Annotated in this window: 59 protein-coding genes, 1 pseudogene and 1 riboswitch (2 of these 61 cut by a window edge); of the genes and pseudogenes, 42 read left to right on the top strand and 18 right to left on the bottom strand. The window is 52.7% G+C overall.

Annotated elements, in window-relative coordinates:
• The 11 genes from ACFOUO_RS05875 to ACFOUO_RS05825 form a co-directional block, all read left to right on the top strand.
• Positions 1-993 carry the 3' portion of a sodium:solute symporter family protein gene (locus ACFOUO_RS05875; RefSeq protein ID WP_380703108.1) on the top strand. It extends 483 nt beyond the left edge of the window, so 993 of the gene's 1476 nt are visible here — the last part of the coding sequence; its start codon lies beyond the left edge, outside the window; the stop codon is at positions 991-993.
• Positions 994-1365: 372 nt separating this feature from the next.
• Positions 1366-2289, top strand: a complete 924-nt coding sequence (gene qoxA, locus ACFOUO_RS05870) for a cytochrome aa3 quinol oxidase subunit II (protein WP_380703106.1) — start codon at positions 1366-1368, stop codon at positions 2287-2289.
• A gap of 20 nt (positions 2290-2309) precedes the next feature.
• Positions 2310-4274, top strand: coding sequence for a cytochrome aa3 quinol oxidase subunit I (qoxB, locus tag ACFOUO_RS05865; RefSeq protein ID WP_380703104.1), 1965 nt, complete (start codon positions 2310-2312; stop codon positions 4272-4274).
• A 2-nt stretch (positions 4275-4276) separates the two neighbouring features.
• Positions 4277-4891 carry a cytochrome aa3 quinol oxidase subunit III gene (gene qoxC / locus ACFOUO_RS05860; protein WP_380703102.1) on the top strand — a complete coding sequence of 205 codons (615 nt, stop codon included), beginning with the start codon at positions 4277-4279 and terminating at the stop codon, positions 4889-4891.
• A gap of 1 nt (position 4892) precedes the next feature.
• Positions 4893-5189: a cytochrome aa3 quinol oxidase subunit IV gene (gene qoxD, locus ACFOUO_RS05855; protein ID WP_380703100.1), complete on the top strand. Its 297-nt coding sequence runs from the start codon at positions 4893-4895 to the stop codon at positions 5187-5189.
• A gap of 340 nt (positions 5190-5529) precedes the next feature.
• Positions 5530-5943, top strand: a complete 414-nt coding sequence (locus ACFOUO_RS05850; protein WP_380703098.1) for a hypothetical protein — start codon at positions 5530-5532, stop codon at positions 5941-5943.
• A 66-nt stretch (positions 5944-6009) separates the two neighbouring features.
• A complete protein-coding gene (locus tag ACFOUO_RS05845) occupies positions 6010-7002 on the top strand; it encodes an acrylyl-CoA reductase family protein (RefSeq protein ID WP_380703096.1) in 993 nt (330 codons plus the stop codon).
• Between the two features lie 41 nt (positions 7003-7043).
• Positions 7044-7247 carry a hypothetical protein gene (locus tag ACFOUO_RS05840; protein WP_380703094.1) on the top strand — a complete coding sequence of 68 codons (204 nt, stop codon included), beginning with the start codon at positions 7044-7046 and terminating at the stop codon, positions 7245-7247.
• 138 nt (positions 7248-7385) lie between these two features.
• A complete protein-coding gene (locus ACFOUO_RS05835; RefSeq protein ID WP_380703092.1) occupies positions 7386-8177 on the top strand; it encodes an FxLYD domain-containing protein in 792 nt (263 codons plus the stop codon).
• Positions 8178-8333 (top strand): hypothetical protein, encoded by a 156-nt coding sequence (locus ACFOUO_RS05830; protein WP_380703090.1) that lies wholly within the window; start codon positions 8178-8180, stop codon positions 8331-8333.
• 76 nt (positions 8334-8409) lie between these two features.
• The gene (locus ACFOUO_RS05825; RefSeq protein ID WP_380703088.1) at positions 8410-9306 is read left to right on the top strand and encodes a TIGR01777 family oxidoreductase; all 897 of its coding nucleotides are present in this window, start codon (positions 8410-8412) and stop codon (positions 9304-9306) included.
• Between the two features lie 223 nt (positions 9307-9529).
• Here ACFOUO_RS05825 and rraA read toward each other — a convergent pair whose 3' ends face one another.
• Positions 9530-10009: a ribonuclease E activity regulator RraA gene (rraA, locus tag ACFOUO_RS05820; protein ID WP_380703086.1), complete on the bottom strand. Its 480-nt coding sequence runs from the start codon at positions 10007-10009 to the stop codon at positions 9530-9532.
• 179 nt (positions 10010-10188) lie between these two features.
• On the opposite strand from rraA, the gene ACFOUO_RS05815 reads away from it, so the two are divergent.
• The gene (locus ACFOUO_RS05815; protein WP_380703084.1) at positions 10189-10752 is read left to right on the top strand and encodes a DUF420 domain-containing protein; all 564 of its coding nucleotides are present in this window, start codon (positions 10189-10191) and stop codon (positions 10750-10752) included.
• A 192-nt stretch (positions 10753-10944) separates the two neighbouring features.
• Positions 10945-11550, top strand: coding sequence for a class I SAM-dependent methyltransferase (locus ACFOUO_RS05810; RefSeq protein WP_380703082.1), 606 nt, complete (start codon positions 10945-10947; stop codon positions 11548-11550).
• 144 nt (positions 11551-11694) lie between these two features.
• Here ACFOUO_RS05810 and ACFOUO_RS05805 read toward each other — a convergent pair whose 3' ends face one another.
• The gene (locus tag ACFOUO_RS05805; protein WP_380703079.1) at positions 11695-11847 is read right to left on the bottom strand and encodes a hypothetical protein; all 153 of its coding nucleotides are present in this window, start codon (positions 11845-11847) and stop codon (positions 11695-11697) included.
• A gap of 255 nt (positions 11848-12102) precedes the next feature.
• Between ACFOUO_RS05805 and ACFOUO_RS05800 the strand changes: the two genes are divergently transcribed.
• Entirely contained in the window at positions 12103-12975 is an 873-nt protein-coding gene (locus ACFOUO_RS05800; RefSeq protein WP_380703077.1) for a gamma-glutamylcyclotransferase, read from the top strand.
• A gap of 298 nt (positions 12976-13273) precedes the next feature.
• Here ACFOUO_RS05800 and ACFOUO_RS05795 read toward each other — a convergent pair whose 3' ends face one another.
• A complete protein-coding gene (locus ACFOUO_RS05795) occupies positions 13274-13990 on the bottom strand; it encodes a hypothetical protein (protein WP_380703075.1) in 717 nt (238 codons plus the stop codon).
• A gap of 289 nt (positions 13991-14279) precedes the next feature.
• Here ACFOUO_RS05795 and ACFOUO_RS05790 point away from each other — a divergent pair, with 289 nt between their 5' ends.
• On the top strand, positions 14280-14879 hold the full coding sequence (locus ACFOUO_RS05790) for a cysteine hydrolase family protein (RefSeq protein ID WP_380703073.1): 600 nt from the start codon (positions 14280-14282) through the stop codon (positions 14877-14879).
• A gap of 78 nt (positions 14880-14957) precedes the next feature.
• On the opposite strand, the gene manA is transcribed toward ACFOUO_RS05790, so the two are convergent.
• Positions 14958-15905 carry a mannose-6-phosphate isomerase, class I gene (gene manA, locus ACFOUO_RS05785; protein ID WP_380703071.1) on the bottom strand — a complete coding sequence of 316 codons (948 nt, stop codon included), beginning with the start codon at positions 15903-15905 and terminating at the stop codon, positions 14958-14960.
• A 234-nt stretch (positions 15906-16139) separates the two neighbouring features.
• On the opposite strand from manA, the gene tpx reads away from it, so the two are divergent.
• From tpx to queC, 5 genes are all read left to right on the top strand, one after another.
• Positions 16140-16658 carry a thiol peroxidase gene (gene tpx, locus ACFOUO_RS05780; protein WP_380703069.1) on the top strand — a complete coding sequence of 173 codons (519 nt, stop codon included), beginning with the start codon at positions 16140-16142 and terminating at the stop codon, positions 16656-16658.
• 151 nt (positions 16659-16809) lie between these two features.
• Complete coding sequence (thpR, locus tag ACFOUO_RS05775) at positions 16810-17382, top strand: RNA 2',3'-cyclic phosphodiesterase (protein ID WP_380703067.1); 573 nt, start codon at positions 16810-16812, stop codon at positions 17380-17382.
• 270 nt (positions 17383-17652) lie between these two features.
• Positions 17653-18129, top strand: a complete 477-nt coding sequence (gene queD, locus ACFOUO_RS05770; RefSeq protein ID WP_380703065.1) for a 6-carboxytetrahydropterin synthase QueD — start codon at positions 17653-17655, stop codon at positions 18127-18129.
• Positions 18122-18850, top strand: coding sequence for a 7-carboxy-7-deazaguanine synthase QueE (locus ACFOUO_RS05765; RefSeq protein WP_380703063.1), 729 nt, complete (start codon positions 18122-18124; stop codon positions 18848-18850). The genes queD and ACFOUO_RS05765 overlap by 8 nt, the downstream gene beginning before the upstream one ends.
• Positions 18851-18853: 3 nt before the next feature.
• On the top strand, positions 18854-19525 hold the full coding sequence (gene queC / locus ACFOUO_RS05760) for a 7-cyano-7-deazaguanine synthase QueC (RefSeq protein ID WP_380703061.1): 672 nt from the start codon (positions 18854-18856) through the stop codon (positions 19523-19525).
• Here queC and ACFOUO_RS05755 read toward each other — a convergent pair.
• On the bottom strand, positions 19522-20136 hold the full coding sequence (locus ACFOUO_RS05755) for a DUF2238 domain-containing protein (protein WP_380703059.1): 615 nt from the start codon (positions 20134-20136) through the stop codon (positions 19522-19524). The two genes, queC and ACFOUO_RS05755, sit on opposite strands and share 4 nt — an antisense overlap.
• Before the next feature lie 13 nt (positions 20137-20149).
• On the bottom strand, positions 20150-21007 hold the full coding sequence (locus tag ACFOUO_RS05750) for an alpha/beta hydrolase (protein WP_380703057.1): 858 nt from the start codon (positions 21005-21007) through the stop codon (positions 20150-20152).
• Positions 21008-21396: 389 nt separating this feature from the next.
• On the opposite strand from ACFOUO_RS05750, the gene pabB reads away from it, so the two are divergent.
• From pabB to ACFOUO_RS05725, 5 genes are all read left to right on the top strand, one after another.
• Positions 21397-22776, top strand: a complete 1380-nt coding sequence (gene pabB, locus ACFOUO_RS05745; RefSeq protein WP_380703055.1) for an aminodeoxychorismate synthase component I — start codon at positions 21397-21399, stop codon at positions 22774-22776.
• 48 nt (positions 22777-22824) lie between these two features.
• Complete coding sequence (locus tag ACFOUO_RS05740) at positions 22825-23658, top strand: aminotransferase class IV (protein ID WP_380703053.1); 834 nt, start codon at positions 22825-22827, stop codon at positions 23656-23658.
• 184 nt (positions 23659-23842) lie between these two features.
• Positions 23843-25171, top strand: a complete 1329-nt coding sequence (locus ACFOUO_RS05735; protein ID WP_380703051.1) for a tetratricopeptide repeat protein — start codon at positions 23843-23845, stop codon at positions 25169-25171.
• A 254-nt stretch (positions 25172-25425) separates the two neighbouring features.
• Positions 25426-25890, top strand: a complete 465-nt coding sequence (locus ACFOUO_RS05730; RefSeq protein ID WP_380703049.1) for a hypothetical protein — start codon at positions 25426-25428, stop codon at positions 25888-25890.
• 21 nt (positions 25891-25911) lie between these two features.
• Positions 25912-26049 (top strand): hypothetical protein, encoded by a 138-nt coding sequence (locus tag ACFOUO_RS05725; RefSeq protein ID WP_380703047.1) that lies wholly within the window; start codon positions 25912-25914, stop codon positions 26047-26049.
• Between the two features lie 199 nt (positions 26050-26248).
• Here the strand turns inward: ACFOUO_RS05725 and ACFOUO_RS05720 are convergent, their stop codons facing one another.
• The 3 genes from ACFOUO_RS05720 to ACFOUO_RS05710 form a co-directional block, all read right to left on the bottom strand.
• The gene (locus tag ACFOUO_RS05720; protein ID WP_380703045.1) at positions 26249-26812 is read right to left on the bottom strand and encodes a class I SAM-dependent methyltransferase; all 564 of its coding nucleotides are present in this window, start codon (positions 26810-26812) and stop codon (positions 26249-26251) included.
• Positions 26813-27094: 282 nt separating this feature from the next.
• The gene (locus ACFOUO_RS05715) at positions 27095-28450 is read right to left on the bottom strand and encodes a PepSY-associated TM helix domain-containing protein (protein WP_380703283.1); all 1356 of its coding nucleotides are present in this window, start codon (positions 28448-28450) and stop codon (positions 27095-27097) included.
• A gap of 392 nt (positions 28451-28842) precedes the next feature.
• Entirely contained in the window at positions 28843-29457 is a 615-nt protein-coding gene (locus ACFOUO_RS05710; RefSeq protein WP_380703043.1) for a hypothetical protein, read from the bottom strand.
• A 220-nt stretch (positions 29458-29677) separates the two neighbouring features.
• Here ACFOUO_RS05710 and ACFOUO_RS05705 point away from each other — a divergent pair, with 220 nt between their 5' ends.
• The 6 genes from ACFOUO_RS05705 (at position 29678) to ACFOUO_RS05680 (ending at position 34489) form a co-directional block, all read left to right on the top strand.
• Positions 29678-31231 carry a copper resistance CopC/CopD family protein gene (locus ACFOUO_RS05705; protein ID WP_380703281.1) on the top strand — a complete coding sequence of 518 codons (1554 nt, stop codon included), beginning with the start codon at positions 29678-29680 and terminating at the stop codon, positions 31229-31231.
• The gene (locus ACFOUO_RS05700) at positions 31232-31867 is read left to right on the top strand and encodes a YcnI family copper-binding membrane protein (RefSeq protein ID WP_380703041.1); all 636 of its coding nucleotides are present in this window, start codon (positions 31232-31234) and stop codon (positions 31865-31867) included.
• Between the two features lie 125 nt (positions 31868-31992).
• Positions 31993-32586 carry a DeoR family transcriptional regulator gene (locus tag ACFOUO_RS05695; protein ID WP_380703039.1) on the top strand — a complete coding sequence of 198 codons (594 nt, stop codon included), beginning with the start codon at positions 31993-31995 and terminating at the stop codon, positions 32584-32586.
• A 48-nt stretch (positions 32587-32634) separates the two neighbouring features.
• Positions 32635-33102 (top strand): FixH family protein, encoded by a 468-nt coding sequence (locus ACFOUO_RS05690; RefSeq protein ID WP_380703037.1) that lies wholly within the window; start codon positions 32635-32637, stop codon positions 33100-33102.
• 35 nt (positions 33103-33137) lie between these two features.
• On the top strand, positions 33138-33770 hold the full coding sequence (locus tag ACFOUO_RS05685; protein WP_380703035.1) for an SCO family protein: 633 nt from the start codon (positions 33138-33140) through the stop codon (positions 33768-33770).
• A gap of 122 nt (positions 33771-33892) precedes the next feature.
• Positions 33893-34489, top strand: a complete 597-nt coding sequence (locus ACFOUO_RS05680; RefSeq protein ID WP_380703033.1) for a DedA family protein — start codon at positions 33893-33895, stop codon at positions 34487-34489.
• 36 nt (positions 34490-34525) lie between these two features.
• Here the strand turns inward: ACFOUO_RS05680 and ACFOUO_RS05675 are convergent, their stop codons facing one another.
• On the bottom strand, positions 34526-35389 hold the full coding sequence (locus tag ACFOUO_RS05675) for a TIGR03943 family putative permease subunit (RefSeq protein WP_380703031.1): 864 nt from the start codon (positions 35387-35389) through the stop codon (positions 34526-34528).
• A 39-nt stretch (positions 35390-35428) separates the two neighbouring features.
• The gene (locus tag ACFOUO_RS05670) at positions 35429-36514 is read right to left on the bottom strand and encodes a permease (protein WP_380703029.1); all 1086 of its coding nucleotides are present in this window, start codon (positions 36512-36514) and stop codon (positions 35429-35431) included.
• A 206-nt stretch (positions 36515-36720) separates the two neighbouring features.
• On the opposite strand from ACFOUO_RS05670, the gene ACFOUO_RS05665 reads away from it, so the two are divergent.
• The gene (locus ACFOUO_RS05665) at positions 36721-37674 is read left to right on the top strand and encodes a metal ABC transporter substrate-binding protein (protein ID WP_380703026.1); all 954 of its coding nucleotides are present in this window, start codon (positions 36721-36723) and stop codon (positions 37672-37674) included.
• Positions 37675-37717: 43 nt separating this feature from the next.
• Here ACFOUO_RS05665 and ACFOUO_RS05660 read toward each other — a convergent pair whose 3' ends face one another.
• A complete protein-coding gene (locus tag ACFOUO_RS05660; RefSeq protein WP_380703024.1) occupies positions 37718-39004 on the bottom strand; it encodes an NCS2 family permease in 1287 nt (428 codons plus the stop codon).
• A 217-nt stretch (positions 39005-39221) separates the two neighbouring features.
• On the opposite strand from ACFOUO_RS05660, the gene ACFOUO_RS05655 reads away from it, so the two are divergent.
• Together ACFOUO_RS05655 and ACFOUO_RS05650 are read left to right on the top strand one after the other, a co-directional pair.
• Positions 39222-39446: a hypothetical protein gene (locus ACFOUO_RS05655; protein WP_380703022.1), complete on the top strand. Its 225-nt coding sequence runs from the start codon at positions 39222-39224 to the stop codon at positions 39444-39446.
• 563 nt (positions 39447-40009) lie between these two features.
• The gene (locus ACFOUO_RS05650; protein WP_380703020.1) at positions 40010-40882 is read left to right on the top strand and encodes a lipoate--protein ligase family protein; all 873 of its coding nucleotides are present in this window, start codon (positions 40010-40012) and stop codon (positions 40880-40882) included.
• Positions 40883-40963: 81 nt separating this feature from the next.
• Here ACFOUO_RS05650 and ACFOUO_RS05645 read toward each other — a convergent pair whose 3' ends face one another.
• Complete coding sequence (locus ACFOUO_RS05645) at positions 40964-41602, bottom strand: SDR family oxidoreductase (protein WP_380703018.1); 639 nt, start codon at positions 41600-41602, stop codon at positions 40964-40966.
• Between the two features lie 233 nt (positions 41603-41835).
• On the opposite strand from ACFOUO_RS05645, the gene ACFOUO_RS05640 reads away from it, so the two are divergent.
• Complete coding sequence (locus ACFOUO_RS05640) at positions 41836-42249, top strand: ferritin family protein (RefSeq protein WP_380703279.1); 414 nt, start codon at positions 41836-41838, stop codon at positions 42247-42249.
• A gap of 167 nt (positions 42250-42416) precedes the next feature.
• Here ACFOUO_RS05640 and ACFOUO_RS05635 read toward each other — a convergent pair whose 3' ends face one another.
• Entirely contained in the window at positions 42417-42821 is a 405-nt protein-coding gene (locus ACFOUO_RS05635; RefSeq protein ID WP_380703016.1) for an acyl-CoA thioesterase, read from the bottom strand.
• A gap of 331 nt (positions 42822-43152) precedes the next feature.
• On the bottom strand, positions 43153-44901 hold the full coding sequence (gene thiC, locus ACFOUO_RS05630; protein ID WP_380703014.1) for a phosphomethylpyrimidine synthase ThiC: 1749 nt from the start codon (positions 44899-44901) through the stop codon (positions 43153-43155).
• A 130-nt stretch (positions 44902-45031) separates the two neighbouring features.
• Positions 45032-45141, bottom strand: a riboswitch (TPP riboswitch).
• A gap of 269 nt (positions 45142-45410) precedes the next feature.
• Between thiC and ACFOUO_RS05625 the strand changes: the two genes are divergently transcribed.
• Both ACFOUO_RS05625 and ACFOUO_RS05620 read left to right on the top strand, forming a co-directional pair.
• Complete coding sequence (locus ACFOUO_RS05625; protein WP_380703012.1) at positions 45411-46223, top strand: ATP-binding cassette domain-containing protein; 813 nt, start codon at positions 45411-45413, stop codon at positions 46221-46223.
• A 281-nt stretch (positions 46224-46504) separates the two neighbouring features.
• On the top strand, positions 46505-46945 hold the full coding sequence (locus ACFOUO_RS05620) for an RrF2 family transcriptional regulator (protein ID WP_380703010.1): 441 nt from the start codon (positions 46505-46507) through the stop codon (positions 46943-46945).
• Between the two features lie 165 nt (positions 46946-47110).
• On the opposite strand, the gene acnA is transcribed toward ACFOUO_RS05620, so the two are convergent.
• A complete protein-coding gene (gene acnA / locus ACFOUO_RS05615; RefSeq protein ID WP_380703008.1) occupies positions 47111-49828 on the bottom strand; it encodes an aconitate hydratase AcnA in 2718 nt (905 codons plus the stop codon).
• Positions 49829-50044: 216 nt separating this feature from the next.
• On the opposite strand from acnA, the gene ACFOUO_RS05610 reads away from it, so the two are divergent.
• The 5 genes and pseudogenes from ACFOUO_RS05610 (at position 50045) to ACFOUO_RS05590 (ending at position 55696) form a co-directional block, all read left to right on the top strand.
• On the top strand, positions 50045-50788 hold the full coding sequence (locus ACFOUO_RS05610) for an IclR family transcriptional regulator (protein ID WP_380703006.1): 744 nt from the start codon (positions 50045-50047) through the stop codon (positions 50786-50788).
• 45 nt (positions 50789-50833) lie between these two features.
• Positions 50834-51292: pseudogene (gene msrB, locus ACFOUO_RS05605) on the top strand (peptide-methionine (R)-S-oxide reductase MsrB); the annotation flags it as partial.
• A gap of 192 nt (positions 51293-51484) precedes the next feature.
• Positions 51485-52846, top strand: a complete 1362-nt coding sequence (locus ACFOUO_RS05600) for an FAD-binding oxidoreductase (RefSeq protein WP_380703004.1) — start codon at positions 51485-51487, stop codon at positions 52844-52846.
• 1 nt (position 52847) lies between these two features.
• Positions 52848-54221 carry a (Fe-S)-binding protein gene (locus ACFOUO_RS05595; RefSeq protein ID WP_380703002.1) on the top strand — a complete coding sequence of 458 codons (1374 nt, stop codon included), beginning with the start codon at positions 52848-52850 and terminating at the stop codon, positions 54219-54221.
• 2 nt (positions 54222-54223) lie between these two features.
• Positions 54224-55696 carry an FAD-binding oxidoreductase gene (locus ACFOUO_RS05590; RefSeq protein WP_380703000.1) on the top strand — a complete coding sequence of 491 codons (1473 nt, stop codon included), beginning with the start codon at positions 54224-54226 and terminating at the stop codon, positions 55694-55696.
• A 62-nt stretch (positions 55697-55758) separates the two neighbouring features.
• On the opposite strand, the gene ACFOUO_RS05585 is transcribed toward ACFOUO_RS05590, so the two are convergent.
• Together ACFOUO_RS05585 and ptsG are read right to left on the bottom strand one after the other, a co-directional pair.
• Positions 55759-56160 (bottom strand): hypothetical protein, encoded by a 402-nt coding sequence (locus ACFOUO_RS05585; protein WP_380702998.1) that lies wholly within the window; start codon positions 56158-56160, stop codon positions 55759-55761.
• 184 nt (positions 56161-56344) lie between these two features.
• Positions 56345-56696 carry the final stretch of a glucose-specific PTS transporter subunit IIBC gene (gene ptsG, locus ACFOUO_RS05580; RefSeq protein ID WP_380702996.1) on the bottom strand. It continues 1580 nt past the right edge of the window, so the window shows 352 of its 1932 coding nt (coding positions 1581-1932); its start codon lies off the right edge, out of view; it ends in the stop codon at positions 56345-56347.

Genomic DNA, 56696 nt, shown 5'->3' with positions numbered 1-56696 from the left:
GCGGTGATCGCTACGCTTACAGCAGTTCTCCTCGCCTGGATCGCCGGGATGCGTTCGGTTGCCTGGACAGATGCCTTTCAATCGCTGGTGATGATCCTGACTGCAACTTTGGTAGTACTGATCGTCATTCAGGGGCTGGGGGGCTTTGGTGCGTTCTTTTCATCTCTGGAGCGAAAACAGCCGGATCTTTTATCTGTACCGGGAAATGGTTTTTTCACTTTTCCTGTCTTCCTAGGACTCACCTTACCTTGGTTCTTTTTCAGCATATCCAATCCCCAAGTGAGCCAACGGCTGTTTATGCTGAAAAATCTTAGGGAATTGCGGCGGATGTTGCTGATCTTCCTTGGGTTTGGGTTTATTTATACCCTGGTGTCGGTGTTATGGGGCTTTTCTGCTCGTTTGCATTTTCCCGATCTAGCGTCAGCGGATTTGGCGACCCCCTCTCTCCTCGCCTCCTCCCTCGTGCCTCCTTTTCTAGGCGTAGTGGTGATGGTGGGCATCATGGCGGCTGCTGTCTCCACTGTGGATTCTATCCTTCTCACCCTTTCTTCCTTGGTGGCCAGGGATCTCTATGGTTCACTAGCGAAGCAGAAAAAGTCGGCTCGGGAGCTATGGGCCGGTAAGCTGGTGATCCCCGTCATCGCCCTATTGGCCTATCTCTTCGCCTCTCTGAAACTCAACTTGATCGCAATACTGGCCGTATCCTCCTCCGCCGGTTTGTTGGTGATGATCCCGGCCATTTTTGGGGCGTTCTTTTGGAAAGGGGGGACTGCCTCGGGTGTCTTGAGCAGTGTGATCGGAGGCGGAGGTTTGGTGATCCTGCTGGAGTGGTCGGCTTGGAAACCGTTAGGACAGGCTTCTGGGGTGTGGGGGCTCCTCACCTCCTTGCTATTGTTTATCGGAGTGAGCCAGTTCACCTCCCCGCCCAAACGGGAAGCGGATCGGTTTCTGGATTATCTCAGGGACGCCCTAAAGGAACGAAAGGTTTGGTGATCGTATAGTTAAAATTTCATGGAATTTTGATTTTATGTAGCCCGCGAGGGCTTTTTTTGCTGGGGGTCGATTTCATTTTTCCAGTGAAAAAGCTTCGTTACCAAAGCATTCCTCAGTTGTGACCGAAGCGTGGACAATTCCTGACAGAACGGTTACTGTCCGGTGAAATTTTTTTCAATTTCTCTCCCTAGGGGGGGTTGAGCTTCTTCACATCTGCTACGATAAAGTGGATGGGAAACGAGCGTCCAATGACGGGGAATCCCGTGATATAGGATCCGGCGTCGTCCGAGGCAGAGGCCGCGGACGACGTTCTTGTTTGGCGGGTGGAGCCGTTCTGCCTGAACCATGGAAAAAGGAAGGAGACTGGAGATATTGCCAAACCGTAAAGGGTTCTGGAAATGGCTGACGACCGCTGGTATGATGGTACTTCTGCTTTCGGGCTGCGGTCAGATCAAAAGCGGGGTTTTAAATCCTCAGGGCCCCGTCGCCCAGAAACAGTACGATCTCATTTTGTGGTCCTCGATCCTGATGTTGATCATTTTGGTCGTCGTCTTTGCACTTTTTGTCCTCATCCTTATCAAGTATCGGGCACGGCCGGAAAACGAGGGTTACGAGCCTCCGGATGAAGAAGGGAACACGTTCCTCGAGATTGTCTGGACCGTCATCCCGGTTATCATCGTGATCGCCCTGGCGATTCCGACGGTCACCACCACCTTCGACCTGGAGAAATCGCCCAGTCCCGATAAGAAGCCGATGACCATCGAAGTTACTTCAGCTCAATGGAAATGGATTTTCAAATATCCTGAACAGGGGATCGAAACCGTCAATTACGTGAAAATCCCTGAAAACGTGCCGATTCGCTTCCGACTGACCTCTAACGACGCAATGAACTCTTTCTGGGTGCCCGAACTGGGCGGCCAGAAGTACACCATGGCCGACATGCCGATGTATCTGTGGCTGGAGGCGGATAAACCCGGTGAATACCTGGGCCGGGGAGCCAATTTCACCGGCCGTGAATTCGCCAAGATGGAGTTTGAAGTAGAGGCCGAGAAACAGGCGGATTTCGATAACTGGGTGAAGCAGGTGAAAGCGACAGCACCTGCACAGACCGAGAAGGCGTATCAAAAACTTCTTAAACCCGGCACGGTGGATCGTCAAACATTTTCTTCCTACCCGAAATCAGCAGAAACGGGTGACGAATCCCATTCCCATGGTAGCCACAAAGGTTCGGATGACATGGAACACATCGGGGATCAACGGGAAGAGTCCTCCGATGGAGATCACCACCATCATTGACGGAAAAGGAGGTTGGAATTATGGATCTTTTTGAGTTGAAGATACCGGATCATTTTATTGTCTGGGGAAACCCCTTGATCATTGGGGCCTGGATCTCGATTATCCTCACTTCTTTGGGTATTTTCTTTGTACTTACCAAATACAAAAAATGGCGTTGGCTGTGGGAGGAGTGGCTGACTACCGTCGACCACAAAAAAATCGGGATCATGTATGTTCTCGCGGCTCTCCTGATGTTGTTCCGGGGGGGATTTGACGCGATTCTGATGCGGACCCAGCTGGCGCTGCCAAACCTGGAGTTTCTGGACGCCCAGCACTATAACGAAATTTTTACCACCCACGGAACGGTTATGATTATTTTTATGGCGATGCCCTTTATCATCGGTTTGATGAACATCGCCGTACCGCTGCAGATCGGGGCGCGGGACGTGGCCTACCCCGTCCTGAATGCTGTTAGCTTCTGGCTCTTCTTCGCCGGAGCGATGCTGTTCAACATCTCTTTCGTCGTGGGGGGCTCTCCGGATGCAGGCTGGACCAACTATGTGCCCCTCGCAGGCTCGGAGTTGACGCCGGGGGTTGGGATCAACTATTACTTGTGGGGGTTGCAGATCTCCGGGATCGGTACCCTAGCAACGGGGATCAACTTTCTGGTAACGATCCTGAAGATGCGCGGCCCAGGAATGACCCTGATGCGGATGCCGATGTTCACATGGTCCACCCTGATCACATCGATCATTATTATCTTTGCTTTCCCAGTGCTGACGATCGCCCTGGCTCTTTTGACCTTCGACCGTCTTTTCGGCGCCCATTTCTTTACGATTGACGGCGGCGGGATGCCGATGATGTGGGCGAACCTTTTCTGGATCTGGGGACACCCTGAAGTCTACATTGTTATCTTGCCCGCATTTGGAATCTTTTCCGAGGTCATTAGCACGTTCTCCCGCAAGCGGCTGTTTGGCTACAATGCCATGGTCCTCTCGATGGTAGCCATTTCAGCGCTCAGTTTCATCGTGTGGGTTCATCACTTCTTTACGATGGGTAGCGGCCCCTGGATCAACTCCATTTTCTCCATCACAACGATGGCCATCGCCATCCCCACCGGGGTGAAGGTGTTTAACTGGTTATTCACCATGTATCGTGGCCGGATCGAATTTACGGCTCCGATGCTGTGGTCCCTCGCCTTTATTCCCAACTTTGTTATCGGCGGGGTGACGGGGGTCATGTTAGCTTCCGCTGCGGCAGACTATCAATATCACAATAGCTATTTCCTGGTCAGTCACTTCCACTATGTGCTGATCGGCGGTACGGTCTTCGGCTGTCTGGCAGGCTTGTACTACTGGTGGCCCAAGGTATTTAATTTCAAGATTAACGAGCGGCTTTCCAAGTGGGCTTTTTGGATCTTCGTATTCGGGTTTAACTTGTGCTTTATCCCGATGTACCTCGTCGGCCTGAAGGGAATGCCACGCCGGATTTATACCTACCGGGAGGGCCTCGGCTGGACCGGTTGGAACTTGGTCGAGACGGTAGGAGCTTACCTGATGGGGATTGGTTTCGCCATCCTCGTATGGGCGATTATCTACAGTATTCGCCATGAAAAGCGAGAGACCACCGGCGATCCCTGGGATGGCCGTACTCTGGAGTGGGCAATTCCTTCGCCGCCCCCTCACTATAACTTTGCTCGCCTTCCCCGTGTAGCCGGCAAAGATGCCTTTTGGCGGGCTAAGAAGAAGGAGGAGAAGCTCTTTGATGATGAGTCTCCCCTGAAACCGATCCACATGCCAAACAACTCAGGGATGCCGGTTATCATGGCCGGATGGATGTTTGTCGCCGGTTTTGGCCTCGTCTTCGAATGGCTTCTGGTGGGTATCATCGGAATTCTCGGCGTGCTTTTGTGTATGGTCTGGCGTTCTTTCCACGATTATGAAGCCGACCATTATGTCCAAGTAGACGAAATCAAACGCGCTGAAGCCGCGGCAAGGAGGTCGTAACGATGGCAACCACTACCGCAAAAACGGATCATCCTCCGTTTCCCGAGTACCAAACCGAAGAAGGCCGTTTGAAGATTCTCGGCTTTTGGGTATTTCTGGCGGCGGAAGTCGTCCTTTTCGCCACCCTCTTTGCCACCTACCTGGTGCTTCAGGGCCGGACGGCTGGAGGCCCCACAGCCAAAGAACTCTTTGAGGTCAAGGAGTTTATGATCGAGACCTTTCTTCTGTTAACGTCCAGCTTTACATGCGGCCTGGCCACGTTGGAGATGCGCCGCAACCGGGTGAAAGGGGTCTTCATCTGGATGGGGATTACCTTGGTTCTCGGCCTCGGGTTTCTCGGCATGGAGATCCACGAGTTTGTGAAGTACGTCGAGGCAGGAGCGACAATCAGCACGAGTGCGTTCTTGTCCGCGTTCTTCGTTTTGGTGGGCACCCACGGCGCCCACGTTAGTCTGGGTATTGTCTGGATCCTTCTGATTCTGATCCAGACAGCCCAACGCGGGTTGACTCCGGTGACTTGTCGCAAGTTGTTCATCGGCGGACTCTACTGGCACTTCCTTGACGTGATCTGGATCTTTATTTTCACGGCAGTCTATCTAACAGGGTTGGTGATATAAGATGAGCCAACATCAAGCAACGGTTAAACATCATATTGTCGGGTTCATCCTATCTCTTCTCCTTACTTTTGCGGCTCTCTTCGTCGTGTTAAAAGCCCCTTTGGCTGTCTCGATCAAACTGACGGTCATCGTGGTGCTGGCTATATTGCAAATGGCTGTGCAGCTGGTTTATTTCATGCATGTAACAGAAGGTAGCAAGCTTTATCAGGTCATTTCACTCGGTTATGGGATTTTCGTCGCTGTTTGTGTAGTGGCGGGTTCGATTTGGATCATGTTGTACAATACCATGCATTTGTAACTGGATGAACAAAAGAACCGGCGGATTCCCAGAAATCCGTTGGTTCTTCATTGTTTGTGACCAAAACGGTAAAAATTTTTGTGTTATAATAACAAAAGGCCCTTTGAAAGGAAGAAGACGGCAATTTTTCAAGGCCACCCATCAGGAATTCGGCTACCCGGTATGGAATCAGCCTAAAAGGAAAGAGGAAACAACATAATTTTTACCTGAATAATGGGATAGGGAGAATATTCGTTTAACGTATTTCTAGTTGACATTGGATGAATACGGAAATTATAATCGCAAACGTGTGGATGAAAATTGTTTCGGTATGATGAATTTTTTGTCAGGGGGCGCAGCTTTGAGGAAAGGAACGTTCACCGCCGTGTTCAGTGGAAAAAAGCATTTGGCAGAGGATCGATGCATTCCGGTGGAGCCTGATTTTTGCGAGAATCGGGGTTTACGCTGGAAAGGGGGCGGGGGTTGTTTTAAAACACGCCCTGTCGACTTGAAGAGAGGCTGGTATACCATCACGTGGTCTCTCTCCCAGGAATCTGCTGACGGTGGAAAAAGCCCCTCTTTCCAGGCTGAATTGCTCGATCCTGACGGACGGACCATCACTGCGATGCCCTTAGATGAAGAGAGTGAAATCATCGGTTATCATACGATAACAGTCAATCTGCCGGAGGACCAATCGTACTGTGTGGTGATCCAGGCCGAACATGTCTTTTGGGATCTGATTATCCTTCAGATCCCGATGGGGAAGCGTCCTTGAACCTGAAGATTGCTTCGAGGAACTCGTTTTCGGGGGAGTTTTTATGGACAGGGAGGGAGAGCAGTGGTGAATCGTTTCCGTGCCTTGATGGTGGATAAGTTCAACCATTCTTTTTCTATGGAAGTGAGAGAACTAGGATGGAATGACTTGCCGAAAGGGGATGTTACCCTGCGTGTCGCCTGGTCCGGTGTCAACTACAAGGACGGGTTAGCCGGCATCCCGGAAGGCAGAGTCGTGGAGTCCTATCCGATGGTGCCGGGGATCGATCTTGCCGGGACAGTGGTCCATTCCGTCGATTCTCGCTTCAAGGAAGGGGACGAAGTGATTGTCGCAAGTGCCGAATTGGGTGTTTCCCATTTCGGGGGCTTTAGCGAGATGGCCCGGGTATCTGGAGACTGGCTGATTCCTCTGCCGACTGGACTTACCCTGCGAGAAGCGATGATTCTCGGGACAGCCGGTTTTACCGCCGCCATGTCGGTGCAGCGGATGGAGGAAAACGGCGTTGCTCCAGGGAACGGGCCTGTTATCGTTACCGGTGCTACGGGAGGCGTTGGAAGTACGGCTGTCGCTATGTTGGCCCAGCTGGGGTATAAGGTGGTAGCATCAACCGGCAAGTCTACTGAACACGACTACCTGCGACGGCTGGGGGCGGAGGAAATCCTGGACAGGGAAGCACTCGCTGTCCGAGACGACCGACCGCTGAAAAAAGCCCGTTGGGCAGGGGCGGTAGACCCGGTCGGGGGTGAAACGCTATCGTATCTTCTCAGCACGACCCGTCAGGGAGGCTCGATTGCCGTCAGCGGACTGACGGGAGGGTCAACATTTGCGACGAGTGTGTTCCCCTTCATTCTAAGAGGCATCAATCTCTTGGGTATTGATTCGGCTCACATCACCAATGCTTACCGCAGACGGGTGTGGGCAAGGCTGGCGGGTGACCTAAAGCCGGAAGCGCTGTTGAAGGTGATTGGCAGCACCGAAATCACCCTAGAGGATTTACCGGATGCGCTGTCCACGATCCGGAAGGGCGGCGTCCGTGGACGTACCCTAGTTCGGCTGTAAGCGGGAAGTCGATTCTCCCTGGTAAGCAAGGAGTGAGAATCATGGAAGCATGGTTTATTGTCCTCGGGGGACTGGTGTTGCTGTTCGTGGTTGCGACCGTGGGTTTCCGGATCACGGAGCCGTTGATTCGTTATCTTTTTCGGGAAATTCCTTCTTTCATTGACCGAAAGCCATCTCGGTTTGAAACGGAACGGAATTCGGAATGGAAACAGTGGGAGCGGGTCAAACGGTACAGGGATGAGTAAAGCTCCGGCCTCCGCCGATACCGGAGTTTTACCCATCCTTGCTCTGTGACGAAGGGAAGGGTAAGATTAAGGCTGTGTTTTCGACTGGAACGACTTGAAAGAGAGATATATTTTCCGAGGGACAAGGAGGAGAAGCGTATGACTGGATATCGTTTGAAAGCCAGCGCGGGCCTGGGTCTGCTCGCGGGGATTTTTCTGTTGGCTGGATGTCAGGCATCGGAGGAACACTCGGCATCCAAAGGAGAGTCTTCTTCAAAAAAGGGTACGTCTCACATCGAGTCAAAAAGTGTGGCTGAAGGGGAGAAAAAGGATCTGAAGGTGACGGCTGACCAGGAGACCGGTCGTGCCTGGAAGGATAAAGCCGGCCATGTGAAAGTTCACGGGGCAGCTCGGATTAAGAATACGGGTTCAAAGCCGGTGGAATTGGATACCGTTCAACTCAATTTTCTTGACAAGAACGAGAAAGTATTGGGAACGAAAGAAGTGCTGGCTGTTGTTCCTAAAATCCTAAAGCCTGGTGAAGTTGCTTATGTGGGGAAAACGATCTCCCTGAAAGAAAAACGGGATCCGAAGGTCTTCGACCGGGTGACCATTAGCACGGATTACAATCCAGCCTTGAAGCCGCCAGTCACCCTGAAAACGGACAAACTGTCGGGTGAGAAGTCCAAGGACACAGTACGTGTCACGGGTACCATCCACAACGAGACGGGTGAAAAGGTGAAGGACATCTTTGTCACCGCAGCTCTCCGTGATGGGAAAGGCAACCTCGTGGCTGTTGTAAATGAGTACCTCGATATGGGGATCAAAGCGGGGAAAAGCACCGGATTCGAAGTCGAAGACTCCTCACTCCCCAAGGAACTGACCAAAAAAGTCGATGAAAAACAAGTGAAAGCCCAAGCGTATCCTCTTTTTATAGGGGAGGAAAAATAAATGAAGAACCGGACGGGGGCTCCCGTCCGGTTTTTATATATCCCCTACACCAAGCGAGGAACCGTGACCGCCTCCCTGATGCTCCACTCTCCCTTCGGGAGAGATCTATCTCCGGTTTATATTTATCTAGCATTACGGGTAAATAGGGATATATGACACCGTTATCTCCCTTTTTGATTGTGTTTCTAAGGACTCAGGGAAAGTTAAGGCTATCCACACAGGAGGTTAACGGATGCGAATCATAGTTACAGGCGCCCATGGTTTGGTCGGTACCGAGGTTGTCAGGGACTTACGGATAGCGGGTCATGAGGTTATCCCGCTGGTACGTAGACGAGAGTGGGAGGGGATTTTTTGGGACCCAAGTAAGGGAGAAATCGATGGAAAGAAACTGGAAGGGACGGACGCCGTTCTTCATTTTGCTGGAGAAAATATCAGTTCAGGCCGTTGGACAGTAAAACAGAAAGAGCGAATCTTGCAGAGCCGAGTCAAAGGGACGACGCTTCTGGCTGAGACATTGGCTGATTTGCAAAAACCGCCATCTGTCCTGCTTTCTGCGTCAGCGGTCGGTTTTTACGGAAGCTGCCTACAAGGAGAAACCGTAGACGAAGATTCTCCCCTAGGGGAGGGATTTCTCGCTAGGGTCACCGAGGCCTGGGAACACTCGACGAAAGCGGCAGAAGTGGCTGGAATCCGGGTTGTTCACATGCGGTTTGGAATGATATTAAGTCAAAAAGGTGGCGCTTTAGCCAAAATGCTTCCGATTTTTCGCCTAGGGATCGGTGGAAAACTAGGCGATGGCAAGCAGTCCATGAGCTGGATTTCATTAAGTGAAGTCCCGTGTGTTATCCGTTTTCTGTTAGAGCACGAGGAACTACATGGACCCGTCAATGTGACCGCTCCCCAGTCGGTAAGTAATGTAGTGTTTACCCGTACCTTGGGTAGTGTTCTCCATCGCCCTACGCTATTTCCTGTTCCCCGTTTACTCGTTAAAGCAGTTTTCGGTGAGATGGGAGAGGAGCTTCTCCTCAGCGGGTGTCGCGTCTTGCCGCAAAAATTAACTATGGCAGGGTACTCCTTTGCTTATCCTTCTCTCAATGAAGCGCTCATAGAAGCCTTACAAAGGAGATAAATGGCAGGTGTATTAAAGGTGGTCAAAAGTATATGCGAGCGGATCGAGGAGAGAAACGCCCCCGGCTAAAGGTTAAAGGTTAACGGGCCTCTTGCGCTTTAACGGGGGCATATACTTGTCTCCAAGGCGGCCTAAGCAGCGCCGGGTTCATCGACCGTCGGGTTGCCCTAGCGAACATCAAACGGGGGATGACACGATCAACTTTGGCAAGGCCTTTTCTTCATTACTTTAGCTGGAGCTCCCCCTTAGCAACCACGATCCCGTCTTCATCCACGTAAGCCCAATGCCCCGGTGTCCAAGTGACCCCGGCGAAGGTGACGGACACATTGCGTTGTCCGGTCCCTTCCTTTTTGCTCTTTTTCGGCATCGGAGCGAGAGCGAGGACACCGATGTCCATTCGGGCTATTTCCGGCGTATCCCGGATACACCCGTAGACGATGATTCCCGCCAGCTTCCGTTTGACGGCGATGCCCGCCAGGCGATCCCCCAACAATGCGCAGGCCTTCGAGCCGCCTCCGTCCACCACCAGGACGCTTCCCTCCGGGATGGTTTCCAATGCTTCTATTACGCGTACGTTATCCTCCCGGACCATCACAGTGGCAATCGGTCCGAAAAAACGCGATCTGCCGCCAAAAGAGGTAAAGATCGGCTCTGCGATTTGCAACTCTTTCGAATACTCGTCACATAGATCTGTCGTTCTCATGAAGTTCCTCCCCTTGTGGATTTGATGTAATGGTATCGGATGGATGAAGAAAGGGCAAGAGAGGAGAGGGAATTTCCGGCTTGTCTTGCCACTGGATTGTGACAGTCCCGGGTTTGGACAGGCCCCTGTGAGTGATATACTGGGTCTATACTCATATATCTCAAGGCGGGTGAATACGCGTGGCCGATCTCAACAACTCATCCGAGAACCCCTACGGCCCTCCCAAGGACCGGAATTACACACCTTGGGTGGTGGGGCTGTCCATCGCGATCAATGCGATTGTGGCGGTGCTTTTCTTCATGCCGAAAGTGGAGGGCCTCGACCATCTGGATCTGACCTTCCTGCCGATGATGAACGCCATCTTTAACAGTTTTACCACCGTGTTTCTGTTGGCGGCTCTCTACTTTATCCTGAAGAAGAACGTGACCATGCACAAACGGTTTATCTATGCGGCCTTTTCTTCGACGGGATTGTTCCTGATCACCTATCTCACGTACCATGCCTTGGCGCCCAGTACACACTACGGCGGGGAAGGCCTCCTGAAAGCCATTTACTACTTTATTCTGATCACCCATATCGTGCTGGCAGCGGTGATTGTTCCCCTGGCCCTGGTCACGTTTTTCCGGGGGATTAACATGAGGGTGGAGAAACATCGGAAAATCGCCCGCTGGACAATGCCTCTCTGGCTATATGTTAGCATCACTGGTGTGGTCGTTTATTTGATGATTTCCCCTTATTATTGAGTAAGTCCGGCCAAAGGCCGGTTTTTTTGTGGAAAAGGGAGAAACTCCCGGCGTGTCGAAAAAGATAGGGATCGCGAAAACGGAAGACGAATCAGCTTTTCATCTCGGTCACATGGGGGAAAGGATTTAGGTATCGCCGGACGCGACTGTATGCTAGAGAGTTAACGGCACTTTTAAAGAGGAGGGATTGTGATGTATCAGGAGAGAGACTGGGATGAAGTTTACATGACTGGGGACTTCCGCAACCGTTGGGATTACGCCTACCCCTCATCTGAGTTGGTCACCTTTGTCGCAGCTGGAAATCTGTCCAGCGGGGCGGCGGTGTTGGATGTGGGATGCGGTGCTGGACGGGAGGCGGTCTTCCTAGCAGGACAAGGATTCCGTGTTATCGGGGTGGATTTGAGTGATGAAGCCCTCCATATCGCCCGTCAGCGAGCGGAAGAAGCAGGGGTGAATGTGGATTGGCGGCAGGGGAACGTCCTGGAACTGCCGGTGGCGGATGCATCCGTTGATTTCGTCAATGATCGGGGTTGTTTTCATCTGATTCCGGAAGAGGAACGAGGGCGTTATGCCACCGAGTTGGCACGAGTGCTGAAGCCCGGCGGTCATGTGTTGCTTAGAGGATGTCGGGAACAACCGGAAGATAAGACATTCGTGCTTGTCACACCAGAAGCTGTTGACCGTTATTTTGGTGAGATTTTTGATCGTGGTCCCGTTGTACCGATCCAGTTGATTAGCGACGCTTTAGGTGAAGGGCTGGATGCCAATCTGGTCGTGCTTCGCAAGAAACCGCTGTAACGGCTTGGCTCCCGTAGGAGGTTCGCTTGAAAGATGGAGTCAGAGGAAACCGGCGGGGATCCGCCCGGTTTCCTCTTTTGTTTGCGGTTCTCCATTTCTGCAAAAAGAAAAGACCGCCGATACGGTGGCGGCTTCTCCCGGTTCTCACTGACCCTGGTCCTCTACGGTTTCCGGCTGGGCAGGTTTTTTCCATAAACGGCTGATGGTTTTTTCGATGAAAATGGCACCGAGAATGGAGAGTAACAAACCCAAGCCGATAAATAACCCGATAATCATCTGCGGTTGCCATTCCTGCATATTCATGGACCCTCTTTCGTTTGTGCTGTCATTATCATACTTATATAACTGAAGCCATTTCCATCCTCTAAAATTTCCAAATGGATGGAAATCGACGATTGCCCATGTGAAAAAGCCGAAATGAACCGATCCATATCCATGGAAGAGAGGTGAAGATCTCCTCCCATTCGTGGTGGTCAACCCCCGTATTTGCGGGCGGGGGCAGCTCGATGGACTCGGGCGGTTTGAGTCATTCTCATGAAAGGGGAAGAAGCCTTGGGTACAAAAAGAAAGTTATTGTTCGTCTATGGTTCCCTGCGTCGCGGTGAAATGTATGAACATTACCTGAATGAGGCAGAGCCTGTCGCCATGCAAGCCTGGACTTCGGGTATGCTCTTTGATACGGGCGAGGGGTATCCAGCGATGTCCCTTCTCGGTTCTGGACGGGTTTACGGAGAAGTGTATAGGATAACCGAGAAAGAACTGGCTGCCATCGATCAGCTAGAGGATTTCCAACCTGGGGGACACGGCAACCTTTATGAGCGGGTCCGACTCCCCATCGAAACCGACCAGGCTTCCCTAGAAGCCTTGGCCTATATATTCCCCCAACCGAGAACGCAGGAGATGCCGGTAGTAGAGATGGGAGATTGGAAATCTCGTCGTCTTACCAAGGAAGAGGAATTTCTTTATTTTGCATACGGTTCCTGTATGGATGATGAACGGTTCCGGCTTCAGGGAGTGGCCGGTTTCTTTCGCGACATGGTCGGTTGTGGAGTGCTAAAGGGATATGCGATGTGCTACACGCTCCCTTATGCTGACGGCGGCAGGGCGGATATTGTGGAGCATTACGGCAGCACCGTGGAAGGCAAGGTCTACCGTATCGGCAAGGAAGGGTTGGAATACCTTCTTTGGCGGGAGGGTGTACATCGGGGTGTTTACCGTCCTGCCTGGGTCACCCTCCAACTTGGTGGGAAGCTGGTTTCAAATGTCCTCACTTTTACCGTCATGGATAAGAAGCAAGAGACTGCGCCCCCGGACCACTACGCCCGGGAGATTCTGCGCGGAGGCAAAGGCATCGTTAGCGATCGTTATTACCAACAGCTGCAACGTGACCTGAAGGAGAAGTTTGGAATGGACGTAAAAGGATAGAACGGGACATCTGTCCCTCTGTTTTAATATTGGAAAAGTGATCAGTGATCGGGGCTTTTCAGGCGCTTTTGTTTTTGAGGGGGCTCCACTCTTTACGCATGACCTTCTCCACTTGGATCAACCGCATCTCCTGGACCGTTTTCATTAATTCCGCTAACCGCTTCTTTCGACTCATAGTCGAGACCCTCCTTTGTTTATCTATCTGTCTGTAATCATTGGATACCCCGTTTGAGCAGATGTCGAAACATTGAAATACCTATCCGGAAATAACAAACACCCGCATATCGTGTGCGGGTGTTCAACGTTGGAAGAGCTGTTCTAAAAATGCTCGTTCTGCGGGCGTCCAGCCCCGCTCTTCTAGAATGTGAATGGCATTCGTCGATAAAGGTGCATTGACAGTAAAGGGAATTCCCCGTGCTGTCGCTAATCGGTCCACCCGTTTTAGGTCGGTGGCACTCATGCCCCCTGCTTTCCAGATTTCAAGGCTGGAGCCGTCTTTAAAGTGGAGAAGGTAGGTGCCGGAGAAGAGTTCGTCATCCGTTCCGACGGAGTGGCCGACGGAGATGTTCGTCACATCGTCCCAGGTGTGCGTGGTTTCCCGACCGATATTCCAGAAAGGAGATTGTACAATTTTGTCTGGTCCGATCAAGAGGTAGGAATCGAGGACCATCAACAAGAGCGGGATCGCGACCAGAATTGGGATTGTATAACGTTTTACTGTTTTTTGGATGTTACGGATGCCATAGCGCAACACTTGAATATAGAAGAGAATAAGGGAGAGAAGCAAAAGCAGGGAAACGGTGCTGGCGGCTTTATCCGTATAAGAATGGAAATAGAGAGCTCCTTTGTCCTCGAACAGCCATCTTTGCAACATGTATAACCCCTGGATGGCGAGAGTGAGAGGCAGGATCAGAATAATCAGGTTGAGGAGCGCCGAACCACCGCCGCGCAGGATGTTTTGGAGGATGCGGGCTCCTTTCCAGGGCATACGGGGAGTCTCTTGAAAGGCAGCCATGGTTCTTACTCTCCTTTACAAAAAAGCTGAAACCATTTCTAAATAAATCATACTGAAGTCCTAGACGAAAAGCTATTACAGAGGCATTACAAAAAGGGGACTTTTTTCGTTCTTCGTGGTCCGAATAAAAAAGGTAAGAAGAGTACCGGTTTTTATTTCGGGGAAAACGAAAGAAAGAAGGAAGACTTGGCCTATGTACTGTACCGGCAGCGCCGGGTACATTAGCGGTATAGATCATCCATTCTAAACGGCGATAAAAGTGGTAGCTCTGAAAGGAGAGGGAATGAGGATGGAAACTTCTCCGGCTAAAAATAAAGACCTGCACGGGTCGGCACCGGATACCTCCCATACTGCCCTGATTTTGATTGATGTGATCAACCAGATGAAGTTTAAGGGAGGGAAGGCCCTTCTTTCCCATGCCCTCCCTATGGCCGATCGGATTCATCAGCTTAAGAAGAGAGTGAAGGAGAAAGGGATTCCGGTTATCTACGTCAACGATAACTACGGTCGTTGGAAATCAGACTTTCACCAGGTGGTGAAGCAGTGTCTCCATGAGGAGGCGCCGGGAGCACCGATTTCTCAACTACTGGAACCAGAAGACGACGACTATTTTGTCATCAAACCAAAGCATTCCGGTTTCTTCTCCACCACCTTGGGAACTTTACTTGCCTATTTGAATGTGGAGAGGTTGATCTTAACGGGGGTGCAGACCGATATTTGCGTTCTGTTCACGGCGAATGACGCCTACATGAGGGATTATCAGCTTCACGTCCCTGCCGACTGTGTCGCTTCAGAGGATCCGGGGGAGAGTCACCATGCTCTCCGGCAAATGAAAAAGGTTCTGTCCGCGGACATCACCCCTTCACAGGAGCTCGACTTGGACCGTTAATCCGAAGGGAGTCCATGCTTACGTAGATAAAGAAAACTGGCCTCAGCTGAGGCCAGGTGGTTTTTTCGTTCCTTATAGTCAGGGATGAGCGGTGATCCAGACAGTTGTTCCTTTGATGTTGAAAGGACCAAGCCCAGTGGGCAGGATGAGATGATCCCCCTTGTAGAAAGGGAAGGTCTCTCCCTCTGCCTCGATTTCCCCTTCACCGTCAATTATACTGGCGATCATAAATGGCTGATCCTGGTGGAAAGAGACGGTTCCGTTCACCGTCCAACGGTGGACGGCGAAATAGGGGCATTCGACGAAGGTGGTCCACTCTCCGGCGTCCAGACGACGGATCTGCCGGTCCGGCACCTGATTGCGGTGGGGAACGAGGGTGACATCCAGCGCTTTGTCCAGGTGTAGCTCCCGTTTCTTCCCTTCGCTGTCGGTGCGATTGTAGTCATAAACCCGGTAGGTAGCATCGGAATTTTGCTGGATCTCCAGGGCCAACGTTCCCGCGCATAGAGCATGGATGGTACCGTTGGGAATATAGAAGAAATCACCGGGGCGAACTTTGATTCGGCGTAACAGGGATGGCCATGCATCCTTTTCCACCATCGCTTTCAGTTCTTCACGGTTGCGGGCATAGTGGCCGAAGACGAGTTCTGCATCTTCTTGACAATCAATAATGTACCAGCACTCGGTCTTTCCCTGTTCCCCTTGTTCATGGATGCCAGCATACTCGTCATCGGGGTGGACTTGGATGGAAAGGTCTTTGTCGGCATCCAGGATTTTGGTGAGCAGTGGAAATGTCTCACTTGGGAAGTGATTGAAGACTTCTGGGTGTTGGGACCATAATTCCGTCAGAGTGAGACCTTTATAGGGGCCTTCCCGCACAATGCAAGGGCCGTGGGGATGGGCGGAGACTCCCCAGCATTCTCCGGTCCGGTCCGAGGGGATATCATAACCGAACTGTTCCCGTAAAGCGGTGCCGCCCCAAATCCGCTCTTGAAAAACAGGGCGGAGAAATATGGGTTGTTGCATGATTTTCGCACTCCTTGCCATCTGATAATAAAAGGGGATGATGAAGGCCGAGGAACAAGGTGCCTCCCCTCGGAGACAGCTGTCGGCTCTTCTGCCCCCATGAGGGTACCACAACCGGCGGCGGGATGGACAGGCGAAATTTCAGGGAAAGAGAGCCGGGTTCCAGTTAGCCGAAAAAAGGCGGATGTATGTTATCATACGGGTGAGGACACCACAAGGGAGGCAGATTTTATCATGGCAACCGAGCGTCAAGGTGCAATTACGTTTAAAGGGAACCCGGTCACCCTGATTGGCCCAGAGCTGAAAGTAGGAGAGACCGCTCCAGATTTTACCGTCCTAGGCAATGATTTGAGCCCAGTTACACTTGCCGACAGCAAAGGAAAGGTTCGAATCATCAGCGTGGTACCCTCCTTGGATACGGGCGTCTGTGATGCCCAAACTCGTCGTTTCAACGAAGAAGCCGCCGGTCTCGGTGAAGATGTGAAGGTCCTTACCGTTTCCGTCGATCTTCCCTTCGCTCAAAAACGCTGGTGTGGAGCTGTCGGGATCGATCAGGTGCAAACGCTCTCCGACCACCGGGATCTCTCCTTTGGCACAGCGTATGGCGTGGTTATCAAGGAATTGCGCCTTCTGGCTCGCTCCGTATTTGTCATCGATGCGGATGATCAGTTGGTCCATGTGGAGGTTGTTTCCGAGGCGACACACCATCCGGACTACGAAGCCGCCGTCGAAGCAGCCAAAAAAGCCCTGTAAATTTGAGAGAATAGTAGTTAAGGCCCGGGTTGCCCGGGCTTTTCCGTTTTTGGGTATCAAGGAAGGGTCAACACCGGATTTTCGGACATCTTATATAGAAGGTCCCGCTTCGCGGCTCCTCATTCGCGTTCAAAAAAGGCAGGTGCAAGTGATGAGTTGTAATCCCTTGTATCGGTTGTTCATCGCGATCCCTCTTCCCGACCGGCAGCGGTCTGTCCTTTCGTGTTGGAGCGAGGTGATGCAGGAACGCTGGCCCTTTCAAACCTGGGTACATCCATCCGATTATCATATCACTGTACAATTCCTGGGGGCTTGCACTTTCCGGCAGGCCCGGGAAGTTAAGCGGGAGCTGAAGCATGTCATGACGGAACAGGAGCCGTTTCGGCTGGCGATCCGGAAGCTGGGTATTTTTGGCGTACCCACCCGTCCCCGCGTCCTGTGGGCAGGATTGGGGGGCGACCTGGATTGTCTTCAAGCGCTCTACGATACCGTGATCAATCGGGTGGAGCCCTTGGGGTTCGAAAAGGAAAAACGGGCTTATAAGCCTCATATTACGCTCGCCAAGAAATACAAGCGGAATGATTTTCCCCAGGAGGAACTGCCCTCACTATTCTCCTGCGGCGAAGAGGATCTAAGCTGGACCGTCGATGAGATGGTCCTCTATCAGACCCACCTGTACCAGTCCCCGATGTATCAGCCCCTTGCCCAGTTTGACATGGGATAAAGCTTCTGTGGTACGCTTACCCGGAAACTGGATGTGCGTCATATTTGCCAGTGGAGAGAATGTCTTCTCTCCACTGGCATTTTTTCTTAGAGCGGCACCCATTGCCAGCCGGCATTTGCTCTATCCGGACTTCGATGATAGAGTAAGTGAGAACAGAGTGTCGTAAACCCACCACTCTTTAAACAACACTAGGGGACCCCATCTGGATATCCGCCTCCTAGAGGAGGTTTTTCTCCATGTGGTTCCCCTTTTTCGGAAAGGGGTTTTTTCATGGAATTTAAGATTCCAACACAGGTGGAGCGGCTCGGTGTCGACATTCGGCGGGAGGAGCTCCGTTATCACGCAAAACGAGTAGCCGTAACAAAGGAGTTTACCTTTGATGCAGCTCATCACCTCCATTGTTACGAGGGCAAATGTAAAAATCTTCATGGCCACACCTACCGTCTGGTGGTCACCATCAGTGGCTATGTGGATGGGGTAGGAATCGCGGTCGACTTCACCGACATCAAACGGATGTATAAGGAGGAGATCGAAGCACGGCTCGACCATCGCTATTTGAATGAGGTGCTCCCGAATATGAACACTTCCGCGGAGAACATGATCGTCTGGATCTGGGAGCAATTGGACGCCCGGTTGGAGCGGGAGGGGCTAAAGGAACGGGGCCACCGACTGGAAGAATTGGTTCTATACGAAACGCCTACCAGTCGGGCTACGATGCGGCGAGAATGGATGGAAGCCGATGCTTGATCGATGGAACCTACCTGAACCATCCATGTACAGACAGTGGAAACTGCCGATGGTGGAAGTGTTTGAGACGGTAGAAGGGGAAGGGATGGCAGCTGGATACCCGACGATTTTTGTCCGTGTATTCCACTGCAACCTGCGCTGTACCTGGTGTGACACCCCTTATAGCTATGCGCCCGCCCGCCCGGAGTATGAAGCTTCCATCGGGGAGATCGCTGACGGGGCTCACCGTTTTTCCAGTCGCCGTATCTGCTTCACAGGCGGGGAGCCCTTGATGCACAGGGAAAAATCCGCTGCCCTCCTCGTCGCCCTGGCGGAACCGGAAGGGATCGAGGATGTCCATATCGAGACAAACGGTGCGATCGAGCTCGATCCTTTTGATGCGTTACGCCGGGAACATCCATGGGGAGAGAAAGTACGCTTCATCATGGACTGGAAATTACCCGCTTCCGGGGAAGAAAGCCGGATGCTGGCGGATAATTTTCGGTGTCTTACCGACAGGGACGAAGTGAAATTTGTCATTGGGGATCAGAGGGATTTCCGCGCCGCGGTGGAGGTCGTCAACCGGTTGCACCGGAAGGGACGCATTCTATTTAGTCCCGTTTTTGAAACATTGCCCCCGCGAAAATTGGTGGAATGGGTGTTAGCTGAACCCCTTCCCCAAGTGAGGGTCAGTTTACAACTGCATAAATTCATCTGGGATCCAGCAGAAAGGGGGGTATAAAGGGTGAAACCAAAAGCGGTTATCGTGCTGTCTGGAGGGCTGGACAGCACCACGTGCATGGGGTTGGCCGAAGAGGCGGGGTATCGTTTGTTTCCCATCACCTTCCGTTATGGTCAGCGTCACGACCGGGAGGTGGAACAAGCCCAGGCGGTGGCTCGTCATTATAACGTGTTCGACCACCGAATCGTTGATATCGGCTTCTTGAGCCAAATCGGCGGGAGTGCACTCACAGATGACAGGATCGATGTACCGACAGAGACAGAAGCGGGGATTCCAGCCACCTATGTACCGGCGCGTAACTTGATCTTTCTCTCCTTGGCGGCGGCTTATGCAGAAGTGATCGGAGCGGAAGCTGTCTACACCGGCGTATCTGCCGTTGATTACAGTGGCTACCCGGATTGCCGCCCGGAGTTTATCGCTCACCTGGAGGAGACCATCCGCCTCGCTACCAAAGCGGGAGCGGAAGGGAATAGCATTCGGCTTCGGACTCCCCTTATCCAGTTGAACAAGGGAGAGACGGTGCGGGAAGGGCTTCGACTCGGTGTCCCTTATCACTTGACGACTTCCTGTTACCAGGGAGGGGAAGTTGCCTGTGGTACCTGTGACAGTTGCCGCCTTCGACTGAAGGGGTTTGCTGAGGCGGGAGCTGTTGACCCGATTGCTTATGCAACCTAAAGCTTTTGTTTCTCGATTTGTTGGATCTGTTTGTCCTGCGTCTTGTGAAAGAAGAGGAGAAACAGGATACTGCCGGCCAAAGCGCAAATCATATCCCACTGGGTATCCCAGGTGTCTCCCTGGTATCCCAGAAACTCCTCCAGTGCTTCTTCTTTTCGTATCGTACCCGAGAGAAACTCCAGGATTTCATATCCCCCCGAAAAAGCGAGGCAAAGACCAATCACGCTGGTGGTCAGGAACGCTTTCTTTACGACGTGTCTCCGGATGAAAATCTCCCTGAGCAGGGCAGCGGATACGATTCCTTGAACGGCATGGCCGAGTCGGTCAAAATGGTTTCGATCGGAGAATTGGTCGAACCATGGTACTCCCTGATAGGTATAATGGCCGCCAGTCAATGTGATCAACCCCCCGATAAAAATAAACACATAGGATATCGGGGTCAACGGGAACCGTTTGTACAGGATACCAAGCAATGCGACGCCCAAAACAGCCGGGCCCGCTTCATAAAACCAGATGGATCGGTCTTTGGGATGGATGGCCGACCAGATCAATACTCCTGTAAAAAGGATCAATAGCGCGATATATAGCCATGTCCTTCTTCTTGACCTCATGCCATTGGCCCCCTTAAACCCACTGTTTCAACCACTTCATCAAGATATCGGCCGCCGGGGTGGAAGCTTCCGAGTGAAGCAGTCTGTGTCCAGCTCCAGGCAGCAACACCAACTCTTTATCTTTTACGTTGAGGCGATCGAAAAACAAGCGAACGGAATCCGTGGGAATCAATGGATCATGATCCCCCTGAAGGCACAGAGTGGGGGTGATGATTTTTTCCACTTGGAGCACAGCTTCGTTGATATGGGCGAGGAGCTCTTGTACCCAACGAATAGAATACCGGGATGCGATGAATGGATCGTTCATCGGCCCTACATCAAACACATATTGTCTCAATATGGGAAACAGCTGGGCTTTTTTCATTAGCCGATAAGGATCAACACTGAATGAAGGGGTAACCCCGCCGATTAGTTGAATCATCCGGATTGCAAAATGAGGGATATCGAATTTTAAGCCCAAAGAAGGGGCGGACAAGACGATTCCGTTGACGTGATCTGGTTTGGTTTGGGCAAAACGAATAGCGATCAGGCCGCCCAAACTGTGCCCGATCAGATAATAGCGGGTATTTCCTAGTCGTTGCTTGAAAAAGTGAAGCAACTGATCCACATCGTCCACATACTCATCAAAACAGGTAACATGGCCGCTTCTTCCATCCGAACGTCCGAATCCACGAAGGTCAAAGGTGAGAAAAGCGTGCCCGTCCCGGGCGAAACGGTTCCCTAAATGCTTGTATATGTCGAGGTGTTCACCCGCCCCATGGATCAGGATCACGGCAGAGTTCACCACCTCAGGTACCCAAATCCGGTAATAAAGATGGAGGCCGTCCCGTGTACGAAAGCGGTCTTCATGGATCTGATATTGGTTACACACATTGCTCCCCCTCGCTTCAGTGATTGTTTTTAAGATGCCGCAAAGCCAAGATGTTCACTCGTGAGAAAAAAATTTCTTGAAAGCGAACAACCTTGCGCCAACATGGATATAGCCACAAAAATGTCCCGCTGAGGGGCGTCAGGTCGACAACTTTCGTACCACAAAGGTGGGCCGGTTCCGGCGGAGAGGACAGGCCCGACATCTGCGGGAGGAACATCGGGCGCGGAGTCGGAAATCCGGCCTCGCACCTCACGTCCCGATGAAGGGTGTTTTTTGTCTTCAGAGAACAGGTTAGAATAGGGATGGAGAAAGCAATGGCGGGTGCTTCCGTCGATTTCGTCCCTCCTGTACAATGGAGGGACGAGCAATGAGGCAGTGAGGTGGATGGGATGGATATCGCATGGAAAAGGGTTACCCGACTCTGGGATGGGACCTTGCTTTTCCGACATCTAACGGTAGGGAGCAAAGAGGCGGTTTTCCTCGATAGTTGCGGTCGGGGGCGGTATGCGGTGCTGGCGTGGGACCCGCTGAGGATGGAGGCCTTGGAGACCGGAGATTGCCGGGATCCTTTTACGATATTGGATGAGATGCTGGATGGGGTTCCTGCTGCCGATACACCGGAGGATGCCCCACCTTTTATAAGTGGGGTCATCGGATACTTGGGCTATGAATCGGGGTGGGATCGAGAACGAATCGGACCTCCCAAGAAGCGGCGAAAAGGGATTCCCGACGCCTGTCTGATGGTTCCCGGCAAAATGGTCATCCTCGATATCGAAGCGGGAGAAACCTGGGTGGCCGTGATGACGTGGGGACAAGAAGCCGGCTCCCTGTTGGACGAATTACTGGAGCGATTGAACAGAGCTCCGCTTTCTGAAGCGGAGCCGACACCTGGTCGATTGCTGGTTCCCATGACCCCAGAGATCGGCCGAGAGGAATACCGAAAGCGGGTTCAGCGAGTTCAGGAGTACATCAGTCGCGGTGATATCTATCAGGCGAACCTTTCCTACCGAGTGGAAGGACGTTTGAGGGGAGAGCCCTGGGAGTTATACCGCTTTCTACGGGAAGCCAATCCAGGAGCCTATGCCGCTTTTCTTCGCTTTCCAGGGTTCGGTGTTCTCTCCTCTTCTCCAGAGCAGTTTCTGCGCTGGAGCGGTAAGGAGATTGAGACGAAACCGATCAAAGGTACCCGCCCCCGTGGCGGATCGGAAAGGGAAGATCGGCAGTTGCGGAAGGAGCTTGCCCAAAGCGAAAAGGATCGGGCGGAGTTAGTGATGATCGTTGACCTGGAGCGCAATGATTTTGGTAAATTTTGCGAAATAGGGTCTGTAGCAGTCCCTGAACTCTTCTCCATCGAGCCCCACCCTACAGTCTGGCACCAATCAGCGGTAGTAAAAGGCCGGCTGCCATCAGGGATCTCAGCGGGACGGATTCTGCGGGATGTCTTTCCCGGCGGTTCGATTACCGGTGCCCCCAAATTGCGTTCCATGCAGGTGATCCATGAGTTAGAAGACGGTCGACGGGGCGTCTATACCGGGTCGATCGGCTACGTGGACGCCAGAGGTTCGGCGGAATGGAATATCGCGATCCGGACCATGACCTGGATCGGAACCAAGGAAGCAACCCTCTCCTACCACGTGGGAGGCGGTATCGTAGCAGACTCGGATCCGGAATTGGAGTATGCGGAAACCCTGGCAAAAGGACGCGGCATGCAGAAGGCAATTGATGTATGGACGGCGGCTGGGGTCAACGAAGAACCGGTCCCCCATTGATCCAGATAACGAGAGGCTGAAAGCCCTCTGAGCGGGAGGTGTTGCGTGATGGATAGGAAGGAAGCTTTCCTGTCTCTGAAAAACCGGGGGGTTCTCTACGGAGACGGCCTTTTCGAAACCCTGCGCGTGGAAGGAGGCGTACCGCTCTTTCTGCACGACCATCTGGAGCGAATGAGGGAAGGCATCCGCATCCTTCGTTTTGCCCGTGCGCCTGAGAAGAGGGAGTTAAAAGAAACCATTGCCGAAGCCATCGTGGCCAGCGGAGTGGAGGAAGGCTATCTTCGGCTGACCTTGACACGGGGGCAGGGGCCTTTTGGAAAATCCCTCGCCGAATTGCAGGAATACACCTTATGGGCAGAAGCGAAGGAAATGTCCCTCGATCCGTCCCGGTATGAAGAAGGGGTGGCCGCCATCACCGCCTCCCTGCCGAAAAATCCACGCTCTCCTCTCTGTCGGGTCAAATCCCTCAATTACCTGGAAAGCATCCTAGCCCGTCAAGAGGCCGTGGATCAGGGGGCGGAGGAAGCCGTCTTTCTCACTGTGGACGGGGATCTCTGCGAAGGAGCGTCGGCCAATCTCTTTCTGGTAAAGGAAGGGATCCTGATTACCCCTTCCTTGAACCGAGGCCCCCTCCCCGGTACAGTCCGCCGTTGGGTGATGGAGCTTGTCCCCCGTCTCGGCTTGCCTGTGGAGGAACGAAGGGTGGATCCGGCAGAATGGCATACTGCTGAGGAAGCCTTTTTCACCAACTCCACCTGGGGTCCCTTTCCCTGCGTTCGTGCCGATCAACGACCTATTGGCGACGGAAACCCAGGCCCTGTCACCCGGCGTCTGCACCGGGAATGGAAGCGGGCGGTCCGTGCACAGGTGGAAAGGGCATGAGAAGAAAAAAAGAGAAGGCCCGTTAAAATAGCCCCGTTCGGGGCTATTTATTTGTATAGAGAAGGGGGTTCTAGATTATTTAAGTTTGAATATCCCTTTGAATCCTACGAAAAGACTATTCCCATATTCAGTAATAATAGTATAGAATGAGGGCATAAGCCCAAAAAGAAGAAGGGGTGTCGTGATGGAGCCTTCAAAAATAAAAGATGTCGGTGAAGCTATACGGAGAGTGAGAAAATCCAGAGGCTTAAGGCTAGAGGATCTAGCCGATGAAGGGATCTCCCCGGCAACGATCAGCAACATCGAGCGCGGTATCGCCCACGTCAACTCATCCAAGGTGTATTATCTGGTCCAAAAGCTTGGATTGAATATGAGCGAAATTCCTTCCATCCTCATGGAACAAGAAGAGGAACTGAAAGACCTGAAATTAACTCTGGATTCCATCGAAGCCATTATTTCCATGGGTAAATACGACGAGGCGATGACTAAGCTGGAAGAAATCAAAATCGAGGATCATCATCCCTATTCCGCAATACTGCACTATATCAAAGGGAAATGTTACGCAGGGATGAAAAAGTGGAATCGTGCGGAGAGAAGTTTTTCAATGGCGATTAGTCTGGCGAATCAGAACCGGGATCAAGAAAATATCGAAGCGGCATCGTTTGCAGAACTGGGCTTGTGTTGTTACCGGCAAAATGAGATTGAAAAAGCCCTGGAGTTTACCGAGAGTGGATTGGATGCCTTTCAGGAATCCGGGGGACGTGGGTATGTCAAATATGTACTTCTCAGAAATAAAGCGGTTTACCTTGAACGTTTGGGAAGAGTCAATGAAGGGTTGCGCGTGATTCAAGAGGCTTGGGATCAGATTGATCAAATTGACGAGAGTGCAACGGTATTAAACCTCTATTCCGCCCGCGCTGAGCTACTTCGAATGGCAGGGCAAAACGAGGAAGCCATTAAATACGCTCAGGAAGGTTTGGAACTCTCCAGAAGAAACAAAAATTACCAATGTATGTTTGATATGTGGACGATCATGGGAAGTGTTTATACTTCTGAGGTGCAATGGGAAAAGGCAGAACGTTGCTTCTACACAGCTTTAGCCTCACAGGGCTTGCTGGAGAGCGAAAAGGCCCTTACCGATACCTATGTATGGCTCGGTATATTGTATACGGAACAAAAGAAATGGGCGAAGGCAAAAACCTATCTGGAGAAAGCGGTCACCAATGCGGAAGCTCATAATGATGCACCGAAGCTGACTTATGCCCTCCGGATCATGGGGGATTATTTTAAACAACAAGGTAAAAAAGACGAAGCGATTCCTTATTACCAGAAGGCGCTTAAGCTGGCTCGTTCTTATGGATATAAAAAAAACCAAAGCCAAATTCTGTTTCGTCTCTCTCAATGTTATCAGGAAACTGACAGGCAGGAATTTGAGAAATGCCTCCTGAATATGTATGAAGTACAACTTGAAACAAAAAACCGGGAGGCTGACATTTTTGAGGAAGCGGAGTAAGGCATTAATCGTCCTCATTATTTTTACCATTGTTATCAGCCCAATTTACTGTGTGGATCAAGTAAGCGCAAAGCAAAGTACAAGCTCAATGGTTGAAGCTACAGAACCAGGGGGGACTTAAAAAGGGAGTAGAAAGATACCGTCCAATGGGGCGGTTTTTTCTTGTCTTCCCGATACATATTTTTTAGAAAATGATTATCAGAAGGAATCAAACATTTTGGTAAGATACGTGGTGAAAGGGAGAAGGGATTTAAATGAAAGGAAAGTGGCGATTCATCACCCTGCTGTTTTGCTTGACGATCCTGATGACGGCTTGTGAATGGGGCGAAAAACAAAAAGATCATAGCGATCAGACGGTGGAAACCTTTTTCACGGATCTATGGTTGAATCGTGATTACGAAAAGGCAAAAGCGATGACGGCTAAATCCCTATCAACAAAGGAATTGTCCAAAGAAGCAAAGAAGGTTTCCGACCAGAAATGGAAAAGGATTAGAAAGGTATACCTTATGTACAGAGAAATGCCCGGCGGGGATTCGGACCAACGGGAATATCTTTTGTACGCTATCGATTACGAACGGCGGATTCGATTGCGAATGGAACGGTCGTCGGAGGGATGGAAGGTGACTGGGATTGACTCCCAACAGGTAAAGGACATGGACACCGAGGAGATGAACCGGCACAAGTGGAAGGGCCGTGAGCTTCAAGGAGAGGTCGATTAATATTTCTAGGGAGGGTTCTTCATGGCTGAATGGTTAAATAATTACGTAGATATCGTCGCTCTTTTTCTGGTGTACTTGCCTGTTGCGTCTTTTGGCATGGTGTCCTATGTCAGCTATTCTTTCGACGGTTGTGGCTTGGGGCTGTGGTTACGGCAGTGATCGCGACGGCTGTGATGTTGGTTTCTTCTGGTGGAGATAGCGTGCTTTTTCTATTGATTTATACGGCCATTAGCTTGGTCTCTTCCAGTTTGGTTCTCTTGATACGAATGCTTCGTTCGAAGGCTAAAAATCAGCAGAAACATACTGGTTAACGATCACAAAAATAAGACGCCCGCGATGGACGTCTTTTTTTGTGCTTTTATCGTTTGCGGCAGACGTAAACGAAGGCGCAGGGGATGTTTAATGGGACGAAACGGATACCGAGCAGTTCGAATTGCTCAGTGAATCGCTTTTTCATATGAAGCGAGTATTGGTAGGTGATGAATAACCCGCCGGGGCGGAGGCAATCCTGAATTCCTTGTAGGATCCGGTTCCTCAATGCCTCCGGGAATACGGTGAAGGGGAGACTGGAAACCACGCAGTCCACGTGTTCAACTCCCCATAACCGGGTCAGGGAGCAGAGGTCTTCGGCCTGGGAAAAATGCTGAAAGTGGGGATAAGCAAGGCAGAGATGCTCTCGCAAGATCTTATCCTGCTCAAAGACGGCCACCTGGCTTCCAGGATAGAGATAGGAGTCCAGCCGGCGGGTAACGGCACCGGTCCCTGCTCCTAACTCGACCAGGGTCCGGGTTCGTGACCAATCTACCTGCCGTAACATGGCATGAACCAGGAACGGGGAGCTTGGGAGGATACTGCCGATTCGGTCGGGAGAGTGGATAAACCGGGAAAAGAAAATCCTGGATTCTGCCAAAAACTGTTTCAAAGGATAACCTCCGTGGTTGTGGCTCGTTTTTGTGTGGAACGAACTCATTGAAATCCCGGTTTCGGTCCGATGGGACGGTTTAGGAGAAATTATGCCGAATGATGTCTTGAAGGATACCATAGATCGATGGAAACCGTCCAATCCAGGGTGAACCCGAAGCGCTCAAGAACCATTCTCCCCCAAGTTTTGGGTTTCGCATTCACCGATGGGCATTTTCCTACGAAAAGAGGGAATCCCTGCTCGAGAAGGAGCAGGGATTTGTCGTGGGTGACTAGGGAGATTTCATCCAAGCCACTGTTTCATGCGAGGGATTTTTCGGATGACCAGCCGATCCAAGAGCAGGACCAAAAGAAGGGAACAGCCCGCCAAAGGAAACAGAATACCCAACACCGCTACCAATATGCCAACGCCTTTCACCATCCGGAAGTTCTTTGGCAGAGGTGGAGCCCCCAGTCGGTTTCCAGACGGTTTTCGCTTCCACCACATGACGATGCCCGTGATGGCAATCCCCACAATCCCGAGGCATACGAGCAGGCCAGCGATCTGGTTCGGCAAACCGTAATGGGTACCTTTGTGCAGAGTAATGCCGGTAGCGATTATCTTTGCCAAAGGTCCATAATCCCGGAAGCGGTAATCGCCCAGCACCTTTCCACTGTATTGATCGATGTGCATCGTGGCTTCATCCACGGATTTATCAGGAAAGACCGACACGGTGTAGACCCCTTTGGCTCCTTCTGGGAAGGTTACGTTGTAGCCCGGGTGTATGCCTCGTGAATCAGCGATGTTAACCACCTGATCGATGGAAAGGGGCGATGCTAAGGTAGCCTTGGATCGGGGAACCGGTTGTTGCTCTGCCGCCCATGGTACATCCGCTACATCTTTGGCGGGAATCGTCGACTCCGGTTTGTCCCCGCCCCAGAGAGATGCCGGATATCCGGTTTGGGTGGCTGTCCCGATTTTTTGCAACTGCTCTCCCCAAAAGCCGGACCAGGGTAAGCCGGTCAAGATTAAAAAGGCGATAAACAGGGACAGCCAGAAGGCCGGAACGGCATGAAGATCTCGCCAGAAGGCACGTTTACCCTGCTTCAATCGGGGGAGGAACGTACCGAAGATTCCCTTTCGATGTCGGGGCCACCACAGGTAGGCGCCGGTGATCAGTAGAATCATCGCCCAACAGGCCGCAAGCTCCACCAATCGATCCCCGATGGTTCCCGCCATCAGCTCGCCATGCAGTTGTTCGATCTGATCCATCAGCCGCTGATCATCCTTGAGTTGACCGACGACCTTTCCATTATAGGGATTGACGAACAGGGTTCGAGATTCCCCCTCCGCTGTCACCAAACCGACTTCCGATGTGCGATTGGCTTCTAAAGGAAGTTTGTAACGGATGATCTCCGCATCGGGAAAAGAACTCTTCACTCGATCAATTTGTTGGGAAGGAGTTTCTAGCTTTTTTCCTTCTGAAACGAAGAAGAGATCCTTGTATAACACCGATTCAATTTGCGGTTTGAATAAGTAGATACCCCCGGTGACGGCAAGCATGACCAAAAAAGGGGTGAAAAAGATCCCTGCATAGAAATGCCAGCGCCAAATGGCTGCGAACAATGGGAGGCTTCGCCGGTCTTCGCCCGACGGCATCCTTTTGACGGATTCCTGAGCAAGCAAAAGGATCGAACTCCTCTCGATGGGTAAATGGGCGAATCAATGGTGCTTCTTGTGTTCGTGTTTCTTGCCGTCACCGGAGGAGGGTGAACCGTCGCAGGCGGCAAGACTAAAAAGCAAGGTAACTAGCAGTGAACAAAGGATTACGCGTGTCACATTTTTCATTTTATCGAGCTCCCTTGATGAAAAGTTATAACAAAAAAGAACAAATGGAAACTGATAAAAAGTGTACCGATTCCTTGTGAAGATAGCAATTTCATTTTTGGGGTTAGTTGTGAATAATTGATGACTTACTCCCTGTTGGTGCGTCAAAAAAAGACCCCCTTTTTGGGGTCTTCAGAGGTAGGCTGTTCTTTCTGAACGATGGATTAATGATGGTGGGGCGGGGGTGGCAGATCAGCATGCGGCTCGTAAGGGATGGGTGGAAGGTGAAACAGTTGTTGCCAAAATGGGATGGGGTCTGTGAAACTGGATTCCCACAGGGCGATGACCAGGATGGTGCCCATCCACAGTATCGGCCAGGGCCTCCGAATAAACCTGCGACGGATTTGGGCGGGGCATTCCGCACTTCCGCAATGAATCAGGCCGATGGTCATCATCTTGGCTACTACAAAAATGACGTGAATCATTCCGACGAGGAAAATAGGGGCTTCTTCCCGGATCATGACTCCCAACATGGCTCCCATGGCTCCACCCATAATCCCAGAGAGCAGTCCTTCCAGTGATGCGGAAAAACGAATCGGTTTTCCGGCCTGATATCCCCCGGCACTTCCTGCCAGGGAAGCGTAGACCGTCGGAGCGGTCATTTGCCCGTACCATACTCCGAGTACAGTCCCGATCAACAAGCCGGACAGGGTACCAGTCGCCATCGCTGTCACCATGGCGGTCATCCCGTCTAGCTCTTCTTTGCGCCGACGGATGAGAAGGACGAGATACCCCGTCCAGACTCCCGCTGATACCAAACCGAGGAGATAAGTGATCAATCGCATTCCTCCCGGTCGATGGTTTTTGTTTCATCAACTATTCAACAACTTTTCACAGAATGAACAATAATACAATTGAACTGATTTGAAAAGCGCGATAAACTTCTGGGGGTGAAAGTCTGTTTGGAGGTGTTATAACTTTTCAATCGAGGGGGGTGTACTTATACCTACGGAAACCGTACGGAGTAACCGGAGAGTTTGGCTTAAGGTTTTGGCAGCAGTGTTCGGAGGGTTCCTGCTTTCCTTTTGGTATGCACCGGACCTCTATGCCCACGCAGGCTTAAAGGAGACATCACCTGAGAACGGGGAAGTGGTGAAGCGAGCCCCGGAAAAGGTCAGCCTTCGTTTTAACGAGCCTATCGAAAGGAATCTGTCTCAAATCCAACTCTATGATTGGAACGGTCGCCAGATTCATCTCCCAAACAACCGTGAAGGCGGACGATCCCAACAGTTGAACCAGGGCTTGCCGTACCTGAAGACGGGAACCTACACGGTAGTCTGGAACGTGGTTTCCTTAGATGGTCACCCTGTAGAAGGATCGTATTCCTTTTCCGTCAGGAAAGAGGTTGGGGGTGAAGTCGACGTCCCGGAAAAAGAAGCCGGTATGGCAGATGGGCTGCTGGTCGTCGCTCGGTATCTGGTGGAAGGAATGTTACTCCTGGGTGCCGGTTTATACGGGATGGCCTGGCTGGCTGAAAAACGGGGACTCCCAGGCTTTGCTTACATACTCGGAAGGGCACGGTGGGTAGGCGGCGGCCTTCTTTTGTTGGGAACCCTGGTGGAAGCGGTCGCCTATTCAGCCACGCTAACCAATGTTAACCTGTTTGAACTGTGGCTGGATGGGAAGTGGAGTTTGCTTTTTCAATTTCCTTTTGTTTTGATGCTGTTCACCCAGCTGGTGCTGATCCTCCTGCTCATCCTTCCGGGGATGACCCGAGCCTGGTACCTGTTCCTATGGATGGTTCTTGCCTCGGCTCCCGCCATAGGGGGTCATGTATGGGGAATGGAAAGTCCATTAACGGCCACTCTGCTACGGGTGATTCATCTTCTGGCGATCGCCGCCTGGCTAGGCTCTCTCACTTATCTGGTTTTGGTGCTTTTGTGGAAACGCCGGACAGGAGGCGAAGCGGACCTTTCCCGGATTCGGGCCTTCTTCGTGCCGACGGCCTTGATTTCTGCCCTAACCGTTTTGGCAAGCGGTGTCTGGATGGTCGGTTTCCAATCGGATTGGACGCAGGTACTCGCTTCTCGGCAAGCCTGGGCCGTCTTGCTCTTTATCAAGTTCCTGCTAACAGGGGTGATGTTGTTTCTGGCGTTAGTTCAGACGCTCCGCTGGAAGAGAGAGGGGCGCTCTCCCGCTGGTCGCTGGTTACAGGTAGAGTGGGCAGCCGGCCTGATTGCCCTTCTCGCGGGTGTTTGGATGAGTCAGTCCGTTTATCCGGTTCCTATGGAGAGTTACCACGCTGCTCTAGAGACGGAGCAGACAAAGGCTGTCGTAAAAATTCCCCAGCTGGGTTTAGGTAATCAAACCATGAAGATCCGACTTCCGGAGAAGGAGAAACCGAAACGGGTGCGTGTGGACTTGGCTATGAAGGAGCACGGGATGAAAATCCCGCCGGTTTTAGCCGAACCGATGGGTGGGACAGGGCATTACCAAGCGAAAGTGCCTTTTTCTATGGTAGGGAAGTGGCAATTCACGATTATTGCAGAATATCCCGGTGGTAAAGAGAAGCACTGGTCTGCTGAGATATTTATACCCGGAGGAGGAGAATAAATGAGGAAAAAGAGAGGGGCCATCTGTGCCCTTGCAGTCGCGATGTTTTTCGCTGTTACACCATTGGCAGACGCCCACGTGACGGTTCAGCCCACGGACAGCACGACAGGAGCCTACGAAAAATATACCGTTCGCGTGCCGGTAGAAAAGGATATCCCGACAACCCAAGTACAGCTGAAAGTTCCCAAAGAAGTCGAGTTGGTCTCCGTCATGCCGATCTCGGGATGGGAGTACAAGACGAAAAAAGACGACGAGGGACGGATCACTTCCATCCGCTGGAAAGCCAAAGATGGCGGGATCAAAGCAGGGGAATTCATGGAGTTCTCCTTCGTCGGAGCCAATCCGCAAAAGCCGGGTAAGATTGCCTGGAAAGCCCGTCAGACTTATAAGGATGGTTCGGTGGTCAAGTGGGAAGGGCCCCCGGACTCCGACCAACCAGCTTCTATGACCCAAATTGCCACAGGGGAAGGGCATCGCCATGGAAGTCATGACGATGACACCAAACCATCCACTCAGGAGGAAGCGGACGCAAAGGAGGGGGCTGAGACGGAGGGCCCTAACACATCGGTTCCTACCATCCTCGCCGGGGCCGCCTTGCTCCTCGCTATGATCAGCCTGTTCCGTAAACGGTCCTAAAATGTCACCGGCACTTGGATGCCGGTTTTCCATCTCAAATACTTGAACCCGCCTCAAAAGCAAGATAGACTGAAAGCGGTTTGAGGATGGTTGTTAAAATCCAACATTGAGGAGGTGGACGAACCATGCTTCCCCACGAACGCCAGCAGCGGATCCGCGAATGGATTCAAAAACGAACCCAACTGAAGATCTCCGAAATCAGCAAAGATCTCAAGGTTTCCGAAATGACGGTATATCGGGACATCCGGCCTCTGTTGCAGGAAGGGCTGATCCATAAAGTCTACGGAGGAATTGCCTTGAGCCGGGGAGAAACCGCCTCTCCTTCCCCCGCTCCTCAGGGCTGCATCCTGTGTAGCCGTCAGGTGGATCCGCGCTTGGCTTATCGAATCATCCTGCCGGGAAACCAGGTGGAGACCGCCTGCTGCAGCCATTGCGGTCTACTCCGCCACAGTCAGCTGAATGAGACAAGCTTGCAGGCCGTATGCCAAGACTTCTTCAGCAATACCACGATAAGTGCCCAGACGGCGTGGTATGTCATGGGTTGTGAACTGGATATTCGTTGTTGCCAGCCACAGGTGCTCAATTTTGAGCGCTGGGAAGTTGCCGGGAAATTCGTCAAAGGATTCGGTGGCGATGTCCTTTCCTTTACGGAGGCTCTTCGCCGGATCGGAGAAGAAATGAATCCTACCGGTTCCTGTGGGTGTGCTTCGAAGGAATAAAGGAGACGAGTCTGCCATAAATCATTAGGGAAAGGACATGATGCTCGAATGGCACGGAGCTTATGGATCCGGTTGGGCTTTTTGTTCCTGGTTGCCGGTTTGTTGATCCTGACCGCTTGCGGGCAGTCAGAGGAATCCGGTGGCGATCAGGATTCTTCTCGCCAGAAGAAAGAAGGTCATGGAGGTCACGGCCAGGATGGGGAAATGGCGGTAAAACTCCGGGTGGAGCTGAAGACGGACCCTGAGAAGGTGAAAGCCGGGTCAGCGGTGACACTGCAAGCCCGTATCACCGAGCAGGGAGAACCCGTAAACGATGCCGATAGGGTCAGCTTCGAAGTTTGGCCGGCAGGAGAGGACAAAGCAACGCACAAAAAGCTAAAGACCAAGCGGACTGCCCCTGGCGTTTACTCTGCTGAGACAACCTTCGATAAAAGCGGGAAGGTGAAAGTGATGTATCATGTCACCGCGCGGGGCGTCCATGAGATGAAGTCCCAATCGGTAACAGTCCAGCCGTAACCCGGTTTCCGGCCGGAAAGGGGATAGGATTTGGAATGGCTGCGGGGATGAAGGATTGGAAGAGGAAGGGCCTCCTTCTTTTGGTATTGTCAGCGGTGTTGACGGGTTACTGGTTTTGGGACGGAGACAAAACGGTTTCCCCTTCACCCGATTCTATCGGGGTAAACAGTCTGCCCTTGCCGGATTTCACCTATCGGGATCAGAATGGGAAACCCTTCGGGATGGAGGAACTGAAGGGGAAGATCTGGCTGGCGGATATCATCTTCACCCGGTGTCCCGATGTTTGTTCCCCGATGACGGCTAATATGTCCCGGTTGCAGAAAAAGCTGGCCAAATCGGGCCTCGACGTTGATATCGTCTCTTTCAGCGCCGATCCGATGTACGACACCCCACCGGTGTTGAAACGGTTTGGCAACAACCTGAGGGCCGATTTCTCCAACTGGCGCTTCCTTACCCATGATAGTGAACCGCAGATGCATCAATTTCTGAAGACGGCTTTTGGGGTTCCCATCAAACGGGCAGATCCGAAAAATCCCGATGAGCCCCTTGTAATCCGTCATTCTTCCCGCTTTTATCTGATCGACGATCAGGGAAAGGTAATGGCCGCCTATAACGGGTTACAACCAGACTATGCCCAGGTGATTCGGGATATCCGCTCTCTCCAATAGCGACCTTAGAAAATGATGAACCGGCTCGGGGGAGCCGGTTCTTTGGTTTGCCCTCGGTAGGGTAGGAAAGGATATGGATGGTTACCATTTGGGAAACGGAATTCGGGCAAGGAGGTTGGCCCATGGTAGAAGATGTGCTTCACTGGGTGGTTCAATACGGATACATTGGTCTGTTTTGTGCTCTGATGTTGGGGATTATTGGTCTCCCGGTCCCTGACGAGATCCTCATGACCTTTACTGGCTATCTGGTATCCAAAGGACTTTTCCATTTCGGATGGACGGTTGGAACCGCTTTTGCGGGGAGTCTGACCGGGATGTCGGTTAGTTTTTTCGCAGGTCGCAAACTAGGGCTTCCTTTTCTGAAACGGTACGGTTTTGTTTTTAGAATTACCCCAAAAAAGTTGGACCGTGCACAAGGGTGGTTCTGCCGTTTCGGAAGTTGGGCGATCCCATTCGGTTACTTTATTCCCGGTGTTCGGCATTTTACCGCTTATTCCGCTGGCATCAGCCGCTGGTCTTATGTATCGTTTTCCGTTTATGCCGCTTCTGGAGCCCTATTTTGGGTTCTTACTTTTGTCACACTGGGTACCTTGCTGGGAGATCACTGGCAAGTGGTGACAGAGCTTATCCATCGATGGATGGTGCTGGGGGGCGCCGTTTTCGTTGGGGGAGGACTTCTCCTGTGGTGGTCGAATAAAAAGCGATTTTTCGGTAGATAAGGAGGATTCTCCTCACCTAACGTTTTGTTTGCGTCGTCAATAGGTGGCATATACATAAGGATCCTTGGGCGCCTTTATTTTTTGATAGGAGGAGGCTCGGATGACGGGGACAAGGCTTCCCTCCACGTTGATTTCGTCCAGTCTTCCTTGGACTTCGATCCATTCCCCTTCCTTCAACCCGTCGGCACCGGGGAAATGGGCGAAGGGCCCGATTACGCTGGCATCCGCTGCACAGCAAGTCATCGCATAGCGGCCGAGGAGGATGGTTTTTCCGGGCATGTTATCCGCTCGGAAAACAAAGCCTTTCACTCGTACCGGTTTCCCTTTTAGCTCCTGGTTATACATCTGGATCGTCGTTAGGCGGTCGATGTAGTTGTCGTTTTCCAAAGTGATGACATTGGCCGCTTGCAGATGGCGGAGGATCTTCCCGTAGTAAGGATTCCGGGTCCCGCGGTTATCGGGGGCTTTCTGCAGGTCCTTTTCTGTCAGACCGTCTTCCGGAGCAGACCCATCCTCTGTATTGGAAGGGGAATCCGGGCTCCGCTTGTCTTTTCGGATTTCCGCTTCCTTTTTATTAAGGATCTGTTGCTGTTGGTTCATCGCCTCCGGGGAGAGGTATTGAACGCCTTTCTTAGAAGCCATGTCAGCATCCAGGGGAGATGGGGGGAAGAGAATCGCCGCTGCCAGAGGGAAGAGCAGGACGAGGGTTCCCAGTTTACCCGTCCGGTGGAGGGCCGGTTGGCGGAAATGCCAAATCTGTATGAGCCCCATCAGGATTAAGATAACGGTGGAGGCGAGAACGAAGGGGTGGAAGCGGGGATTGACGTAGAGCCCCAGCTCACCGGCGACAGCCAGCTTCATCAATAGGAGGGACGTGCCGAAACAAATGAGAATTCGCATCAAAGCACCCATCTTTTCATTCCTTTCGTTCAAACTGGATCAAGAGACGAAAAAGATCCAGATGCCGGCAAAGAAGAGGGTGAGGAGCGTTGTACCGCCGAAAAAGAACAGCACCACCCTCTTTTTGAAACTGCCGGTCATCATCAGGATGTTTTTCAGGTCCATCATCGGTCCATACACGAGAAATGCCAGTAGGGGCACATTCCCCAAGGCCGAACGGAAAGACGCGGCTACGAAGGCATCAGCGGAAGAACAGAGGGATAGGCCAAAGGCGAGTCCCATCATGAGCAGGATTGCTAACCATTCATTCTGGGCGAAGTCCCGGATGGACCCAAGACCGATAAACGTTTGGAATCCGGCGGCAATCAGGGCTCCTGTGATGAAGTATTTGCCCATGTTCATAAATTCAAAGACTCCGTGATATAGAGCGTGATGGATTCGGTTCCCTGTTCCGCTCTCGTGGCTGTGCCCGCAATCATGACCATGGGAGTGAACGCCGTGGGGGCTTTGTTGGGAGTGGTCGTCATTCCATTTTTCCGCCAATTTTTCCTCCTTCAGCAAATCCTTGCTGAACCACAGGAGGAAGGCGACTCCCATCAATGAAGCGATGACGGCCACTGAACCGACGCGAGCCACTGTCATTCCCCAGTCGTTTCCAAAGGCCAGGTATGTAGAGAAGATAGTGACCGGGTTGATAACGGGAGCGGCGAGCAGGAAGGTAAAAGCGATATAGGGCGGGAGACCTTTGCCAATCAGACGTCGGGCGACGGGGACGATTCCGCACTCACAGACTGGGAGGGCGAGCCCCATACAGGTCGCCAGCGGGATAGAGAGCCACGGTCGCCTGGGGATGAATTGCCACAGGGCCTCCTCTTTCACATATACCTGAATCAACCCCGAGACGAGTACCCCGATTAGGATAAAGGGGATTCCTTCGATGAAAATGCTGAGAAACAGAGTGATCCAACTTTCCAGTATGGGGGACGCCGATGGCAGCAGGTTAGTGGGCTCCAGCCCGTTGAAATTCTGAATGGTTTCGAAGCCGAAAAAAAGCAGCGATAAAAAACCGCCTAGCACGAGTAAACCGGTCAGTTCTACAGAGAACTCCCGGATCCATTTGACCACAAACAGCGACCTCCTTCCCTGTTCATATCGGTATAATTCAGATCAATGCTGATTTAAGTTGATTGCACAGTAGGCTTACTCTGGGTCGTATACATGAAGTCATGTCGAATTGGAAGATGGTAAAATCGTAAACGTTTCGATTTACAAATGGCCCTCTCCATTATAAAATGGAGAACAAGAAAAGGGAAGTGCAGGAGGTGTGTCCGTTGAAATCATGGAAGACATGTTGGATCGGTTTTTTCATCTTCACCCTAGCGCTAACGGGTTGCTCCTCCCCGGGTGGAGAGCCAGCGAAGGAGAATGGGAAGCTGACCGTCTACACCAGCTTCTACCCCTTGGCTGACTTTGCCGGAAAAATCGGCGGCAAGCACGTAAAAGTAAAGAACTTGGTTCCGGCAGGAGCCGAGCCCCACGATTATGAGCCCACCGCCAGAGATCTGACTGCTCTTAGCGACGCGGATCTTTTTATCTACAACGGAGCGGGTTTGGAACCCTGGCTCGATAAAGTGAAGCCGATGCTGGAAGATGGGGATGTCACCGTCTTGAACGCCTCGGCAAAGTTGGATTTGCTTTCCGTGGATAAAGGCAAACACGGTCATGAGGACGGGCACGATCACGGGGACAAAGATCCCCACGTCTGGCTTAACCCGATCAAGGCTAAACAACAGGCTGAAGCGATCAAGGATGCCTTCGTCAAAAAGGATCCCAAACATAAGAATGATTATGAAGCCAATTACGCCTCCCTGGCCGATCAGTTCGACCAGTTGGACCAGAAGTTTGCCGAGATCGTCAAAAAAGGCGATAAAAAAACGTTTATCACTTCACACTCCGCCTTCGGTTACCTGGCAAACCGCTATGAGTTGACGCAGGTGGCCGTCTCCGGTATTTCCCCTTCCGATGAGCCCAGTGCTCGGAAGTTGCGGGAAGTGGTGCAATTGGCCCGCAAACACAAGGTTGATTATGTGTACTTTGAAACCCTTGTCAGCGGGAAGGTGGCGGAAACGGTACGCAAGGAAGTCGGTGCACGCCCTCTCACCCTTAATCCGCTGGAAGGGCTCACGAAGGCTCAGGAAGCTAAAGGGGAAGACTATTTTAGCATCATGGAACAGAATGCGAACAATCTAGCTAAAGGACTTGGGAGTAACCAAGCCGGAAAATGAAAGCACCCCCTGCCGACGACGGCAGGGGGTGTTGTATGAGTGATTAATGGGTGGCGACGGTGGTCGCAATCATATTGAACAGAAACAGTCCAGCGATCAGGTAGATCAGAGCGGGTACCTGTTTCCAGCGACCGAGAGCAGCCTTTAAGAGCGGATAGGCGATAAACCCGAATGCCAGTCCGTCTGCGATGCTGGAGGTAAGCGGGATCCCGGCGATGATTAGAAAGGCGGGGAATCCCTCAGAAAAATCATGGAAAGGGATATGGGCCACACTCTGCATCATCAGGGCACCGACGATGATTAACACCGGGGCAGCAGCGTTCCCCGGGATCAACCCCAACAACGGGAGACTAAAAGCGGAAGCCAGGAACAAGAGACCGGCGACAAGGGCCGGCAAACCGGTTCGGCCCCCTTCGGCGATCCCTGATGCACTCTCGGCAGCCGCAATTGTAGGACTGGTTCCAAGAAAACCGGAAGCGACGGTGGTGAGCGCCGTTGCCCGGTAGGCACGGGGAAACCGTGTCGTATCCGGAAGCATCCCGGTTAGTAAGCCCATATTTTCAAAGAGTACGATCATGGTTAAGGAGAAGACAGCCACCCAGAATGGTGCAGACAATAGCGGGAACTCTACGGCAGCAAAGACACCGCTGTAATCGCTGAAACCGGGGTTCACCGAGTTCTCCCCGGTCTTCACTCCGGGGAGACAGGAGAGCCCCGTGATCAATAGAATTCCCAACAACAGGCTTCCTTTGACATTACGTACATAAAGGATCAGGGTGAAGATCAGCCCTGCGATGGTCAACAACGCAACAGGATTACTGAAATCCCCTAGAGCGACGAAGGTTTCCTGGCTCGATCGGATCAACTCGCCCTTCTGCAACCCGATAAAAGTGAGGAAAAGACCGATTCCAGCTGTAATCCCGTGTTTCAGGGACGAAGGGACTGCTCCGGCTAATCGTTCCCCAAGGGGAGTGACGGATGCGAGCAAAAAGAAGGCGCCAGATAGGATGACGGCTGCCAGTCCTTCACGCCAGGAGAGGCCCAAGGACTGGACCACTGTGAAGGAGAAAAAGGCGTTGACGCCCATCCCTGGGATCAAGATGATCGGAGCACGGGCCCAGAAGGCCATTAACAGACATCCGAATACCGACGCGGCGATAGTTGCTACCACCCCAGCTCCGAGAGGAATCCCCGCATCCTGCAAGATCAAGGGATTAACCACGATGATATAAGCAGCGGTGAAAAAGGAAGTCAACCCTGCTGTCAGCTCCCGTTTCCAGGTCGAGCCCTGAGCTTCCGGACAGAAAAAACGGTCCAACCGATGAATCATGGTTATCACATCGTATTTGTTAACCCTCTCCCACCCTCTGTGCTTGTTGGCACAGCAATTTTCATTATAAAGCCGACAGGTCTTTTTGTACAGGGGCAGGGTTTTTACGGTTGATCGCTTACAGACCAAGTCGTTTCTGCCGTATATTCTGTGTCAATGGATCAGTCGTAAGGTCATACAATAATAAGAGTCAGATAAGGCTAGGGAGAGTGACGCCTTGAGACTGGAAATCAACTTGTCCTGGGAGGAGTTGAACACCGCTCTCTCCTACCTGGAGCGACGGTGTCTCGAATTGAAACGGAAGATTGCAGAGGGGGATCGGAAAGGACGCAGTATAGAGCGCTATCGGAACGAAGCGATTCACCTGGATCGGGTGTTGGAGGAGATCCGGAGTCAGATGGATCAGTCCCGTGAATCCTCCAGTATCGACGGAAGCCCTTGATGACCAACACAAACAGATAAACCGCCCGCAGCCGACTCCGGCTGCGGGCGGTTTTTAGAGCGGACGGCAGGAGTCGAACCTGCTCCGCCGGCCGGGTGATCCGGCATTTTTCCATAAAAGCTGCGTCCACTTGTTTTCGATCAGCGAGAGAGTGCACCCGGGGATCTTTTTTGGCTCGCCAATCGGCTTGGTGAGGGGCTGATCAGAAGGCGAGGCGCAAAGCGTAGATGATACCCAACCAGCAGGGAATGCTGAACACCATAGCGTTAAAAAGACCAAAAGCCGTTTGATTCATCATCAACTACCTCCGAATCGATTGTCGTTGAACCTATTATAACGCCTGAAATACCGAAATCGAGCCGTTTGGTCGATTTGTAAACAACCCTTAATCTACGAGTAATCCAGCACGTAAAAGGAGGCGGTATATGACGACTATGTTACAGACTTGTATCATGGACTCGGTGGGGTGGGTGAAAGGGATGGGAAAAGTCTGGATTTGGGAAGCGAAGCTTCGTTTACGGTATAATGGACGAGATGGTTGATGGATGGGGAGGAAGGACATGATGAACGAACAAATGGCTGCCGCTGCCGCCATTTACCGGGAGGCTGGCCGGTGGAGGGTGATCGACGAACCCTTCATGGCTTCCTCTCCTTTGGATTATGCGATGGAAGAAGCAGTTGGGGAGGCTGTGGCCAGTGGAGAGGAGCCGGCTACTCTACGGATTTGGCAAGGTCCTAGGGCGCTCGTGGTCGCCAAGAAAGATATTCGGACTCCCCGGGCTCTGAACGCAGCCCTGATGATGAGTGGCATGGAATGGCCGGTTTACGTGCGCCAGAGCGGGGGCACCGCCGTTCCTCACGGACCGGGGACACTGAATTTATCCCTGTTTCTCCCTCGACCTAAAGAGGCATCCTGGAACATTGACGATGTTTATCGTATGCTGGGGCTTCCTCTGATGCGGATGGCGAAAGAAACTTTTGGGCTGGACTCCTATTTTGGAGAGGTCCCCGGCTCTTTCTGCGATGGCCGCTACAATGTCGTTATCCAGGGGAAAAAAGTGGTGGGTACTTCCCAGGTGTGGAAAGGGGGGCCGGCTGGTCTTTCGTCCAAGCGACCGGGTTATATCTTAGCTCATGCGACCCTCCTCGTTCATGCCGAGCGGGAGGCAGCTGTTTCCGCTCTCAACGCTTTTTATGAAATGGCGGAGGGAGAACGCCCCGTTTACATCGATACAGTGGCCACGCTGGACTCCTTTATCTCCCTTCCGGCAGAGGAGCTGGAGAAAAAGGTTCGCCAGGGGCTGCTTCAGGCGATCGATGGCCTGACCGGAGGGGCGGAAGTGACCCCCAGCCCCTCCAACAGAGAGCGGGGGGAGGCCTCCCGTTATCTGGCGCGTTGCCGACCGGAATATTACGGGGAGCGCCCCCGCGTATAAATGATGGAACGAACAACCGCCTTGGCTCCTGGAAACAGGAACTAAGGCGGTTGTTCGCATGGGGGAGCCAAAGCCGGTACTCTAAAGCTCTCGCAGGGCGTCCATCACCGGGGTTTCCCCTGCCAGCAGATCGAAGCAGCGGCGGTAAGTGTTTGTTAGATCAACCGTGGATGCGAGCACATAGGCCACGTCTACCCGGGAGATCGGTTCGGGACGGAAGGGGAGATTTTCGGCGATCTCAACCCGCCCGCTCCCCTCTTCGTTGGAGAGGCGTCCAGGACGGACGATGGTATAGTTGAGACTGCTGTTTTGCAGCCGATTGTCCGCTTTCTTTTTAGCGACAAGGTAATGGTGCATCGTTTCCGGGCCGTTGTCCGGGTCTTTCGCCCTGAGAGCAGAGAGCATCACATAGCGATTGACCCCGAGTCTTTCAGCTTCTCCAATGGTTTTAATCGCTCCGAGATGATCCACCAGTTCTGTTTTATCCGGGCCAGTGTGGCCGCCGGACCCAGCGGTGAAGATGATGGCGTCAGCCCCCTTCACAGCGTGGGCGATATCGCCTTCCAAATCCGCCAGGACCGCCTTCGCCCCCAGGCCTTCCAACAAGGGAGCTTGGGAGTGATCACGAATCATGGCCCGCACCTGGTGCTGTTGTTGCATGAGCAGGGAGACCAGCTGTTTCCCCACTTGGCCGTTGGCTCCGACAACTAAGATTTGCATAGGAATCCTCCTTTTTATGGAAAAGGGGAGTTTCATTCACTTTCACCTTAGCACATTCGCAGTGTGGCCAGCTAGGTATCGCTTCGTTCTGCTTCTTGGGGTGACAGAAAGCCGGGAAACCTTGTAGAGGTAGGCACGCTTCGGGGTAGCAACCCATAGAATAGGGTGAAGTCCATGACATGGAAGTGATAGCCATGAACCATATTCCCAGCTGGATCCCCGAAGTGTCACCGATGGCTCGCCCCGTACAGGACCCGCGTCTGATCGGCGAAATTGGACGGGCGATCAGCGGGGAGTATAATGCGATTCAGTGTTATGCTCGTTTGGCGAAGGCGGCACCGGATGCAGAAACCCGCAAACAGATCCTGGAGATCCGTCAAGATGAGGTCCGCCATTATCAGGTTTTCATGGGCATTTACCATCGTTTGACCGGGGGCGCGGTGCCGCCGATTACACCGGAACCCTGTCCCCGAGACTTCAGGGAAGGTCTTCGGGCCGCATTCAAAGACGAACAGGAAACCGTTGATTTCTATCTCTCGGTTGGAGACAGAGCGAGAGATCCTTCCATTCGGCGGGCTTTTGTCCGTGCGGCACAGGATGAACAAAACCATGCGGTTTGGTTTCTTTACTTTCTGTCAGGAAAGTAAAGAAACCTGGCATGTGCTGGTACCCCCTATGGACAGGTATCTAAAACCGTCAGAACAAATAACCCGTCCGTTCTTCGGCGGGTTTTTGTAAAGGTCTTTGTTTTTTAAGATCATTAGGCTTCTTTCAAGCTTTTAAATCTGTAATCAACAGAAGGGCTACCCACACCTCATTGGGGAAGTGCCAAGGATTGCAGGGTTTTGACCATTTCTTTGGACAGAGGGGAGCTCTTCTGTTTCCTGTAATCGTAGTGGACCAGGACGGCTCGTCCAAGTCCAATCAGTTCCTCCGTCTGTTGATCAAGGATGCGGTGTAGGACGGTGAAGCTGCTGTTGCCGATACGTTCGATTTCCGTGGTTATGGTGAGCCATTGGGCAAAGGAGGCCTGGGATTTGTATTCACAGCTAGTGGAAGCGACGATCAGCTTCCAGTCATTGAGATTCATATCCGGATCGAGGAGTTGGAACAATTCGATCCGGGCGGTCTCCATATAGGTGTAGTAAACGGCGTTATTGACATGACCCAGTCCGTCGCATTCGTTGAAACGGACTTGTAGTGTGGTAGTGAGTGGCATGGTTGATCCTCCTCTGGATATAGGCATTCGTTCTACGCCGATATTTCTATCCTTCCATTCTTCGAGAACATGGCGGCGATCTCCTCCGTCTTTTCTGTTGTTGCCGGGATGATCCTAAGGATACGCCAAACCGAGGATGTAAATAGACATGAATGCGGATTTATGTCAACGGAAACGGATGGTAAAATAAAAGAAGACCAAGACCTTATAGATACATACAGAGAGAAGCCGGGCGATATAAATGCCCGGCGTTTTCTATTTCGATGGGTATTCGATACAAAAAAAACCGGCCCTCAGGGCCGGTGAAAGGGGTGTACCGATTGGTAGATCCTTAGCGATAGATTTTAGCGCCCGAGTCTTTGAATTCTTCCGCTTTTTCCTTCATGCCGGCGTCCAGGGCTTCTGTAGGATTCAGGCCTTTATCCTCAGCATAGCGTCGGAGGTCATGACTGATCCGCATGCTACAGAACTTGGGACCGCACATCGAGCAGAAGTGAGCGGTTTTCGCCGGTTCCGCTGGCAGTGTCTCATCGTGGAAAGAACGGGCCCGTTCCGGGTCGAGGGAGAGATTGAACTGGTCCTCCCAGCGGAATTCGAATCGAGCCTCGGAGAGGGCATCGTCCCTGACTTGCGCCCGAGGGTGCCCTTTTGCCAGATCGGCGGCATGGGCGGCGATCTTGTAAGTGATCACGCCTTCTTTCACGTCTTCACGGTTGGGGAGACCGAGATGTTCTTTGGGGGTGACATAGCACAGCATCGCTGTTCCGAACCAGCCGATCATAGCTGCCCCGATTGCAGAGGTGATGTGATCGTATCCGGGAGCGATGTCGGTGGTCAGCGGCCCCAATGTGTAAAAAGGAGCTTCCCGGCAAATGTCCTGCTGAATGTCCACGTTCTCCTTGATTTGGTGCATCGGGACGTGGCCGGGTCCTTCCACCATCACTTGGACGTCATACTCCCAGGCAATTTTGGTCAATTCACCGAGGGTTTTCAATTCAGCAAACTGGGCTTCATCGTTGGCGTCAGCGATCGAGCCGGGTCTGAGGCCGTCTCCCAGGGAGAAGGAGATATCATAGGTACGCATGATCTCGCAAATCTCCCGAAAATGGGTATAGAGAAAGCTTTCTTCGTGGTGGGCCAGACACCAGGCGGCCATGATTGATCCGCCCCGGGAAACGATGCCTGTCTTCCGATTGACGGTCAGGGGGATATAGCGGAGAAGCACACCGGCGTGGATCGTAAAGTAATCCACCCCTTGCTCCGCCTGCTCGATCAAGGTATCCCGATAGAGTTCCCATGTGAGGTTAGCGGGTTCTCCTCCTGCTTTCTCCAGTGCCTGGTAGAGAGGAACAGTTCCCACAGGAACCGGAGAATTACGGATGATCCATTCCCGGGTGGTGTGGATATCCTTGCCGGTAGAGAGATCCATGATCGTGTCTGCGCCCCATCGCGTCGCCCATACCATTTTCTCCACCTCATCGTCGATGGAAGAGGAGACGGCGGAATTTCCGATATTGGCATTGATTTTCACGTGAAAATTTTTCCCAATGATCATGGGTTCGCTTTCGGGATGATTAATGTTGGAAGGGATGATGGCTCGACCGGAAGCAACTTCCTCCCGAACGAATTCGGCAGACATTCCTTCCCGGAGGGCGATGAATTCCATTTCCGGGGTAATGATCCCCTTCCGCGCATAGTGCATCTGGGTAACATTCCGCCCCTTTTTGGCTCGCAGGGGTCGACGGGTTAGCCCTTCGGGGATGGCTTGTCCGGGGACAGAATCTTTCCGCCCGTTGTCAAGAGCTTGGACTTCCCGTCCCTCATACTCTTCTACGTCTTCCCGTTCCAGGATCCAATTCTTCCGGAGAAGAGGCAGGCCCTTTCGGATATCGATCGATATGTTCGGGTCCGTATAGGGGCCGCTGCTGTCATAGAGGCGGACTGGTTCGTTCTCTTTTTCACCGGATTCATTGCGGGTCGGGGATAAAACGACCTCCCGCATAGGGATCTGCATATCCTTCCGGGGGCCCGCCACGTAGACTTTGCGGCTTCCGGGTAAAGCGCCCTGACTGATATTCATTGAAAAAAGCCCTCCTCTTATAATGGTGCGGCCACACACAAAAGGGGGAGAGGACGGTCACGATCCTTATTTATACAGAAAAGGACCGTACACAGCGTACGGCCCTTTTGATTCCTCGCGGAAAAAAAGACACGGAACTTCCATCCATTCCTACGCTGGCATTACCCAGATCAGGTTTAACGGTCGGCGTAGACTCCCGCCCTCTCAGCCTGGCTCCTCCAAGCTCCCGTTTCGTATGCAGTTGCCAACCTAACCATACCATAGATTCAAAAGCGGTTCAATTCAGATTTTCCATTGGAATAGAAGGGGTTTCTTGTCGAAATCTGCAACCATTTGGAGGGGAAGATCGTCAATAAGAGTAAGCGCTCCATATGGATGCCTGTATCAGGAAACAGTTTTGTCACCTTGCGGAATTTAGCCCCACTTTTCCCTCGGGTGAACCTTCTTTTTGTCTGCTTTTTCGGTTATGCTTGAAAACAGGTGGATGGGTTTACGAAAGGATGAGCCTTTTGCGTATCGAATGGTCTCATGTCAATAAACGTTATCAAGATTCTGTCACAGATTACCGTCATCGCCCGTACAACCAGGAGGCTCAGACGGGGCTACTCGACTTTACGGCCTCGGTCCGAAGAGGGATCACAGCCGTTCTCGGTCCAGAAGGAGCGGGCAAAACCACTTTGTTGCGGGTGACTGCTGCTTCCTTGGTGCCGGATGACGGCAGGATCACGTATCAAACAAGGCAAAATGAGGTGCAGGTTTGGTCCCGCAGTGTAGCTGCCATGGGCGGGGCTTCTCCTGTCGATTCTCTCCGCCGTCGGATCGGATATGTGCCGAGGAAAAAGCGCTCCCGCCAGGAGCTGACCGTAGAAGAGTCTTTTCACTACCTTGCCCGGTTTTGCCGTCTTCCTCGGCCAAGGATAAGGGCCGCCGAGTTGATCGCTAAGTGGGGGCTGGCTGGATACCGTAAACATCCAGTGAAAGATCTGCCTGATGGGCCGTCCGCCCGCTATATCATGGCCCGCAGCCTGGTTGCTGACCCGGTGGTATGGCTGCTGGACGAACCGGCAGAAGGATTGGACGAGTTGGGATGGGAGCTCTTCTGTGAAGAAGTGGCCGAACGTCACGCGAAAGGAATTACGCTGATTGCCACAAACGACCTGAAGATCGCAGAGGCGGCGGATGTCCTGCTCCTGATGGAAAACGGCACTTGTCGCCGTCTTGGCCAGCGCAAACTCCTTACCGCCGGTGTTCCGGACGGAACGGTTTCTTCTTGGTATAAGACCATGCAGACATTTTCAGCTGCCCGTAGTCGAACGAAATGATTCACAACAGGACAGGGCACCCCGAGCGGTGCCTTTTTGTGTCCGGCACGTTTGCAGGAACGGTCTGAGGAAAAACGGAACTGCAGGCGGGTTGGGCACATAGGTTGCATCAGTGGAACTAAAAAAGGATTCGATCTGATCAATTTTCAAAAAAAATCGAATGGTCAAAATCGCCTTCTAAACGGGCTGATTGGACGATTCGTAAGAAGGGGATGTTGTGTTGTAAGGGCTACGGAAAGCCGCGAGGGAATGAATGATCCTCTGGGGAAGGGGAGAAGTGGATGAAACTATCAAGCCGGGGTGAGTACGCCTTGCGGGCCCTAATCGTTCTAGGACGGCAAAACGAAGGCGTCCTTCCTGTCGCCGAGGTAGCGGAAAGAACCTTGGTACCGGTGTATTACTTGGAACAGATTCTGCTGCAACTGAAGATGTTGGGTTATGTAAAAAGTAAGCGGGGCGTGCACGGTGGTTACTCTCTGAGAAAGCCGGCAGAAGAAATCGTCGTCGGTGAAGTGATCCGACAATTAGAAGGACCGCTGGCCCCGATGGGTTGCGTCAGCGTCACGGCATATGAGTCGTGCCCTCTGGAAGGGGATTGCCTGTTGAAGCCGCTGTGGGCATTGGTGCGTGATACCGTGGCCCGTCTGCTGGACCACACCACCCTAGATGATTTGCTCATGGGACGGGTTCAGCCGGTTTCCGAGAACTCAGGGGACAAATAAAACAAACACCCTCGTGCACGATTGCGTGCACGAGGGTGTTTTTATTTTCGCCGTTCGATCAATTCCAATCGGTTCCCGAAGGGATCCCGCAACTCAAAACGATCGAAGCCGGGGATTGGGTGGAATGGTGATCAGAGCGTGATGAAGGCGCAGGGGTTGCACGGTTTAGGCCTTTGTCGTTTCGGCGTCGTTCAGGAATTGGCGGAGCACGGTTTGCAGGATTCCGCCGTTTTTGTAGTACTGAACGTCTACCTGGCTGTCGAGGCGGATGATGGCTTTGAACGCCACTTTGGAGCCGTCGGGTTTGACGGCGGTAACGTCTACCTTCTGGAGGGGCTCGATGTCGTTGTTGAGCCCCGTGATGTCGAAGGTTTCTTCACCGGTCAGGCCGAGGGATTGCCAGCTGTCCCCTTCATCGAATTGCAGAGGGAGAACACCCATGCCGACCAGGTTAGAACGGTGGATCCGTTCAAAGCTTTCGGCGATAACGGCTTTGACGCCGAGGAGGTTGGTCCCTTTCGCTGCCCAGTCCCGGGAAGATCCGGTGCCGTACTCCTTGCCCGCCAAGACCACCAATGGCGTGTTGTCCTCTTTGTATTTCATGGCCGCGTCATAGATGGCCATTGTGTTATCCGAAGGGATGTGCTTGGTGAAGCCGCCTTCAGTGCCGGGAACCATTTGGTTACGGATCCGGATATTAGCGAAGGTGCCCCGGGTCATGACGCGATCGTTCCCGCGGCGAGAGCCGTAAGAGTTAAAGTCGCGGGGTTCAACGCCGTTTTCTTTTAGATATTTTCCGGCAGGGCTGCTGGGAGCAATGGCTCCGGCAGGGGAGATGTGATCCGTGGTGACGGAATCTTTGAGCAGTGCCAAAGCCCGGGCGCCCTTGATCTCCTTGATCGGTTCCAATTCGGCGGACAGATCGACGAAGAAAGGCGGTTCTTGGATGTAAGTGGATTTTTCATCCCACTCGTACAGTTCACCCTTCGGTGTGTCCATCTGGTTCCAGCGTTCGTTGGCATCAAAGACACGGGCATACTGTTCGCGGAATTGGTCGGCATTCATCGACGCTTCCACTGTCTTCAAGATCTCTTCGTTACTGGGCCAGATGTCTTTGAAGTAGACAGCATTGCCATCGGTGTCGTGTCCGATCGGATCGGTTTCGAAGTCGATGTCAACGGTTCCTGCGAGGGCGTAGGCGACCACCAGCGGCGGAGAAGCCAAATAGTTGGCTTTTACATCCGGGTGGATCCGGCCTTCGAAATTCCGGTTACCTGAGAGGACAGAGGCCACGGTCAAGTCGTTATCGTTGATCGCCTGCGAGATTTCTTCCGGCAGCGGGCCGCTGTTCCCGATACATGTAGCACAACCGTAACCCGCCAGGGTGAACCCGAGCTTGGCTAAGGAGTCCATCATACCGGATTTCACCAGGTACTCGGTAACCACCTTGGAGCCGGGAGTGAGGCTGGTCTTGACGTAGGGCGGAACCGTCAGGCCTTTTTGGACAGCCTTGTGGGCCACCAGGGCGGCACCCAGCATCACTGAGGGGTTGGAGGTGTTGGTACAGGAAGTGATGGCGGCGATCACGACGGAGCCGTGGTCCAGCTCTAAACTCTTGCCGTTCATCTCCACCTTGACTTTCTTGGAAGAAGCTTGAACACCGAAGCCGCCTTTTTCAATCGGTTTGGATAAGGTTTCAACCCAGGTTTTCTTCATGTCCGTCAACTCGATGCGGTCCTGGGGACGGCGCGGGCCAGCAAGGCTCGGCTTTACGTCGGCCAGGTCGAGCTCGACGGAGTCGGTAAAGACCGGATCCGGTGTCTCATCGGTACGGAACATGCCCTGGGAGGTGTAGTACTCTTTGACCAGTTCGACCAAGGACTCGTCCCGGCCGGTGTTGGAGAGGTAATTGAGCGACTCCTGATCCACGGGGAAGAAGCCGATGGTGGCACCGTACTCCGGAGCCATGTTGGCGACGGTGGCCCGGTCGGCGAGGCTGATGCTAGACAAGCCAGGGCCGTAGAATTCGACGAATTTGCCGACGACCCCTTTCTTCCGCAGCATCTGAGTGACGGTCAGGGCCAAGTCAGTAGCGGTGGCTCCTTCAGGCAGTTGCCCTGTGAGCTTGAAGCCGATCACTTCCGGGGTCAGGAAGTAGAGAGGCTGCCCCAGCATGCCAGCTTCCGCTTCGATCCCGCCGACACCCCAGCCGACGACACCAAGGCCGTTGATCATGGTGGTGTGGGAATCCGTACCAACCAAGGAATCCGGGAAGACCTCAGTTTCACCATTGACCTCGCGGGTTGCAGCCACTTTGGCCAGGTACTCCAAGTTCACCTGATGGACGATCCCGGTGGCTGGCGGAACGGCGTTGAAGTTGTCGAAAGCGTCGGTTGCCCAGCGAAGCAGGCGGTACCGCTCTTCGTTCCGTTCGAATTCCCGATTCATGTTGTATTCGAGGGCGTCTTCGGTTCCGAACTTATCCACCATCACCGAGTGATCGATAACCAAGTCGACGGGGATCAGAGGATTGATTCGATTGGGGTCTCCGCCGACACGGTCCATGGCGGATCGCAGTGCGGCCAGATCCACGACGGCAGGCACACCGGTAAAGTCCTGTAACACGATCCGGGCGGGTTTAAAGGCCACTTCGTTTTTAGTAGGCTTGTCAGCCCAGCTGGCCAACTGCTCGATGTGTTTTTTGGTGACGGCGACACCATCATACTGGCGGACGGCGGCTTCCAGCAGTACTTTGATGGAAAAGGGAAGGCGGGAGACATTTCCGATCCCCTGCTCTTCCAGACCGGCGAGGCGGTAATAGACGTAATCTTTGCCGCCGGCGGAAAGCTTTTTCTTTACTCCGAACAAGTCCTTGTTGGACATTTTCAGAAAACCTCCTTATGACGGAATCCAAACAATCTCTTCGTTGATTTTCACCTGTTGAAACGAGGTTTCCAATTACGGTACTATTATACCAACTGGCATCCTTATTTGTATACCCTGATCCGCCCTAAACTCACTCTTTTGGACGGGAAAAAAAGGGCGTATAATGTAGTTGAAAATGATTTTCAATTGGTGAAACGGAAGGGGGCCCCCGTTTTGGAAGGAAAAAGGACCGTGCGTGCGGCGGAACGGGCGTTGGATATCCTGCTGTGTTTCACCCGACAGCCGGAGTTGAGCTTAACAGAGATTGCTCGGATGACAGAACTGAACAAGAGTACCGTATACCGTCTCTTGGCTACACTAGAAGAAAAGGGGTTTCTCATCCGCCATCCGGAGACCGATAAGTACCGGCTGGGGTTTAGGGTATGGGAACTTTCGGCCAATCTATCCCGGGCAGACGATCCAGCGGTTCTCTTTCTGCCGGAAATGGAACGCCTCCGAGATGCGATTGAGGAGACGGTTAGCCTGTATATCCGGGATGGTTATGAACGGATTAGGGTTCAGGCTGTGGAAAGTATGCAGACGATCCGGCGTGTAGCTCCGATCGGAGTCCGTATGCCACTGGCTGTAGGGGCTTCAAGTAAGGTACTGGTTGCTTTTGCCGATCCTGCGGAACAGGCAACGGTTCTGGGGGATCCTTCTTGGCCGGAGTCGGTAGACCGAGGGCAGTACCTCGCTCAACTCCTAGAGATTCGGAAACAAGGGTATGCGACCAGTTTCGAAGAGCGGGAAACGGGAACCTCCGCCATCGCTGTACCTGTCTTCGATCCTGGCGGGGGGATTCTTGCCGCCTTAGCTGTGTCCGGCCCTGTGAGCCGGCTCACTCGTGTGCGGATGAAGGAAGTGATTCCCCCAATCCTGGAGACCGCCGCACGAATGCGGAAAATGTTGCAGAAGTAATCTTTTAAAACGAAGATGGGAGGGAATCCGATGAGTACGTTCAAGAAACCGGACCGGGAGGAACTGAAGAAAAGGTTGACCCCGATGCAGTATGATGTCACGCAGAATGAGGTTACGGAACCCCCATTCCAGAATGAATTCTGGGACAACAAGCGGGAAGGCATCTATGTGGACGTTGTCTCCGGGGAACCGCTCTTTAGCTCACGGGACCAGTATGATGCGGGCTGTGGCTGGCCAAGTTTTACCCGGCCGATCGATAAAAATACGATTACTGAGCGGACGGATAGAAGTTTCGGAATGGTACGAACCGAAGTTCGCAGTCAGTCGGCTGATTCCCACTTGGGCCATGTCTTTGAGGACGGCCCTGGGCCCGAGGGCTTACGTTTTTGCATTAACTCGGCCTCACTCCGGTTCATTCCTAGAGAAGATCTTGACAAGGAAGGGTATGGGGATTATAAGAAGCTGTTCGATAATCCGGACGATAGGAAGCAGGAGCGAAAATGAGAGGCGGATACGGCTGTTTTCCCTGAGGGGGAAGTAGCCGTATTTTTAGAGACGGGGGACGATTTTCAGCTGTCTAGGCAGCATTGGGAATTTTCATAATTGACATACCCCGAGAGGGTTGTTTCAATGGGAATAACTTGCTGAGTATCCGATATTCTCCGAAAAGAAGCAGGTGTCTTCAAAAAGAAACCGGTGGATAAAGACGGTTCTTCCCAAGCGTTGCAGAATGAAATGGAGGTGATGGGGATGCTCTTGACGGAGTTGGAGACGGTTTTTCCGGGATTATCTATTTCGGGTGGGGGAGGGCCTCATCCCCTCGGCAACTGTGGTGACCAGGTGGTGGTTCCCGAAACCGAGGATCAGATTGCAAAGATCCTTCGTCATGCGGACCATCGAGGCTGGAAAGTGACAATCACGGGAGGCGGGAGTAAACGAGGGTTCGGGGGTTTGCGGAAACGGTACGACCTGGAACTCTCCCTTGCCGCCTACAAAGGGGTGGTCGAGCATCGCGCCGGAGATATGACGGTTACGGCTAGGGCGGGGACCACGATCTCTGAGTTGGCTTCGTATCTGTCGAAGGAAGGTCAAATGCTTCCAGTCGATCCCCGTTGGCCTGGTACCGCAACCCTGGGGGGAGTCGTGGCGGCGAACGATTCAGGTCCGAAACGTCTTCGTTACGGTGGGGTGAGGGATTTTGTCCTAGGGATTCGCGTTATCCGTGCAGATGGGTGCATCATCCGCACAGGGGGTAAAGTGGTCAAGAACGTGGCGGGTTACGATATGAACAAACTCTTTGTCGGCTCGATGGGAACGCTGGGGGTGATGACCGAACTGACAGTCAAACTACGGCCTGTTCCGAAAGAGGAAAGTCTGGTGATTGTCCTCTTTCGGAAGGGAGCGGAGGATGAGATCCAACCCTGGGTTCGTGCTATTCAATCGGCTACCTTGGAACCCTGCATACTTGAACTCCTCAACCCCGCTTTAGCCGAAAAAATGACGGGCTCTCCCCGCTATGGACTGGCGATCGCATGGGAAGACCGGAAAGAAGCCGTTGAAGCTCAGGAGAAATGGCTGCGGAGCCATTGCCCGGCAGGAGCTCACTTGGCGTTCTACCGTCGGGCGGAAGCAAAAGCTCGGTGGGAAGAATGGTCCCGTCTTCCACCAAATGGGGTGGATGCTGAGCGAGGGAGCGAAACGGTCTCGGTGAAAGTCGGCACCCGAAACACGGATGTAGCGGCATGTGTCCGGTTTGCGACAGGACGGGCTGACGACGAGGGTCTGCGGGTTTTAGCCCATGGGGGAGCCGGTCATGGAATTACTCGGGTTTACGCCGACGGCCCTCCTTCACAGGTGGTTGGATATCTCGCTGATTTGCGGACTTTTGCCATAGGGCGGGGTGGATATGCCGTCGTCGACCATATGCCCTTCTCGATGCGGAAGCGTTTTGATGCCTGGGGGGATCGGATCGCCCCTCTGCCGCTGATGGAAGGAATTAAACATTCCTTCGATCCGAACCGGACCCTCAATGATCAACGCTTTGTGGGAGGGTTGTGACATGTCGGATGGAAAGAGTGAAACCGGTCTGACTCCGGAGCCGAATCTCCCGTGTATGGAAGAAGTACCGGGGGGTTATCTACCAAAAGACGTTCCCGACGAAAATAAATGGGCGGATTGTGTGCATTGCGGTCTGTGCTTGGAGTCCTGTCCCACCTATCTGGAAACCGGGCACGAACAACATTCACCGAGGGGACGCGTTCACTTGATCAAAGCGGTGGCAGAAGGGAGGATCGGGCTTAACGCAAAACTGATGGACCCTGTGTTCACCTGTCTCGATTGCCGTGCTTGTGAGACAGCTTGTCCTTCTAACGTACGGGTAGGAAGCCTGATAGAAGAAGCGCGCGGCCAGATCCGAAGGGCGATGCCCCTGAGAGGCTGGAAAGGCGTGGTCAGCCGGTTTTTTCTCAAGGGGATTTTTCCGCATCCGACCCGCCTCCGCAGGTTGGCCGGACTGCTGATGTTTTTCCGTAAAAGCGGTTTGACAGCTTTGGCAAGGAAGATTGGCCTCATGAAGGGGGTACCCGACCATCTAGATGAGCTGGAACGAGTGCTTCCGATCACCGGAAAACCCGTTGCCCAAACACACTCGGAGGTCGTCCCGCCAATCGGCCTTAAAAAAGGGAGCGTAGCATTTTTGACCGGTTGTGTCATGGATGCCGTGTTCGGGGATATCAATGAGGCGACTCTTCGGGTTTTGGCGAGGAATGGGTATGAGGTCCATCTTCCTCGGGAGCAAACTTGCTGTGGGGCCCTCCATGTCCATGCAGGGGAGCGGGAGGTTGGAAAGGAGCTGGCTAAACGGAACATCACCGCCTTCGCTGACGCTGACTGGGTACTGGTGAATGCGGCAGGATGCGGATGTGCCATGAAGGAGTATCCCGACTTGTTCCGAGAGGACCCTGACTATCGGGGGAAAGCGGATGTTTTTGCCGAAAAGGTGGTGGATGTCTCCAAGTTTCTCTACGATCATGGATTTGTGAAGCCAAAGGGGGTTATCACCGGACGGGTCTCGTACCATGATGCTTGCCATCTTGCTCATGGACAGGGAATACGGGAGGAACCCCGCAGACTGTTGCAGTCCATCCCTGGAGTGGAGTGGATAGAGATGGCCAACCCGGATCAGTGCTGTGGAAGTGCAGGCATCTACAACTTGACAAACCCTGGGATGGCGAGTGCCGTTCTCGATAGAAAAATGGCGGATGTACCCGCAGAGGCCGAGTGGATTGCCATGGGCAATCCGGGGTGTATGCTCCAGATGTCGGCGGGGGTTCTGCGCCGTGGCGGGGCCGGGAAGGTGGTCCATACGGTTCAATTGTTAGACTGGTCGTATCAAGAAGGAGACCGGGTGGCGGCGTATAGGGAGGAGGGGTGACGTTGTTTCGCAAAAAACGGAGGGGAGTGGAGCGCGACCCCTTGATCAAGGGGCTGATCGACCGGGTAGGGGAGCCGAATGTTTTGTATCACCGGGAAGATCTCGTAGCTTATGAGTGTGATGGTTTCACTTTGCAAAGGGGAGAAGCGAGAGCGGTGGTCTTCCCCGCGGACACCAGGGAGGTGGCCGCCGTTGTCCGTCTGCTCAACGAGGAGAATATCCCGTTTATCGCCAGGGGGGCCGGTACAGGGCTTAGTGGTGGAGCGACCCCTCTCGGAGGCGAAGTGATTATCAGCCTGGTCAAGATGAAAAAACTGCTTCGGATCGATCTCGAAAACCGGATGGCCGTAGTACAGCCGGGGTTTGTCAATTTGAAATTGACCCAGTCCATCGCCGATGCGGGTTATTACTATGCGCCGGATCCCTCCAGTCAGTCTTGCTGTACCATCGGGGGGAATGTTGCCGAGAATGCTGGCGGGGCCCACTGCCTAAAATACGGGGTCACCACCAATCATGTACTGGGGGTTGAGGCGGTGCTCCCGAATGGGGAGATCATCCGGATCGGGGAAGGCGGTATTCCCGACACACCTGGATATGATTTATTGGGTTTGCTGACAGGGTCGGAGGGGACGTTAGCGATTGTGACAGAAATCACTCTCCGCCTGTTAAAAAGCCCGGAGGCTAAACAGACGATCCTTGCGTATTTTGACGATGTAGGGGATGGATCCCGGGCCGTCTCGGAAATCATCTCCGCCGGTATCCTTCCGGCTGCCTTGGAGATGATGGATCGGACGGCCATTCAGGCGGTGGAATCGGCCAATTTTCCGGTCGGTCACCCCCTCGACATCGAGGCTCTGTTATTGATCGAGGTGGACGGGATTGCGGCAGGTCTTCTAGACCAGACGCGGGAGGTTGTGGAGGTATGTCAGCGTTGGAATGTCCGGGAAGTGCAGGTAGCAAAGGATGAAAAAGAAGCAGCCGGTTGGTGGGCCAACCGTAAAACCGGCTTTGGTGCGATGGGAGCCATCTCCCCGGATTATCTCGTCCAGGACGGGGTGATCCCGCGTAGTTCCCTCCCTGAAGTGCTGAAGCAAATTGGAAGGATCAGCAGAGAGAGTGGCCTCCGGATCGCCAATATCTTTCATGCCGGAGACGGGAACCTCCATCCGCTGATCCTGTTTGACCAACGCGTGCCTGGAGAGAAGGAACGGGCTCTGAAAGCGGGCACGCGTTGCCTTCTTGTCTGCACCGATGCCGGTGGTACCATCACTGGGGAACACGGCATCGGGATTGAAAAACGAGAGGAAATGCGGTTCATTTTCACAGAGGAAGAAATCGATGCCCAGATACGAATCCGGGAAATCTTTAATCCGAAGAACCAGATGAACCCAGGGAAATTGTTTCCCCAGCCTGGCCGCTGTGCCGAAGTAAAGAAAGAGAAGAAACGAAAGGCTAAAGCGGGACAAAGCGGGTGACCAGGCCGGAAAAGAAAGCACTTACGATCTAGTGAGCGCTTTCTTTTCGCAGATCGGAATGACTAGTAGGAGGCCACTTTCAGGTTGCAGGACTGCTTCGCCTTATCCAGGTCATCCATTGCGGCAGATTTGTTTCCCCAGCTGAGTTCGCTTTTAAAGTAGTTCTTTAGTTCCGCTTTCAGGTGAAGGAAGGTGCCTTTACTGTCTTGGTCGTACGCTACTTCGTCATAGCGGCATTCAAGGAGATCCTGCCGGAATTGGGCGTAATCGATCTGCTCTCGGAAAGGTCCTCCCCAAGTGTCGGGATACGTGAAGATACCCAGTACTAGAAGCAAGAGGCTGGCTGCGGAAAAGAGCTTGATGAGTCCGCGGCGTTTGGTTTCCCGGTCGGAAAACCAAACCAGAAAGATAGAAAAAAATGCGAAGCCGGCCAAGAGGAACGAAAGCATCGTTAACCAAATCATCCGCTTCACCTCACCCTGGAGTTTCCATCATGGCACCACAGTTTATCATGCGTAGATCACAGCCGTGTTACTTCTATAATAAACTTCCGTAAAAAAAGAAAAAATCAGACCAAAAGCGTATTTCTCTTACCTCCATCGGGTCATAAAAAAAAGACCGGCATCAAGCCGGTCCTGTTAAAGTGAATCATTCGTTGGTGATAGAGAGGATTCCTGTCTCGCCGTATTTCACTGTCTGTCCCTCTTTGAGGAGGTTCAGTTTTTCCCCCTCGGCCATGTTGGTGATCACAACAGGAGTGATGGCGGACTTGGCGTGTTTCTTGATGTAGTCCAGATCCACTTTCAGGAGGCGCTGCCCCTTCTTCACTTCTGCATCCTGTTTCACCAGGAGCTCAAAGCCTTTACCGTCCAACTGGACAGTGTCGATCCCCACATGGACCAAAATTTCCATACCATTGTTGCCTTGCAGGCCGATGGCGTGCTTGGTGGGGAAGACATTTACCACTTTGCCGTCCACGGGGGAGACCACCGTGCCGTCC

Origin of the sequence: Salinithrix halophila, from assembly GCF_042650125.1 — a bacterium.
In the GTDB taxonomy this organism is placed as follows: Bacteria; Bacillota; Bacilli; order Thermoactinomycetales; family DSM-45169; genus Salinithrix; species Salinithrix halophila.
Note: the sequence above shows the minus strand (reverse complement) of the source record. Positions and strands in the feature narration are given on the sequence as shown.

Coding starts and splice junctions, on each gene's coding strand:
- acnA (WP_380703008.1), bottom strand. CDS start 49,828: ATGTCCAACAAGGACTTGTTCGGAGTAAAGAAAAAGCTTTCCGCCGGC.
- ACFOUO_RS05650 (WP_380703020.1), top strand. CDS start 40,010: ATGAACGAACAAATGGCTGCCGCTGCCGCCATTTACCGGGAGGCTGGC.
- ACFOUO_RS05735 (WP_380703051.1), top strand. CDS start 23,843: ATGGAGCCTTCAAAAATAAAAGATGTCGGTGAAGCTATACGGAGAGTG.
- ACFOUO_RS05645 (WP_380703018.1), bottom strand. CDS start 41,602: ATGCAAATCTTAGTTGTCGGAGCCAACGGCCAAGTGGGGAAACAGCTG.
- ACFOUO_RS05635 (WP_380703016.1), bottom strand. CDS start 42,821: ATGCCACTCACTACCACACTACAAGTCCGTTTCAACGAATGCGACGGA.
- pabB (WP_380703055.1), top strand. CDS start 21,397: ATGGATATCGCATGGAAAAGGGTTACCCGACTCTGGGATGGGACCTTG.
- ACFOUO_RS05740 (WP_380703053.1), top strand. CDS start 22,825: ATGGATAGGAAGGAAGCTTTCCTGTCTCTGAAAAACCGGGGGGTTCTC.
- ACFOUO_RS05795 (WP_380703075.1), bottom strand. CDS start 13,990: ATGGCTGCCTTTCAAGAGACTCCCCGTATGCCCTGGAAAGGAGCCCGC.
- ACFOUO_RS05835 (WP_380703092.1), top strand. CDS start 7,386: ATGACTGGATATCGTTTGAAAGCCAGCGCGGGCCTGGGTCTGCTCGCG.
- ACFOUO_RS05640 (WP_380703279.1), top strand. CDS start 41,836: ATGGCTCGCCCCGTACAGGACCCGCGTCTGATCGGCGAAATTGGACGG.
- rraA (WP_380703086.1), bottom strand. CDS start 10,009: ATGAGAACGACAGATCTATGTGACGAGTATTCGAAAGAGTTGCAAATC.
- manA (WP_380703071.1), bottom strand. CDS start 15,905: ATGCAACAACCCATATTTCTCCGCCCTGTTTTTCAAGAGCGGATTTGG.
- ACFOUO_RS05715 (WP_380703283.1), bottom strand. CDS start 28,450: ATGCCGTCGGGCGAAGACCGGCGAAGCCTCCCATTGTTCGCAGCCATT.
- ACFOUO_RS05660 (WP_380703024.1), bottom strand. CDS start 39,004: ATGATTCATCGGTTGGACCGTTTTTTCTGTCCGGAAGCTCAGGGCTCG.
- ACFOUO_RS05700 (WP_380703041.1), top strand. CDS start 31,232: ATGAGGAAAAAGAGAGGGGCCATCTGTGCCCTTGCAGTCGCGATGTTT.
- ACFOUO_RS05825 (WP_380703088.1), top strand. CDS start 8,410: ATGCGAATCATAGTTACAGGCGCCCATGGTTTGGTCGGTACCGAGGTT.
- qoxB (WP_380703104.1), top strand. CDS start 2,310: ATGGATCTTTTTGAGTTGAAGATACCGGATCATTTTATTGTCTGGGGA.
- ACFOUO_RS05755 (WP_380703059.1), bottom strand. CDS start 20,136: ATGAGGTCAAGAAGAAGGACATGGCTATATATCGCGCTATTGATCCTT.
- ACFOUO_RS05685 (WP_380703035.1), top strand. CDS start 33,138: ATGGCTGCGGGGATGAAGGATTGGAAGAGGAAGGGCCTCCTTCTTTTG.
- ACFOUO_RS05680 (WP_380703033.1), top strand. CDS start 33,893: ATGGTAGAAGATGTGCTTCACTGGGTGGTTCAATACGGATACATTGGT.
- ACFOUO_RS05730 (WP_380703049.1), top strand. CDS start 25,426: ATGAAAGGAAAGTGGCGATTCATCACCCTGCTGTTTTGCTTGACGATC.
- qoxC (WP_380703102.1), top strand. CDS start 4,277: ATGGCAACCACTACCGCAAAAACGGATCATCCTCCGTTTCCCGAGTAC.
- ACFOUO_RS05765 (WP_380703063.1), top strand. CDS start 18,122: ATGCTTGATCGATGGAACCTACCTGAACCATCCATGTACAGACAGTGG.
- ACFOUO_RS05805 (WP_380703079.1), bottom strand. CDS start 11,847: ATGCAGGAATGGCAACCGCAGATGATTATCGGGTTATTTATCGGCTTG.
- qoxD (WP_380703100.1), top strand. CDS start 4,893: ATGAGCCAACATCAAGCAACGGTTAAACATCATATTGTCGGGTTCATC.
- ACFOUO_RS05840 (WP_380703094.1), top strand. CDS start 7,044: ATGGAAGCATGGTTTATTGTCCTCGGGGGACTGGTGTTGCTGTTCGTG.
- ACFOUO_RS05725 (WP_380703047.1), top strand. CDS start 25,912: ATGGCTGAATGGTTAAATAATTACGTAGATATCGTCGCTCTTTTTCTG.
- ACFOUO_RS05675 (WP_380703031.1), bottom strand. CDS start 35,389: ATGCGAATTCTCATTTGTTTCGGCACGTCCCTCCTATTGATGAAGCTG.
- tpx (WP_380703069.1), top strand. CDS start 16,140: ATGGCAACCGAGCGTCAAGGTGCAATTACGTTTAAAGGGAACCCGGTC.
- ACFOUO_RS05695 (WP_380703039.1), top strand. CDS start 31,993: ATGCTTCCCCACGAACGCCAGCAGCGGATCCGCGAATGGATTCAAAAA.
- ACFOUO_RS05585 (WP_380702998.1), bottom strand. CDS start 56,160: ATGATTTGGTTAACGATGCTTTCGTTCCTCTTGGCCGGCTTCGCATTT.
- ACFOUO_RS05595 (WP_380703002.1), top strand. CDS start 52,848: ATGTCGGATGGAAAGAGTGAAACCGGTCTGACTCCGGAGCCGAATCTC.
- ACFOUO_RS05620 (WP_380703010.1), top strand. CDS start 46,505: ATGAAACTATCAAGCCGGGGTGAGTACGCCTTGCGGGCCCTAATCGTT.
- ACFOUO_RS05830 (WP_380703090.1), top strand. CDS start 8,178: ATGAAGAACCGGACGGGGGCTCCCGTCCGGTTTTTATATATCCCCTAC.
- queD (WP_380703065.1), top strand. CDS start 17,653: ATGGAATTTAAGATTCCAACACAGGTGGAGCGGCTCGGTGTCGACATT.
- ACFOUO_RS05810 (WP_380703082.1), top strand. CDS start 10,945: ATGTATCAGGAGAGAGACTGGGATGAAGTTTACATGACTGGGGACTTC.
- ACFOUO_RS05790 (WP_380703073.1), top strand. CDS start 14,280: ATGGAAACTTCTCCGGCTAAAAATAAAGACCTGCACGGGTCGGCACCG.
- ACFOUO_RS05690 (WP_380703037.1), top strand. CDS start 32,635: ATGGCACGGAGCTTATGGATCCGGTTGGGCTTTTTGTTCCTGGTTGCC.
- thpR (WP_380703067.1), top strand. CDS start 16,810: ATGAGTTGTAATCCCTTGTATCGGTTGTTCATCGCGATCCCTCTTCCC.
- thiC (WP_380703014.1), bottom strand. CDS start 44,901: ATGAATATCAGTCAGGGCGCTTTACCCGGAAGCCGCAAAGTCTACGTG.